The organism is Streptomyces sp. NPDC052012 (genome assembly GCF_040689265.1).
In the GTDB taxonomy this organism is placed as follows: domain Bacteria; phylum Actinomycetota; class Actinomycetes; order Streptomycetales; family Streptomycetaceae; genus Streptomyces.
The window spans coordinates 1-57,671 of record NZ_JBFAXA010000012.1; the positions used below are offsets into that span (position 1 = coordinate 1).

Sequence of the window (57,671 nt, forward strand, 5' to 3'; positions counted from 1 at the left end):
CGCCCCCCCTTCGCCCGGCCCCCCCCCGCCTACAACCTGCCTACCCCAACCGCGTTCTTTAAATTGTGCGCGCCCCTCATGGGTTCCGGTGGCCGGAACCCCACAATGGGTTCCGGCCACTCTCCGCTGTACGGCGGTGCCGTAGGGGTGCCGCCGTGAACAAGGCGCCGCAGCCGCCGTGTTCGGGACGTCAGGAGCCCTTCGGCCTGACGACCACATCGCTGGCGCAGGAGACCTTGCCCTTCGAGGTCGGGCAGCTCTGCGCCGACTCGTTGACGATGTGGACCTTCCCGAGCGAGTCGGTGGTCATCCGGTACTCGGCCACCTGCACACAGCGGATGGTGCCCTTGCCGTCGTCGACGCACTTGTTGCTGGGGCCCTCGCCCGCCACGGCCTGACCGGCGCCGAGGCCGATCAGCGCGAGGCTTCCGAGCACTCCCGCTGCCGCTGCGATCTTCTTCGAACTGAACATCTACCTATTCCTTTGACGGTCGTCCCCAACGCGCGGGGACGACGGAGTCGTGCCGGGTGCCTTGACGGCAACGAGCCGGGCAGGCCCGGAGCCCGAACACGAAGTTCGAGTTCCGCGGCCTGCCTGGGTCGTCTGGAGGTGCTTAGTCCTCCTCGCCACCGACGGTGAAGCTCGTGGCGCAGGTGACGGACGACTCCTCGCTGTTGTCCTGCTGCGACAGGCCGAGGATGGCCAGCGACAGGTTGATGTCGTCGATGTTGATCAGACCCGTGGTCGAGTCGTTCTGCTGGCACGACTGGGTCTGCTTGTTGTTCAGCTCGACCTGCGGGTCGTCACCAGCGTGGCCGACACCGGCGCCCAGGAAGCTGACACTGCCGAGCATGGCCATGACGACCGCGGCCTTCTGGTACTTGCGCATTACTTCTCCATTCTCGAGTCGACACAGCCCGCGATGAACTGGTCGCTGTTTCCGCCGCCAAAATTAGGCGACGCCCGGGGAAATTGAGTACGTGAAACGCCGAACCGCGGAGCGCCATTAAAAAGGAACCCGTTGGCGCCATTGTGTATTCATAAAATCTGCCAATCGGCTGGCGGACGGAAATCCGCCGACCGGCCGGGCAGGCCCGGCCCCGGACACGAGAGTCCGGGTTCCGAGGCCTGCCCCATCACTGAACCAGTGATCACTTGCCGAGCTTGAAGCCCTGGACGCAGTGCAGAGCCTCGGACTCGCTGTTGTCCTGGCTGGACAGACCCAGCAGAGCGCCGACACCGACGTTGACGTCGTCCACGTTGACGAGGCCCAGGGCGCTGTCGTTCTGCGAGCAGCTCTGCGACTGCTTGTTGTCGAGCTTGAACGCCGGGTCGTCACCGGCGTGGCCGACGCCGGCGCCCAGGAAGCTGACGCTGCCGAGCATGGCCATGACGACCGCGGCCTTCTGGTACTTGCGCATTACCTCTCCGTTCTCGAGTAGACACGAACCGTGATGGATCGGTCACGTGCAGTGAGTAACGTAGGCGAGGTGCGCAACTTTGAACAGGCGAAACGCCCAATAACGTAGTTTTCCTGTGAATGGGCACGTCATAGGACCGTAGGGCCGGTATCAAATGGCCGAGTTCCGGGCGGGCCACCGAGCCCTCCTGCGGGCCGTCTATTTCAAAAGGGTGATGCGCGGGAGATCACCGTGACCCGTCCGCGTGCGGCGCGTTGAGCGGGGAGTGCGGATGCGCGTCATGCATCTGCGCTTTACCGAATCAGTTAGGAGAACGTGATGTCTCGCATCGCGAAGGCTGCCACTGTCGCTCTCGGCACGGGTGCCGTGGTCCTCAGCGGGGCTGCTATGGCCTCGGCGGACGCCGGCGCCAAGGGTGCGGCGGTCCACTCGCCCGGCGTCATCTCGGGCAACGTGGTCCAGGCCCCGATCCACGTGCCGATCAACGTGTGCGGCAACACGGTCACCGGGATCGGTGCCCTGAACCCGGCCATCGGCAACACCTGCATCAACGACAGCGGCAAGAAGAAGTAGCACCGACGCCTGTCGCAACCCTCAAGAGCCCCGGCCGCCCGAGCGCCGGGGCTCTTCGCATGCCGGCCGCCCTCGATCAGGGCGAGGCGCACAGCAAACGGCCCCCGGTTCGCACCGGGGGCCGATCGCCGCGTGTTGTCGGATCTCAGGCGTGCAGCCCCACGTCACCGTGCACCGGCTTCGCCTCGTTCACGACGGCCGCCGCTTCCTTCATCGTGCCGAGGACCGAGGCGTCCTGCTCGCCGTTGAGGACGTTCGTCTCCTGCGACAGCGGCATCATCTCGAAGGGGATGCCGGTGCGCAGGCCGGTGTCCAGGCCGGTGGAGGCCAGGTCGCGGGAGCCCTCGGCGGCGTAGGCGGGCGCGGCCACCGTGGCGGCGATCAGGGATCCGGCAAGAACGGCGGCAGCCTTCAGGGACTTCATCGTGTTCCTTTCTTCGGCAACGCAGGTCGCCGGAGGGGAATGTGTCGCCCTGTCTAACGATCCCTGGCCGGACCGGAAACCGGGACGCCCCAGATTGACGAGTCCTCATATGAGATCAGCGCGGCGTCACCTCACGTGTCACGAGGCCGGCATCAGCACCACCGAGGTCTGCGGGGTGAGGGCGGGGAGGGTGGTGGCCGTCGCCGTCGGCGTGGTGGTCACCGTGCTCGACGTGGCCGTGTCGGTGGTCGACGCGGCGAGGTCGGGGTCGGTCACGGCTTCGATGAGCGCGTCCACTTCGGCGAGCAGTTGGTCGATGAACTCGTCGAGCGAGTCGAACGAGTCGACCTCCGTGTCGGCCAGCGCGTCCTCGGCCGCGGTCTCGGCGGCCTCCGCCGCCTCGTCGGCCGCGTCCTCGGCCGCGTCCGCCGCCGTGTCCTCCGTCACCACGTCGGTCGTGTCGTCAGTGGTGTCCGTGGTCTCCGTGGTGCCCGCGGTCGCGGCGTCCTCGGTGAGGCCCGGGAGCAGCAGGTCGAGGATGCCCCCGAGGAGGTCCAGCAGGCCGCCCAGCAGGTCGTTCGTGAGCTCGGCGTCGGCGGCGGGCAGCAGTACTCCGGTCGCCGTGGTCGTCGTCGGCTCCGTCGGGACGAGGGTGACCACCGGCTGCTCGTCGGCGGCGGCCTTCCTCAGCGCGTCCTTCGCGGCCTCGCCCAGTTTGCGCATCTCGGCGGGAGACAGGGTGGTCCGGTCCTGCTGAAGCACCGCCTCCATCAGGTCGACGACCGGAGTGAGCGGCCCCGCCTGGGCGTCGAGCTTCTCGACGCGCGCCAGCAGCGCGTCGGCGCCGGGGAGCGCCGCGGCCGGTGCCGCGACCTTGCTGCGCTCATGGACCGGGTCTGCCGCCAGGGCGGCGGGGCCGGTGATCCCGACCAGGAGGGCGGCGCACAGTGCGCTGAGTGCGAGGCGCCGTGCAGGCAGAGCGCGCATGGGCAGTTCCTTTCGAGGGGCTTCGGATCCTGAACCCACCGTGAGAGCGCCCCGGACACCCCGCAACCGATCATGGGCCTTTCGGATTGTCACCGGTCACCCCATTGCCCGTACCGCCTGATGAGCGGCCGCGTCGCCGCCACCTGACCCGGGTCGCGCGGGAGTCCCGGGTTTCACGATTCCAACACACTTGCCGTTGTTCATTGAGTTTCAGTGAATTTGTCCGGTTGGTGACTAGAGTTGCGAACCTCCCGACGCATCCCTCACGGGCGGACGCATCGCACTCGTCCCCGCTGCTGCCTGCCGCCGCCATCTGCTTGACGAAAGGCTCCGACGGTCATGCGCCAATCCCTGGGTCAGCTGCTTCGCCATGCGACGGTGGGCGTGCTCACCCTTGCCGCGGTATGGGCGTCCTGCGGCTCCCCCGCCGCCGCCCCGGCTCCCGAGGCCGACAGCATCGCGTTCGACCCCAGGCATCGCGCGGTCCAGCACGGCGGCATCGTGCGCGCGGCGAACTCCTCCATCACCTGCCGCCCGCGCCAGTCGCCGTGTTCGGACGTACGCGACGGTGCGGCCGGGGTGAACGGCGACTTCGACATGTACTACATCGACGTCGACAGCGACCCGAACACCTACAACTCCTCCCGCGCGGAGGTCCGTCTGCCCACTGGCTCGCGGGTGACGTACGCGCGCCTGTACTGGGGCGGCAATCTGCGCGTCGGCGAGCAGAAGCCGGCGGCGGACAACGGCCGGGTTCTCATCGCCGAACCCGGCGGCGACTACAAGGAAGTGCTCGCCGACACGGTCGTCGGACACCGTGTGGCCGACGACGCCGACGCCTTCCAGGCCTCGGCGGACGTCACCTCGCTGGTGCGCGACAGCGGAGCCGGTCTCTACACCGTGGCGCAGGTCAACGTGGCCGCCGGGCAGTCCGCCGCGGGCGCCTGGGGCGGCTGGACGCTGGTGGTGATGTACGAGAACGCGGCGGAACCGCTGCGGCAGCTCGCCCTGTGGGACGGCTTCGCCGCGCTGCGCTCCCGCGGCGGCGAGGAACTCAAGCTCTCCGGCCTGAACATCGCCGACGGCGCGCCCGGCCAGGTGGGCCTGGTCGCGTACAACGGCGACCGCGGCACCACCGGCGACTCGCTCGTCGTGACCGGCCCCTCCGGCTCCGCCGCGCTCGGCAACGGCGCCAACCCGGGCGGCGACGTCCTCAACTCCACCATCAGCGGCCCCGGCACGGGCTCCCCGGCCCGGGTCCCGGCGTACGCCAACACCCTCGGCTACGACTCCGACGTGTTCGACGTCGGCCGGGGTGTGCTCGGCGCCGGTGACCAGGCGGCCCTGCGGCTCACCTCCGCCACGGACGCGGCGTGGGCCGGCGTCCTGTTCATCGCCGCCGACGCCCGGCAGTGAACGCGCCGCCGGCCGATCCGAACGCCTTCGTCAACGCCATCGTCAGCGCCTTCGTCAGCGAGGAAGCCCTCACCATGGACCTGCCGTCCTCCTCCGGTCGCCGTCCGCGTGTCCTGCACCTCACGCAACCGGTGGACGGCGGAGTCGCCCGCGTCGTGGCGGACCTGGTGCGGGCCCAGCTCGCGGACGGCCTCGAGGCCGTCGTGGCCTGCCCGGACAGCGACCTCACCACCCGGCTGCGGGCGCTCGGCGCGCACGTACGGCCCTGGCAGGCGACGCGGTCGCCCGGTGCCTCGCTGGCGCGGGAGGTGCGAGCGCTCGCCCGGCTGATCGATGAGGTGCGCCCGGACCTGGTGCACGCGCACAGCGCGAAGGCCGGACTCGCCGGGCGGCTCGCGGTGCGCGGCCGGATCCCGACCGTGTTCCAGCCGCACGCCTGGTCGTTCGAGGCGGTCGGCGGGACCACCGCCGCGCTCGCGCTGCGGTGGGAGCGGTGGGGGGCGCGCTGGGCCGCGCGGACGGTGTGCGTGAGCGAGGCGGAACGCGCGACCGGAGCGGCCGCCAAAATCGCCGGCCGGTGGACCGTCGTCCCCAACGGCATCGACCCCGAGCGCTTCCGCCCGGCGCGCGCCGACGCCGTACGGGCCACGCTCGCCCCGCTCGCCGGACTGCCCCCGCACGCCCCCCTCGTCGTCTGTGTGGGGCGGCTGTGCCGGCAGAAGGGCCAGGACGTGCTGCTGCGAGCCTGGGACGCCGTCGTGCGCCAGGTCCCCGACGCGCGTCTCGTCCTGGTCGGCGACGGGCCCGACCGTGACCGGCTGCGGGCGTGCGCGCCCCGCTCCGTGGTGTTCGCGGGGGCCGTCGGGGACACCGCCCCCTGGTACCAGGCCGCCGATCTCGTCGTGCTGCCGTCCCGCTGGGAGGGCATGGCCCTCGCCCCGCTGGAGGCGATGGCCTGCGGGCGGCCCGTGGTGGTCACCGACGTCGACGGCGCGCGGGAGAGCCTGCCACCGACTTTCGCCCCCGGCTGTCTGGTCCCGCCGGAGAACGCCGCCGAACTGGCCCGTGCCGTCGGCGAGCTGCTGCGCGACCAGCCGTTGCGCGCGGCCCTCGGCGACGGGGGCCGCGCGCATGTGCTGGCCCTGCACGACGTACGGCACACCACCAAGGCGGTCACAGACGTCTACCGCGACCTGCTCGGCACCTGGCCCACCGCGAGATGGACGCGCCCGTCCCGGGCCGGCACGGGTGTCCGTCCGTCGGAGCGGAGCCGGGAGCGGAGCGCCGGGGCCCATCGGACCACACAGCGCGTCGAGCCATCCGAGCACAGGGAGTCCATCCACTCGTGACCGCCGAACGTACCGTGCCCTCCCCCGGCGTATCGCCACGGGAGCACGGATTCTCATCCGTCTCCGTCATGCCGAAACCCGGCACCGACACCACTTCCGATCCCACGACCGGCGGCACCGGTTTCCGGCTGCCCGCCGCGGGGCGTCCGGCGCGGCCGGTCTCGCCGCTGCCGCTGCTCGCCGCCGACGCCGCCGCGGCGCTGCCGGCCGCGCTGGCGCTCGCCGATGCGCGGCGTCATCTCCTGTTCGTCGCGCTGCTGTTCGGCGCGACGCTGCTGCTGCGCCCGCGTGACCGCAGACCACCGGTACCGGGACTGCTGGAGGAACTGCCCGCCGTGTGCGGGCGGATCGCCGTGGCCTGGCTGGCGTCCGCCGCGCTGTGGGCGGCGTACCGGCCGGAGCTCGCGCCGGCCGCCGGCACCGTACTGGCGGGTCTCGCCCTGCAGGCGGTGGCGTGCTGTGTGCTGCGGGCCGCCGTGCACGGGCGGCGGCGGGCCGCGCTGCTGCGGCATCCACAGACCGCTCTCGTGATCGGACCGGCGGCGACCGCGCAGCGCGTGGCCGCCGCCGTGCTGCGTCACCCGCGCTGCGGGGTGCGGCCCGTGGGGATCGTCGCCGAGCAGCCGGACGGCACCGAGGGGATCCCGGTGCTGCGGACCGGCGAGGAGGTCGAGCGCGCGGTCATCCAGAACGGGGTGCGGGCGGTGCTGGCCGTGCATCCCTCGGTACGCGCCGACCAGGGGCCGCTGCTGCGCACGCTGGCCGAGTCGGGATGCGTGATCTGGGAGGTCGACGCCGACGTGCCGGCGTATCCGGCACACGAGCGGCTGGCCGGGTTCTCCTGCCGGCGGCTGGACTTCTCCCCGGCGCGGGCGGGCAGCGTGGGCAAGCGGGTCCTCGACATCCTGGTGTCGGGGTCGCTGCTGCTCGTGGTCAGTCCGCTGCTGCTGGCGTGCGCGCTGACGCTGCGGATCAGCGACGGGCCCGGGGTGGTGTTCCGGCAGGAGCGCATCGGGCGCGACGGCCGGCCGTTCACGCTGCTGAAGTTCCGCACGCACCGGCCGGTCGACGAGCACGAGTCGGCGACGCGGTGGAGCGTGGCCAACGAGAACGAGATGCGCCGGTTCTGCCGCATGCTGCGGCGCACCTCGCTGGACGAGCTGCTCCAGCTGTGGAACGTGCTGCGCGGCGACATGAGCCTGGTCGGGCCGCGGCCCGAACGCCCGTACTTCGTGGCGCAGTTCAGCCAGACCTACCCGGGTTACGCGGCCCGCCACCGGATGCGGACCGGCATCACCGGGCTCGCCCAGATCCACGGGCTGCGCGGCGACACCTCGATCGAGGACCGCGCCCGGTTCGACAACGCCTACATCGACGACTGGTCGCTGTGGCAGGACGTCTGCATCCTGCTGCGCACCGCCGCCACGCTGGTACGGCCGACGGGGAGCTGACAGAACGTGCGTCACGCCCTCCCGCTCCCGCGCCGGGCGGCCGAACGGGTGCCGGTCCTGCCCCTGGTGGCGGTGATCGCCCTGCTGGCCGTGCCGCACACGGGGGACGGCGCCGGGCCCGCGGACGCGGTCTCCGGGCTGCTGGTGGTGTACTGCGTGATCCTGCTGCTGCGCGAGCGGCGGCGCCCGCTGTCGCCCGTCGCGGCGCTCGTGCTGGGCCTGCCGGTGGTGGGCCTGGCGCTCGCCGCCATGGGGGCCTCCTCGGCGACGGCCGGGCTCACCGGTCTGGGCCGCTATCTGCAGGTCTTCGTGCTGGTCCCGGCGGCCGTGCTGGTGCTGCTGCGGCATCGGGCCGACTTCCGGGTGCTGGCCTGGGCGTTCGTGGGGCTCGCGGGGTGGCAGGGGGCGCTCGGTGTGCACCAGTACGTCACCGGGACCGGTGCCTCGTACCAGGGCGAGCCCATCCGGGCGGTCGGCACGTTCGGGGCGCAGGACGTGATGGGCATGGCCTCGGTGGTCGCGCTCGGCGTGGTGTGCGCCGTGGGGCTCGCCCTGGGGCGTGCGCCGCGGTGGCAGCGGGCGACCGCCGCGGGGTGCGCGGTGGCGCTGCTGCTGCCGCTCGCGCTGTCGTTCAGCCGGGGCGCCTGGATCGCGACGGCGCTGACCTGCGCGGTGCAGCTGGCGCTCGCCGGGCTGCGGCGCGCGGTGAAGACGGCCGCGGCCGTGGTCGCCGCGGGTGTCGTCCTGATGGGTGGCTTCGGCGTCGGCACGGCGCAGCTGCAGGAGCGGATCGACAGCATCGGGCAGGTCACCGACGCACCCGACCAGTCCGTCGTGGACCGCTACGCCCTGTGGGCGTCGGCCACCGGCATGTGGGGCGAACACCCGCTGACCGGCGTGGGGCTGAAGGGCTTCCCCGAGTACCGCGACGGACACGCCACGCTGGCGCTGTCGTCGGGCAGCGACATCGAGGGCGCGGGCGAGGCGTACCACCGGCAGGCGCTGCTGTCGCCGCACAGCATGTATCTGCTGGTGCTGAGCGAGCAGGGCCTGATCGGGCTGCTCACCCTCGCCGGCGGCTGGCTGGCGCTGCTGGTGTGCGGTCTGCGCCGGCTGCTGCTGGTCCGCCGCCGCGGCTCCGGCACGGACTGCGGCCTGATCGCCTGCGGCCTGCTGATCTGGCTCCTGACCGACTTCGTCTACGGCGACATCGGCGGCCCCTCGACGGTCCTGACGGCCATGGCTCTCGGCCTCGCGGCCTGGTGGGCGCTGGCCGGTGTGCCGCGCGACGCCGCACTGCCGCACGACGAGGCAACCGCACGCATCGAGGAGGCCGTGTCCCGATGACGGTGGTCCCTTCACGCACTCCGGACAGCCCGGGCACGTCCGATCGCCCCGAACGCCGTGGCGAGGCATCCGTCGGCACGGAAGCGGGCACCCCCGCACGCCGGGAACCCGCAACCGGCCGCTCCGGGGTGCCGGGCCCCGGAAACGTGGACCCGGCAACCGGCCGCTCCGGAGGGCCCGGCCCCGCGACCCGCGGCCCGGGAACCGAACACCCCGCAGCGCACGGCCCGGCGACCGACCGCCTCACACCCGACGGCCGCCCCTGCCCCGACTTCCCCGCGGGCGACGAGTCCCCGGACCCGACCCCGCGGGCGGACACCACGGCGGTCGCCGTGCCGGGGGCGCGGAGTGGGAAGGCCGGTGGCGCCGAGCAGGCCACGACCTCGGGGAAGTTCCTTCGCCGGGCCACTCTGGTCACCGCGGCGCTGTCCGTCGGTGGGTCGTTGCTCGGGCTGGTGCGGGATCAGTCGCTGGCGCGGCTGTTCGGGGCAGGGAGCGACACCGACGCGTTTCTGGTGGCGTGGACCGTGCCGGAGGTGGCGGCCACGCTGCTGATCGAGGACGGGCTGGCGATCGCGCTGATCCCGGCGTTCAGCATGGCGCTGGCCCGCCGTGCGCGGGGCGTGCCCGGTGATCCCGTGCGCGCCCTGGTCGCCGCCACGCTGCCCCGGTTGTGCCTCGCCTTCGCCGCCGTGGCCGCGCTCGTCGCCATCGCGGCTCCCCTGCTGGTGCGGGCGCTCGCCCCCGGGCTGCCCGACCCCCGCCTCGCCGTCGACTGCACCCGGCTCACCGCGATCAGCCTGCTGGCCTTCGGTCTCGCCGGGTACTGCAGCGCCGCCCTGCGCGCCCACCGCAGCTTCTTCGCGCCCGCGGCCATCTACATCGCGTACAACACCGGCATCGTCGCCGCGATGTTCCTGCTGGGCGACGCGTGGGGCGTGCGGTCGGCCGCGGTGGGGGTCGCGGTGGGCGGCGTGCTGATGGTGGTCGTCCAGCTGCCGTCGCTGTGGCGGCATCTGACGTCCCGTACGTCCGCGGTCGTCGACACCCCCGAGGCCGGCGACGACGTGCGGGAGCGGACGGTGCGGCTCGCGCTCATCGCGGCCGTGCTGCTGTTCGCGCTGTGCCGTCAGTCGCAGGTCCTCGTCGAACGCTTCCTCGCCTCCTCCCTGCCCGCCGGGGCCATCTCGCACCTCAACTACGCGCAGAAGGTCGCCCAGATCCCGATGACGCTGTCGCTGATGGTGTGCACCGTCACCTTCCCGGTGGTGGCACGCGCTCTCGCGGACGGCGACGGCGAACGGGCCCGCCGCCGCGTGGAGCGGGATCTCGTCCTGGCCTCCTGCGTGGTGCTGCTGGGCATGTGCGCGGTGCTGGCCTGCGCCCCGCAGATCATCGAACTGCTCTTCCAGCGCGGCGCGTTCACCGCGAGCGACACGGTCGCGACGGCCGAGGTCATGCGCGTCTACGCCCTCGGGCTGCTGGCCCAGACCCTGGTGGGCGCCCTGGTCCGCTCCTACTTCTCGGCGGGCCGGCCCTGCTGGTACCCCCTGGCGGTGATGTTCGCGGGCGTCGTCGCCACGTCCCTGATCGGCGCCGCGACCGTACGGCCGTGGGGGGTGGCGGGGATCGCCGCCGCCAACGCCTTCGGCATCACCGTCACCGCCGCCCTGCTGCTCGCCGGTCTGCGCACGGGCCGGCGCGGCGGCAGCCCGTACGGCGTCTCGATCCGGCTGAGGAAGGTCCTCGCCGAGCTGAGCCGGCCCGTGCTGGCCGCGGTCTGCGCGACCGCCGCCGGGACGTTCGTCGCGAGCCGGCTCGAATCCCCGGCAGCGGGCCTCGCCGCCGGCTGTCTGACCGTCACCGCAGTCTTCGTCTCCCTCGCCTGGGCCCTCGGCATCCAGGGTTTCGCATCCGCACTGCGCCCCGTACGCGCCGTCACACGAAAGCTGACTCATGGCCGCTTCCGTTGATTCCGTCACCACCGACAGACCCGGCAGACCCTCCGCCCCTCACCGGGGGCCCGTTCCGTGGGTCGCCATGTACCACTCCGTGGGCGACTGCTCGGACGATCCGTACCGCATCACCGTCACCCCCGAGCGGCTCGGCCGGCAGCTGGCCTGGCTGCGCCGGCGCGGTCTGCGCGGCGTGTCCGTGGCCGACCTGCTCGCCGCCCGCGCCCGCGGCGAGGGCCGCGACCTGGTCGGGCTCACCTTCGACGACGGCTACGTCGACTTCCTCACCGGCGCCCTGCCGCTGCTGCGCCGCTGGAACTGCGGCGCCACCCTCTTCGTCCTGCCCGGACGGCTCGGCGGCGACAACGCCTGGGACCCGCTGGGTCCGCGCAAGCCGCTGCTGACCGCGGCCGGCATCCGGCAGGCGGCCCAGGAGGGCGTGGAGATCGGCTCCCACGGACTGACCCACGTCGACCTCACCAAGGCGGACGATCTCACCCTGAAGGCGGAGGTCGCCGAGAGCCGCGCGCTGCTGGCGGAGCTGACCGGCGCGCCGGTCGACGGCTTCTGCTACCCGTACGGCACGGTCGACCCGCGCGCCGTCCAGGCGGTGCGGGAGGCGGGCTACCGCTACGCCTGCGCCATCGACCCCGGCCCGCTGACCGGTCCGCTCGCGCTGCCGCGCATCCACGTCGGCCAGAACGACACGGCCTGGCGGATGCTCCTCAAACTCCGGCTGCACCGGCTGCGCCGGCGCCCGGCGAAGGGGCTGTGACATGAGGGCCCTGCACATCATCACCGGCCTCGGCGTCGGCGGCGCCGAGCAGCAGCTCCGCCTGCTGCTGCGTCACCTGCCCGTCGAGTGCGACGTGGTGACGCTCACCAACCCCGGCGCGGTCGCCGACGGTCTCGCCGCCGACGGGGTCCGCGTCACGCATCTCGGCATGCACGGCAACCGCGACCTCACCGCCCTGCCGCGCCTGGTCCGCACCATCCGCGCGGGCGGCTACGACCTGGTGCACACGCACCTGTACCGGGCCTGTGTCTACGGCCGGCTCGCCGCGCGGATGGCGGGGGTGCGGGCCGTGGTGGCCACCGAACACTCCCTCGGCGACACCCAGATGGAGGGCCGCCGTCTGACGTCCGGGGTGCGTGCGCTGTACCTCGCCAGCGAGCGGCTCGGCTCGGCGACGGTGGCGGTGTCCGCCGCGGTCGCCGACCGCCTGAAGCGCTGGGGGGTGCCCGCGCCGCGCATCGAGGTCGTCCCGAACGGGATCGACCTGGACGGCTTCCGCTTCGACCCGGAACGCCGCGAGAGCACCCGGCGCCGGCTCGGCCTGCCCGAGGACGCGTTCGTCGTCGGCGGCATCGGCCGGCTCACCCCCGGCAAGCGGTTCGACGTCCTCGTCCAGGCGCTCACCCGGCTCCCGGCGGACTACTGGCTGCTGCTGGTGGGCGGCGGCCCCGAGGAGCACGTCCTGCGCCGCACGGCGCAGGAGGCGGGCGTGGCCGGACGGGTGCTGTTCACCGGCGAACGCCCCTACGTCGCCGACGGCTCACCGGGTCCCGATCTGCCGTCACTCACCAGCGCCATGGACCTGTTCGCCTCCCCGTCCGAGGACGAGGCCTTCGGCCTGGCGGCGGTGGAGGCGCTGGCCTCGGGCCTGCCGGTGCTGTACGCCGCCTGCCCGGCGATCGAGGACCTGCCGCCGTCGGCCGCCACCGGCGCCCGGCGGGTGCGGGGCGGACCGGAGGCGTACGCCCGCGCGATCGCCGAGGTGCGCGGGGCGGGCCCGCGGCCGCGCACGGTCCCGGAGGCCGCGCACCGCTACAGCATCACCCGCAACGCGGCCCGCCTGATGGACGTGTACGCGGCAGCCGTGTCCGGTCCCGGGACGCACGTGACCGAGCCGGTGTCGCTGCCCCTTCCCTCACCCCCGTCGGCCCCCTCATCGCACTCATCCCTCTCTTCCCACGGAGCAAGCTCCTCATGACCGACTCCCCGACCCGTCAGCGCCGTCTGTCCCTGGCTCGTGTCAGGGCGCTGCCGTCCTGGTCCGTGCTCGCGGCCGGCACCCTCGTCGGCGGACTGCTCGGCGGCGCGTACGGCCTGCTGACGCCCACGACGTACACGGCCACCAGTTACGTCGTCGCCGTGCCGACCTCGAAGTCCACCCCGGACGCCGCCCGCGGCTTCGCGCAGGCGTACGGCCGGGTGGCGACGCAGCTGGCGGTGCTCGGGGACGCACAGGTGTGGGCGGGGGTGCCGGTGCGGACGCTGCAGGACAGTGTGCGCGCGGCGACCTCGCCCGACGCGCCGATGGTGGCCCTGTCGGCCACCTCCTCCCAGCCGGGCCGGGCCGTCGACATGGCCAACGCGGTCTCGCGCGCGCTGACGCAGCACGCCGAGCACACCCGGGGCAGCACCCAGGTGCGGCTGGTGCAGTTCTCGCGGGCGGTCAGGCCGAGCGAGCCGACGTCCGCGTCGCCGGGCGTGACCGCCCTGGTGGGTGCGAGCGCCGGCGGGCTGCTGGGCGGTCTGGCCCTGCTGGCGCGGCCGAGGCGAGCCGGCCGGGACGACGAGGCCGTCCCGGCCGCCTCGGTGCCCGGCCCGGCCACCGCCGCCGATGCGCACGGCCAGCGGTGATCGCGGTGCCGGCCGGGCCGGCGGCGGGTGCTCTACCACCAGGTGAACCGGATGCAGAGCTTTCCGCCGAGCCAGTGCTCCACCCAGTCGCCCAGGTCCAGCTCCGAGCAGTTCTGGGGCTCGGGCGTGACGGGCGCCTCCGGGGTGGGCGTGGGTGTGGGCGTCGGGACCGGGTTCGCGGGATCGGTACGGCCGGAGAGGACGGACCGGTAGACGCGCGAGGACTCGGGGTTGGCGTCGCACTGCCACACCCCGTGCGGGCAGTAGTCGGTGATCGTGTTGTAGAGCGGCTTGTGCTCGGTGATCCAGGCGAGCATGCGCCGCATGTACTCGGGATTGTCGCCGTTGCGGAACAGACCCCATTCCGGGTACGAAATGGGCTTCCCGTGCGCCTTCGCGAATTCCACGTGTTCCTGAAGGCCGTAGGGCTCGCTCACCTGCTGGTCGAACGACATTCCGGCGGGCTGGTCGTAGGAATCCATTCCGACGATGTCGACCGTGTCGTCCCCCGGGTAGCACTCGGTCCAGGGGACGGCGTCCCGGCCACGGCTCGGCGTGAAGTCGAACTTGAAATTCTGGCCCGGCACCGCACGCATCGTGGTGACGATCCGCTTCCAGTACGTCTTCCACGCCTGAGGGTCCGGCCCGCAGCGGTGGGTGTACGTGGTGCCGTTCATCTCCCAGCCGAGCACGATCACCGTGTCCGGCACCTTCAGCCGGACCAGCCGCTCGGCGAGGGCGCGGAAGTGGTGGTCGAAGTCCCCGGCCGCGCCCCGCCGCACCAGCTGGCGCACCTCGTGGTCGGGCACGCCCTCCTCGTTGCGGGCCTGCATGGGGACGTTGAGGACGAGCGTCCGGTCGGACTTCTCGTTCCGCCAGCGGGCCCACGCCTCGAGGAAGTGGGCCCTTCCCTCGATGTCGCTCCAGTGGTTGCCGGGCAGGTAGGTGTGCCCGACGGTGAGCTCGGTGCCGCCCAGCCAGCGGCTGAACTGGTCCATACGGACCACCCCCCGGCCGTCGGAGGCGAGGAAGACGCCGAAGGGCGGGATCTCCTTGCCCGGCGCCCGGTCGGCCGACTCGGGCAGCAGCGGCACGGGGGCGGCGGGCGGGCTCGTCGGGGCGGCGGACAGCTCGGGGGTCGCGGTGGCGCCCGGGCCGGGGGCGCGGGCGTCGTCGGTGGGCACCACCTCCGCGTCCACGCCCATGACGAGACCGGACACCAGGGCGGCGGACACGGCGATCGTCGCCAGGCCCCTGGCCTGCCTGCGCTTCCGGACCCGCTTGTCGTGAGGGGCCATGTCTGCTCCTTGGGTCGGGTCGGTCGCGTTCGATCGGTCACGTTATTGACGCACAGTCACATGAAAGTCAGTCACAGGAGATCCATGGGCGCCACTGTCGTTGCGGCTTTCGAGTGCCGTTCTCGCCCGTGCGGGTGAGCGAACGAAATGAAACCGCCCCGGTGAAAAGCCGCCAGGCCTCCCTTCGAAGAAAGCGAGAATGCGTGTCGCTGCTCGACACCGGTGTCCCGGCCGTGGTGCTGCGGACCGACCGGAATCCCTTTCACCACGGAACGCTGGGCGCCGTGCGTTCCCTCGGCAGGGCGGGTGTCCCCGTGCATGTCGTCGCGGATGTGACGGGCAGTCCGGTCGGCCGGTCGCGCTATATGAGCCGGTTGCACCCCCCGCCGCCCCCGGGGGCGTCCGACGACGCCCTGCTCGCCGTGCTGCGCCGGGTGGCCGACGGCATCGGGCGGCCCGCCGTGCTGGTGGCGATGGACGACGCCTGCGCGCTCGCCGTGGCCCGCCTGCGCGAGAGGCTCGCGTCCTCCTACCTGTTGCCGGAGATGCCGGACGCGCTGGCCGAACGGGTCGCGGACAAGGCCGAGTTGGCCGCGGTGTGCGAATCCGCCGGCCTTCCGCATCCGCGGACGCTGGTCCCGGACAGCCCGGTGCGCGCCGCCGACGACGCGCGACGGCTGGGGCTGCCGGTGGTGGCGAAGTGGAGCCGGCCCTGGCTGCTGCCGGCCGGCAGCGGACTGCGCAGCACCCAGCTGGTGCACTCCGCGCAGCAGGCCCGTCAGCTGTACGAACGCAGCGAGGAGGCGGGCAGTCCGCTGCTGCTGCAGGAGTTCCTGCCGCCGGGGCCGGACCGCGACTGGTTCTTCCACGGCTACGCCGACCGCACCGGCGCCGTGCGCGCGGGCGGACCGGGCCGCAAGCAGCTGGCGTGGCCGCGCGGTGCGGGACTGACCGCGGTGGGCCGCTGGACGCCCAACCCCGAGGTGCGGGAACTGGCCGAGCGGCTCACCGGAGCGCTCGGCTACCGCGGCATCCTCGACCTGGACTTCCGGCGCTGCGGCAGCACGGGCCGCTACCACCTGCTCGACTTCAACCCGCGCCCCGGCGCCCAGTTCCGGCTGTTCACGGACAGCGCCGGCGTGGACGTCGTACGGGCGCTGCACCTGGATCTGACGGGCCGTGCGCTGCCGGACGGGGAGCAGAGGGCCGGGCGGGAGTTCGTGGTGGAGAACTACGCGCCGCTCGCCGCTCTGCGCGGCGCGCCGGGCGGGCGTGAACTCGCGTGGTACGCCCCGGACGACCGCGGTCCCGGATGGGCGATGTGGGCCCTGTGGTGCCGCCATGTGTCCGGCCGCCTGCGGCAGCGGCTGATCCCGAGGCCGGCCGCGCCGGTCACTCCCCTGATTCCCCGGGCGGCCTCGCCCTTGCCGACCGACAACGAGAAAGCGAGCAGTTGATGATGTACGACCTTCTGGTGGTGGGCGCCGGTCCCTACGGGCTGTCGATCGCGGCGCACGCCGCGTCCGCCGGGCTGAGCCTCAGGGTGTTCGGCCGGCCCATGGCGTCGTGGCGCGACCACATGCCCGGCGGCATGTTCCTGAAGTCGGAGCCGTGGGCGTCCAACCTGTCGGATCCGGCGGGCCGCTGGCGGCTGGACGTGTACTGCGCGGAGAACGGGTTGACGGCACGTCACGCGCACCCGATTCCCGTGGAGGCGTTCGCCGAGTACGGCCTGTGGTTCGCCAAGCACGCGGTACCGGACGTGGACGAGCGCACGATCACCCGCCTGGCGTCCGTGCCGGGCGGTTTCCTCGCGGTCACCGAGGACGGCCAGGAGCTGCACGCGCGGACGGTGGCGCTGGCGGTCGGTGTGATGCCGTTCATCGAGGTGCCGCAGGCGCTGCGCGGTCTGCACCCGGCGCTGGTGACCCACAGCAGCCACCACAGCGACCTCGACCAGTTCCGCGGCAAGGACGTCACGGTGATCGGGGGCGGCCAGGCGGCTCTGGAGACGGCGGCGCTGCTCGCCGAACAGGGAACGCGGGTGCGGGTGCTGGCGCGGGCGGACCGGCTGGTGTGGAACGACATGCCGCCGGCCTGGGAGCGCCCGTGGTGGCAGTCCGCCCGCTCCCCGCACAGCGGGCTCGGCCCCGGCTGGAAGAACTGGTTCTACTCCGAGCGTCCCGGCCTGTTCCGGCGGCTGCCCGAGTCGACCCGGGCGCGCATCGCGGCGACGGCGCTGGGTCCGGCGGGCGCCTGGTGGGTGCGGGACCGGGTGGAGCGTGCGGTGGAGGTGGTGCCGGGCCACGAGGTCACGGCGGCCTGCGCGGTGCCGGGCGGCGTACGTCTGGACACGGTGAGCCGTGACGGCGCGGTGCGCTCGCTGGAGACCGAGCACGTCATCGCGGCCACGGGGTTCAAGGCCCGCTGCGACCGGCTGGGGCTGCTCGCGCCCGAGCTGCGCGGGAGCCTGGCCACGCTGCCCGACGGCTCCCCGGAGGTGGGCCGCACCTTCGAGTCCTCGCACCCCGGCCTGTTCATGGCGGGCCTGGTCACCGCGTCGGGCTTCGGCCCGGCGATGCGCTTCGTCCACGGGGCGACGTTCACGGCCTCGACCCTCGTCCAGGGCGTACGGCGCCGGCTCCGCTCGACCCCGGCCCGCGGCACGGTCCCTCTCCCCTCGGGCGCCGACCGCGCCGAGACCCGGGCCCCGGTGACCCGCTGACCGGAGCCCCGCGGGGACACACCAAGGGCCGCCGACGGAACGCACTTCCGTCGGCGGCCCTCCGCCTGCACCCCCACCGCCGCGCCGCGAGCCCACACGACGCTCCCGGCGCCTCGGGGCAGGCCCGCCCGGCGCACCCGGCCTCTCGGTACCCGCCCGCGCGGCGAACCCGCCGTCTCGGGGCATGACAACGCCCCCGTCCGGCGTGGCCACCCGGGGTGGCGGTGTCGGAGCGGGGGCGTGGTCGGCTGCCGTGGGCCGTGGGGCCGGACCGGGAGGTCGGCGCCCGGTGCCTGTCGGCTGGGCGCGGAGCGGCTAGGCGCGGGACGCGGCGCGTCCACGGCGGTAGAGCACGGCGCCGCCGAGGAGCAGGGCCGCGCCGGCCGCCGAGGCGGTGAGGATGCCGTCGCTGCCGGTCTCCGCCAGGTGGGGCCCTTCGGGCTCCTCCTCCTCGACCGCGGGGGGCTCGACGACCCGCGTGGTCGGCGGCTTGTGCTTGGCGGGCGGAGTCTTGGTCTCCTCGTCGGGCTTGTCCGGCGTGGAGACGCTGTTCTCGCAGTAGTTGTCGTACGCCGTGTTGAACACGCCCACGACGTCGATGTTGTTGCCGCACACGTTGATGGGCGCGTGGATCGGCAGCTGGATCAGGTTGCCGGACAGCACACCGGGCGAGCCCTCGGCGACACCCACCGCCTGGTGGCCGCCGTCCTTGGACTTGCCGCCCTCGGAGGAGTTGACGCAGGTGTTGTCGCTCGTCTCGTTGAACAGTCCGGCACCGGCGACGTTGTTGCCGCACACGTTCACCGGGGCGTGGACCGGCACCTGGACGTTGTTGCCGGACGCGACACCGGGCGAGCCCTTGGCGCTGCCCACCGCCTGCGCGCCGCCGCCGGAGCTGCCGTGCTCGGCGGACTTCGAGGAGGAACCGGACGAAGAGGCGGATGCGGACGAGGCGTCGGACGAGGACTTCTCGGACGCGTGCGAGGTGTTGGCGCACACGTTCCCGGCCGCTTCATTGAGCGCGCCGACCGCACCGACGGTGTTGCCGCACACGTTCACCGGCGCCTCGACCGGCACCTGGACGTTGTTCCCGGACAGCACGCCGGGAGAGTCCTCGGCGGCTCCCACCGCCTCCGAGTCGGCGAGGGCCGGGGCACCGTACAGGGACAGAATGCCCGTGGCGGCGGCCGCCGCGAACACTCCCCTGCTCAGGGTCTGTCGCAATGTCGTTGTCTTCCTGCTTGAAGAATGGGAAAGCCGGCCTTGGCAAGAAGGCCGACCTGCGGAGGCCGGCCTTCTCGTGGCGTCGCATGCCCTACTTCTTCATCAACCCGATGCGCAGGAATCGGTTGCGCAGGTTCACCCGGTTGGCCCGCACCGGGTGCCGCACGGTGGACGGGTCAGTGGACGGGTCAGGACACCACGTCCTTGCGGGCGAAACCGCGGAAGGCCAGGGCGAACAGCACGAGGGCGTAGGTGACGGAGATCGCCGCGCCCTGGACCATCCCGGACCACTCGGGGGTGGGCTGTACGGCGTCCACCCAGGCGAACTGCCAGTGCGCGGGCAGGAAGTCCCGCCAGTGGCCGAGCGCGGTGACCGCGTCCAGCACATTGCCCACGATGGTCAGGCCGACCGCACCGCCGACCGCGCCCAGCGGGGCGTCGGTGCGGGTGGACAGCCAGAAGGCGAGCCCGGCGGTGACCAGCTGGGAGACGAAGAGGTATGCCACCACCACGAGCAGCCGCTGGGCGGCCGTACCGGCGTCGAGCACGCCGCCGGTGGGGATCCGCAGCGGACCCCAGCCGTAGGCGGCGGTGCCGACGGCGAGCGCGACCAGCGGCAGCAGCACCATCGCGGCGAGGCTGAGGCCCAGTCCGACGAGCAGCTTCGACCACAGCAGCCGCATCCGGGGCACGGGCGCGGCCAGCAGATAGCGCAGGGACGACCAGCTCGCCTCCGAGGCGACCGTGTCCCCGCAGAACAGGGCGACGGGGATGACCAGCAGGAAGCCCGCCGAGACGAAGAGGTTCACGGCGGCGAAGTTGGCGCCGGACGCGGTGGCCGTGTCCATCAGGGTGATGCGGTCGCCACGGCCGTCCGGCTCGCCGCCGATGGCGAAGGCGACGGCCAGCACGAAGGGCAGGGCGGCGAGGATCCCGAACATGACCAGCGTGCGGCGGCGCTTGAGCTGACGGACCAGCTCCACCCGCAGGGGCAGCGTGCGGCCCGCCCGGTAGCCGGAGGCGACCTCCGGGTGGTCGGTGAGCGTGCTGCTCATGCCGAGCCTCCGATCAGGGTGAGGAAGGCGTCCTCCAGGCGGCGGTGGGGGCCGACGGACCGCACGGGCACCTCCAGGCGTACGAGTTCGGCGACCAGGTGCTCCGCGCTGCCGTCGGCGTCGAGCCGCACCAGGAGCCCGTCGTCGGTGCGTACGGCCGAGGCCACACCGGTCAGGGCGGCGACCTTCTCGACGACCGGCTCCTCCGGGGCCGTGGGCGTGCCGACGAGCAGCATGTCCCCGGAGCCCACGATCTCGGCGACCGGGCCCGCCTGGACGAGCCGGCCGCGGTCCATCACGACGAGGTGGGTGCAGGTCTGCTCGACCTCCGCCAGCAGATGGCTGGAGACGATCACCGTGCGCCCTGCGGCGGCGTAACGGATCATCACCTCGCGCATCTCGCGGATCTGGGGCGGGTCGAGGCCGTTGGTCGGTTCGTCGAGGATGAGCAGGTCGGGCAGGCCGAGCATGGCCTGGGCGATGGCGAGGCGCTGGCGCATGCCCTGGGAGTAGGTGCGCACCGCGCGGGCCAGCGCGTCGCCGAGTCCGGCGATGCGCAGGGCCTCGTCGAGGTGGGCGTCCTCGGGCGGGCGGCCGGTGGCCCTCCAGTACAGCTCCAGGTTCTCCCGGCCGGACAGGTGCGGCAGGAAACCGGCGCCCTCGACGAAGGCGCCGACCCGGGAGAGCACGGGGGCGCCGGGGCGGATCGCGTGGCCGAAGACGCGGATCTCGCCGTCGTCGGGCCGGATCAGCCCCATCAGCATGCGCAGGGTGGTGGTCTTGCCGGCTCCGTTGGGCCCGAGGAGGCCGAGGACCTGGCCCCGCTCGACGCGGAAGGAGAGGTCCTTGACGGCGTACCGGTCGGCGGACCGGGCGTAGCGCTTGCTCAGGCCGGTGATCTGGAGCGGTACGTCGGTGAGCGCGGGGTCGGGGGCGGTGGCCCGGGTGCGGCGGCGGCCGGTGAGGATCAGGGCGAGGGCGGTCACGGCCGCGGCGAGGGGCAGCCACCACACCCAGGCGGGCAGCGGGGCCGCGGCGGTGGTGACGCCGGGCGCGGTCGGCACCGTCAGGTCGCTCTTCAGGGAAACGGTGTAGGCCGCAGGGGCGGCCGGGGAGGCGTAGCCGAGGTCGGTGGAGGCGAGGACGAGGCGCAGGCGGTGGCCCTTGTCGACCTCGTGGTCGACGGCCGGGAGCGTGAGCGTGACGTCCTTGCCCTTCTCGGCGTCCGCGACGCGGATCGGCGTGACCAGTTGCGAGGGCAGTACCTGCTGCCGTCCGTCCGGGCCGACGTCGTAGACCTTGGCGAACAGCACCGCGTCGTCGCTGGTCGAGGTCACGTGCACGGTGACCGTCGGCGATCCGGTGATGCGCAGGTCGCGGGCGAGGGGTGCGGACTCGAAGCGGGCGTGCTGGCCGGGGAAGTCGAGGGAGACACCGACGCCGAGCGAGGACAGCTGGGACAGGCCGTTGGAGCCGCCGAGTCCGGGGAGGGCGGAGACGGCGGGCGGGCCGCCACCGGCCGGGTTGTCGAAGGTCTGTTCGCGTCCGGTGAGCGGGATCGGCCGGGGTCCGCTGTCCAGGCCCGGGTAGCGGTCCGAGCCGGCGCCGCGGAGCTGGGCCTGGCCGTCGGTGGAGTCGACGCCTCCGGTGCGGGTGACGCGGAAGGCGGGCCCGGTGCCGGCCGTCTCGTCGCCCTTGAGGTGGCGGTCGAACCAGGCCCGGACGCGGTCCTGGACGCGGGCGGTCTCCGGGTCGCCGCCGTCGTGGCCGCCCGCGATCCAGTCGACGGCCACGGGGGCGCCGTTGCCGCGGATGGCCTTGGCTGCCGCGTCGGACTGGCCGAGCGGGAAGAGGGAGTCGGACTGGCCCTGCACGAGGAGGGTGGGGACGTCGATGCGGTCGGCGACGGCGGACGGTGAGCGTTCCTCCAGCAGCCGGCGGGCCTCGGCGTCGGGGATGCCGGACTCGGCGACCCGCTCGTACATCCGGCACAGCGCGGGCTCGAACTGCTCGCAGCCGCCGCCGGAGTTGACGAAGATGCCGGCCCACAGCTTCTTGAACACGCCGTTCGGGAACAGGGCGTCGGCGAGGTCGAAGTAGGTGACGGCCGGAGCGATGGCGTCGATCCGGTCGTCGTGTCCGGCGGTGAGCAGGGCGACGGCGCCGGCGTAGGAGGCGCCGGCGATGCCGACGCGCGGGTCGCCGGCCTTGTCGAGACGGACCTCGGGCTGCTCGGCCAGCCAGTCGACGAGCCGGGAGGCATCGGCGACCTCGCCCTTCGGATCGTTCAGCCCGATCTTGCCGGTGGACCTGCCGAATCCGCGAGCGGACCAGGTGAGCACCGCGTATCCGTCGCGTGCGAGGTCCTCGGCCTGCTCGCGCACATCGTCCTTGCTGCCGCCGAAGCCGTGCCCGAGCAGGACGGCGGGGCGGCGGCCGGCGGGGCCCGCGGTGAAGTACGAGGTGTCGACGCGCACTCCGTCGCCCATGGCCATGACCCGGTCGGCGCGTTTGACGGCGGGCGGCTCGTCCGAGGCGACGGCGCTCCACGTCCCGGCACCGGCGAGTACGACGACGGCGGCCGCGGCGGCGAGGGCCTGTCGGGGCCGTCGTGACCGGAACCACCGCGTCCCGGGCAGTCGAAGATCCATGCGACAACCGTACGGGGTGATTCTGTGCCCCCGTGGCGACCGGGGACCGAACTTCGGCACCTCCCCGGGGCGTACGCGGCCGGTCGCCCGTACCGCGTCCGTGGTAGTTAGAGGCGGCGAGAGGGCGTGCCGGGCGTCGCGACGCCGCGGAGACCCTCAGAAGCCCCCTGGGGTGTCCGTGCGGGTGTCCTCGGGCAGCGTCACCAGCCAGCGGGTGGCGGTGCGGGGGCGGAGGTAGAGGGCCCAGTAGAGGGTGGCGGCCGCGGTGATGCCGCCGGTCCACAGCAGGTGGACGGGGTCCTGCTGGGTGAGGACGTAGCCGAGGACCACGATCAGCAGGGCCGGGACGGCGGGCCACAGCGGCATGCGCCAGGCGGGGGCGTGGCGGTGGGCGCCGCGGCGCGAGAGCAGGGCGGCTACGGCCACGAGCAGGTACATGCCGGTGACGGAGACGCCGGTGACGCCGTACAGGGTGTCGAGGTTGACGAAGCACAGGGCGGCGCCGGGGACGCCGACCGCGAGGGTGGCGACCCAGGGGGAGCCGAAGCGGCCGAGCTTGGCGAAGACGTTGTTCACCGGCTCGGGCCAGGCCTTGTCGCGGGCGGAGGCGAACAGGACGCGCGAGTTCTGGATGACCATCACGATGCCGGCGTTGATGATCGCCAGCGCCACGCACAGGCTGACGAAGGTGCCGACGGCGGAGTTGGACCAGGCGGTGACCATCGAGGAGATGTCGCCGCCGGTCAGCTCGGCCAGGTCGGAGGCGCCGAGGGTGATGGCGACGACCGGGACGAGGATGATCACGGCGGAGATGCCGAGGGTGGCCAGCACGGTCCGGGCGACGTTGCGGCGCGGGTTCTCCAGTTCCTCGGAGAGGTAGACGGCGGTGGAGAAGCCCTGGGTGATGAACAGGGCGATGGCGAGCCCGGAGACGACCAGCAGGGCGGTGACGGCGTCGGGGCCGCCGTCCGGGCCGGCCACCTCCATCGAGGCGAGGCTGCCGAGGCCGCGCTCGCTGTGGGCGAAGCCCAGGACGGCGACGACCGCCGCCGCGATGACCTCGAGGACGAGGAAGACGCCGGTGATCCAGGCGTTGGCGCGCAGGTCGAGCAGACCGGCGAGGGTGGCGAGCAGCATCACGGCGGCGCCCGCCATGGAGGGGTCGAGGTGGACGACCGGTTCGAGGTAGTCGGCCGTGCCCATCGCGATCACCGGCGGGACGATCATCACGACCAGCAGCGACAGCACGAAGACCAGCCAGCCCGCGAGCCGCCCGGCCAGCGTGGAGACCATCGCGTACTCGCCGCCCGCGCTCGGGACCAGCGTGCCCAGCTCCGAGTAGCAGAACGCCACGGCCACGCACAGCAGCGAGCCGATGGCGATGGTGAGGGCGGTGGCGGTGCCGAGGGAGCCGAGCAGGTCGGGGACCACCACGAAGAGCGTGGACGCGGGCGTCACGCACGACAGGGTGAGGAGAGTACCGCCCACGACCCCGATGGAGCGCTTGAGCTTCTGGGGGCTGTTCGGGGCCTGAGGAAGGGTGGCCTCGACAGGGCGGAGCGTGTCGGTCATGCGGCGGTTCCGATCGACTCGTGCAGCGGCGCGAAGAACTGGCGAGCATCGAACACCGACGAAAAGTGATGCGTCAATGGGTGTCTTGCCGCGAAATCCGCAGCGAGCAAGGGCTTACGCTGTCGTTTATCGCAGCAACGGGCCCGGAGTCACCGCGCATCGGCCGGGTGCGGGAACCGCAGCGGACCCCCGCAAAAAAATGAGGCCGTCCGCATAACGGACGGCCTCATCAGGCGCACATCAGGGTGCGCGGTGACGCTCAGTGATTGCGCGGGAAGCCCAGGTCGACGCCCGCCGGGGCGTCCGCCGGGTCCGGCCAGCGGGTGGTGACGACCTTGCCGCGGGTGTAGAAGTGCGTGCCGTCGTTGCCGTAGATGTGGTGGTCGCCGAAGAGGGAGTCCTTCCAGCCGCCGAAGGAGTGGTAGCCCACGGGGACCGGGATCGGGACGTTCACGCCGACCATGCCGGCCTCGACCTCCAGCTGGAAGCGGCGGGCGGCGCCGCCGTCCCGGGTGAAGATCGCGGTGCCGTTGCCGAACGGCGAGGCGTTGATGAGGTCCAGCGCCTCCTCGTACGTCTCGGCGCGCAGCACGCACAGGACGGGGCCGAAGATCTCGTCCTGGTACGCCTTCGCCGACGTCGGCACCTTGTCGAGCAGGGAGATGCCGATCCAGTGGCCGTCCTCGTGGCCGTCGACCGTGTAGCCGGTGCCGTCCAGGACGACCTCGCAGCCCTCGGCCGCCGCGCCCTCGACGTAGGAGGCGACCTTGTCGCGGTGGGCCTTGGTGATCAGCGGGCCCATCTCGGAGGTCGGGTCGTCGCCGGGGCCGATCTTGATCTTCTCGGCGCGCTCGCGGATCTTCTCCACCAGCTCGTCGCCGATCGCGCCCACGGCGACGACCGCGGAGATCGCCATGCAGCGCTCACCGGCCGAGCCGTAGGCGGCGGAGACGGCCGCGTCGGCCGCCGCGTCCAGGTCGGCGTCCGGCAGCACCAGCATGTGGTTCTTGGCGCCGCCGAGGGCCTGCACGCGCTTGCCGTTGGCAGAGGCGGTGGTGTGGATGTAGCGGGCGATCGGGGTGGAGCCGACGAAGGAGACCGCCTTGACGTCGGGGTGCTCCAGGAGCCGGTCGACGGCCACCTTGTCGCCGTGGACGACGTTGAACACGCCGTCGGGCAGCCCGGCCTCGGCCAGCAGCTCGGCGATGCGGACGGACGCCGACGGGTCCTTCTCGCTGGGCTTGAGCACGAAGGTGTTGCCGCAGGCGATGGCGATGGGGAACATCCACATCGGCACCATCGCCGGGAAGTTGAACGGCGTGATGCCGGCGACCACGCCGAGCGGCTGGCGGATGGACGCCACGTCGACGCGGCTGGCGACCTGCGTGGACAGCTCGCCCTTGAGCTGCACGTTGATCCCGCAGGCCAGGTCGACGATCTCCAGGCCGCGGGCGACCTCGCCGAGGGCGTCGGAGTGCACCTTGCCGTGCTCGGCGGTGATCAGCTCGGCGATCTCGTCGCGGTGCGCGTCCAGCAGCGCGCGGAACTTGAACAGGACCGTGGTGCGCTGGGCGAGCGAGGACTGGCCCCAGCTCAGGAACGCCTCCTTGGCGGCGGCGACCGCGGCGTCCACCTCCTCGACGGAGGCGAAGGCGACCTTGGTGGTGACCTCGCCGGTCGCCGGGTTCGTCACCGGACCGTAGGTACCCGAGGCGCCTTCGGCGGTCTTGCCGCCGATCCAGTGGTTGACGATCTTCGTCATGACCGAGAACTCCTTCACAGATGGCGGCGTCGGGTGGAGACGTGCCGTTCGTACAGCTCACGTGCCTTGACCGCGGACGGGCGTGTCGCGGTCTCGGCCACAGGTACATCCCACCAGGCCTGCGCGGGAGGCGCGCCCGACACAGTGTCGGTCGTTTTGGTCTCCACGTAGACACATGTGGGAGTGTCGGCGGCCCGCGCCTCGGCGAGGGCGTCCCGCAGACCGGCGACGGTCCGCGCGCGCAGCACCCGCATCCCGAGGCTGGCCGCGTTCGCGGCGAGATCCACCGGCAGCGGCGGCCCGGTGTAGGTGCCGTCGTCGGACGGGAAGCGGTACGCGGTGCCGAACCGCTCGCCGCCGACCGACTCGGACAGGCCGCCGATGGAGGCGTACCCGTGGTTCTGCAGGATCACGACCTTGATCGCGATGCCCTCCTGCACGGCGGTCACGATCTCGGTGGGCATCATCAGATACGTGCCGTCGCCGACCAGCGCCCACACCGGCCGCTCGGGTGCCGCGAGCCGCACCCCGATGGCGGCGGGGATCTCGTATCCCATGCAGGAGTAGCCGTACTCCAGGTGGTACTGGTCGCGGGAGCGGGCGCGCCACAGCTTGTGCAGGTCGCCGGGGAGGGAACCGGCCGCGTTGACGACGATGTCCGTCTCGTCGACCAGGCTGTCCAGGACGCCGAGGACCTGCGGCTGGGTGGGCCGGACGTCCGGCTCGTCGGCCTCGTAGCACGCGTCGACGCGCTGCTCCCAGCGCTCCTTGTCCTCCGTGTACTCGGCGGCGTAGGCGGCGGCGACCCGGTGGCCGTGCATCGCCAGCGCCTCGGTCAGCTCCGCGAGGCCGCTGCGGGCGTCCGCGATCAGCGGGGTCCCGGCGAGCTTGTGGCCGTCGAAGGGGGCGATGTTGAGGTTGAGGAAGCGGACGTCCGGGTGCTGGAAGAGGGTTCCGGAGGCGGTGGTGAAGTCGGTGTAGCGGGTGCCGACACCGATCACCAGGTCGGCGGTGCGGGCGAGTTCGCAGGCGGTGGCCGTGCCGGTGTGGCCGATGCCGCCGACGTCCTGGGGGTGGTCGAAGCGCAGGGACCCCTTGCCGGCCTGGGTGGAGGCGACCGGTATGCCGGTGGCCGCGGCGAACTCGGCGAGGACCTCCTCGGCGCGGCTGTGGTGCACTCCGCCGCCGGCGATCAGCAGGGGGCGGCGGGCGGCACGGATCGCGGTGACCGCCTCGGCGAGCTCCGCGGGGTCGGCGCCGGGGCGGCGCACGGCCCAGGTGCGCTCGGCGAAGAACTCCGCCGGCCAGTCGTACGCCTCGGCCTGCACGTCCTGCGGCAGGGCGAGGGTGACGGCGCCCGTCTCCACCGGGTCGGTGAGCACGCGCATGGCGTTCAGCGCGGCCGGGATCAGGGCCTCGGGGCGGGTGATCCGGTCGAAGTACCTCGACACCGGGCGCAGACAGTCGTTGACGGAGACGTCGCCCGCGTACGGCACCTCCAGCTGCTGGAGCACCGGGTCGGCGGGGCGGGTGGCGAAGACGTCACCGGGGAGGAGCAGCACCGGTAGGTGGTTGATCGTGGCGAGGGCGGCACCGGTGACGAGGTTGGTGGCGCCCGGCCCGATGGAGGTGGTGACGGCGTGTGCGGCCAGCCGGTTCGACTGGCGGGCGTAACCGACCGCCGCGTGCACCATGGCCTGTTCATTGCGGCCCTGGTGGTACGGCATGACGTCGGCGTACTCGACGAGTGCCTGGCCGATCCCGGCGACGTTGCCATGGCCGAGGATGCCCCAGGTGGCGTCGATCAGCCTGCGGCGCAGGCCGTCCCGCTCCGTGTACTGGGCGGCGAGGAAGCGGACGAGTGCCTGGGCGACGGTGAGCCGCGTGGTCGAGGTGTGCGCCGTCATCGGGTAACCCCCTGTGCTGTCGGCGTGGGCCGGGTGGAAGCAGAACCGCGCCGGGGTATACGCGCGGGCGGCCCGCCGCGTTCGTGGGGTGCGGGAGCCCTCCGGCGCGGGGCCGAAGCGGGCGGGGAGTCGTCGCTCGCACTTCGCTCCTGCCAAAGCAAAGCGGCCTCCCGCGCCGGAGGTGATCGGTGCCTGGGCGCGCGTCCCGTTCGTACGGCCCTCCCCCGGTTTCTAGCCCGGGAGCGAGGCGCTGTCAATGTTTTGTCCAGACATACGGACCAGTTCTCGTCACGCCTGTCACAAACACCTCGGCCCTGTCACACATGTCGCGCCTGCGCGGGGCTTGTGTCACACCCGCCGCACAGCCCCTGCCCCGATCCCGGCCGATGTCGTTCACCGGGCACAACGCTTGGTGATCGCCAGCGCAGCACCCGGCTCCCCCTGACGGCCGCCCCCGGCCGCCGCCGTGGTCTGCGCGGGGAGGTACGACGCATGACCGACCGACGGCTGTGGTCCTACAAGGACATCGCTGCGCACATCAAGGTGCAGCCGGACACCGTGCGCTCCTACCGCAAGCACGGCCTGCTGCCCCCGCCCGACCATGTCGAGGGAGGCAAGCCCTATTGGTACCCGGACACGGTCCGGGCCTGGGTGGCGTCGCGGCCGGGGAACCGTGGCCGCAGACAGCTCTGACCGGCCATCTCAGAAGCAGACAGCTCTGACCGGCCGCCTTCGAAAATGATGCTGTGCCCCACCCGCGTGTGTGGGGCACAGCGCGTCGCACGGGACTTCTCCCCGACCGGGAGTGGGCCGCGCTCAGCTCCAGGGCTCGATGACCGTGACGCCCGCGCCGCTGCCGCCGCCCATCGACGCGAGGGCCTCCGGCGCCGCGGCCAGGGGGATGGCCGACGTCGTCAGCAGATCGGGACGCAGCACGCCCGAGCGGACCAGCTCCAGCATGCCCGGGTAGGTGTGGGCCGCCATGCCGTGACTGCCGAGGAGTTCCAGCTCCAGGGCGACGGCCCGGGCCATCGGCACCGGGGTCGTCCCGTCCGGGGAGGGCAGCAGGCCCACCTGGACGTGCCGGCCGCGGCGGCGCAGGCCGTTCACCGACGCGGCGCAGGTCGCCGGGGAACCGAGGGCGTCCAGCGAGAGATGCGCGCCGCCGCCTGTCAGCTCCAGGATCTCCGCCGCCGTGTCCGGGGTGCGGGTGCCGTCCACGCACGCGGCGGCACCGAACTTCCGCGCCAGCTCCAGGGCACCGGCCGACACGTCCACGGCGACCACCCGCGCGCCCGAGGCCGCCGCGATCATCACCGCCGACAGGCCCACGCCCCCGCAGCCGTGCACCGCCACCCACTCGCCCGCCGCCAACCGGCCCTGCTGCACGACGGCCCGGAACGCCGTCGCGAAGCGGCAGCCGAGGGAGGCGGCGGTGGCGAAGGACATGTCGTCCGGGATCGCCACGAGGTTCACATCGGCGTGGTCGAGCGCCACGTACTGCGCGAACGAGCCCCAGTGCGTGAAGCCCGGCTGGGTCTGCCGCTCGCACACCTGCTGGTCGCCCGCCGCACAGGCGGCGCAGGTCCCGCAGGCACAGACGAAGGGCACGGTGACCCGGTCGCCGGGCCCCCAGCGGGTCACCCGGGCACCGACCGACTCGACGACACCGGCCAGTTCGTGGCCGGGCACATGCGGCAGCGTGATGTCCGGGTCGTGGCCCATCCAGCCGTGCCAGTCGCTGCGGCACAGGCCGGTGGCCCCGACCCGCACCACGACCCCGTGTTCGGCCGGCTCCGGGTCCGCCACCTCACGCACCTCGGCGGTCTCCCCGTACCGCTCGAACACCACAGCCTTCACGCGCCTCGCCTTTCCTCGCCGGTTCCGGGATCGCGGCGCCCCGCGGACGCCCGCCCCGCCCGAGTCTCACACGGGCACCGGCTCCTTCTCCGTGGAGGGCCGGGCCGGCTCCCCCTCGCTCAGCCCGAACCGCTCGTGGAACCGCCGCAGCGGTGCCGGGGCCCACCAGGTGGCGCGGCCCGTGAGCCGCATGACCGACGGGACGAGGAGGCTGCGGACGATCATCGCGTCCATGAGCACGGCCAGCGCGATGCCGAGGCCCAGCATCTTGGTGTTGGTCACGCGTGAGGTGCCGATCGCGACCATGACCACCGCCAGGATGACCGCCGCCGCGGTGATCAGCCCGCCGGTGCGCTGCAGGCCGTGCCGGACCGCCTGGTCGTGGTCGCCGGTCTTCTCGTACTCCTCCTTGATGCGGGACAGCAGGAACACGCCGTAGTCCATGGAGAGCCCGAAGGCCACGCAGAACATCAGGACCGGCAGGGTCGTCTCGATGGAGCCGGGGCTGGTGAAGCCGAGCAGGCCGGACAGGTGGCCGTCCTGGAAGACCCACACCACCGCTCCGAACATCGCGGTCAGGCTGAGCGCGTTGAGCACCACCGCCTGGACGGGTATCAGCACGCTGCCGGTGAGCAGGAACACCAGCAGCAGGGTGACCAGGACGATGAAGACGGCCGCCAGGGGCAGTTGCTCCGCGATGGCGTCCTTGGAGTCGACCAGGACGGCCGCCGCGCCGGTCACCTTGGTGTCGAACGGCGCGTCCACCGCGCGCAGTTCACCCACCAGCCGCTGAGCGGGGTCGTCCACGGCCTCCCCCTCGGGCAGCACGGTGAAGTAGGCCGCGTCGCCCTTCACCAGCGGCCCGTCGACCCGTACGACATCGGGCAGGGCGGCTATGCGCTCCTTGTAGGCCGCGTACTGCGCCTCGGTCGCGCGGCCCTCGGCGAGGACCTCCAGGCCGCCGCCGGGACTGCCCGGGAAGCCCTCGCGGATGTGCTGCTGCGCTATGTGCGACTCGGCGCTGGAGGGCAGTTGCCGGTCGTCGGCGGTACCGAACTTCACGCCGAGGAAGGGCAGTCCGAGCAGCACCAGCACGGCGGTGGTGCCCAGGGCGAAGAAGGGGGCGCGGCGCATCACGAGCCGGGCGGTGCGGCCCCAGGCTGCGCCTTCCTCCACGGCGGCCTTCTCCGCGGCCGTCTCCGCGGCCGTCTCCGGGGTCCTGTCCGGGCGTCCGCGCCGGAACAGCCGCCTGAGGTCGAGGGAGTTGACCCGGTGGCCGAGGAGCACCAGGGCGGCGGGGAGCAGGATCAGCGCGGCCGCGGCGGCCAGCAGCACCACCGCTATCCCGGCGTAGGCGAAGGACCGCAGGAAGTACTGCGGGAAGAGCAGCATCGCGGCGAGGGACACGGCGACCGTGAGCGCGGAGAACAGCACCGTGCGGCCGGCCGTGCGCAGCGTGGCGCCCACGGCGGTCAGCGGGTCGGCGCCCGTGGACAGCTCCTCACGGAAGCGGCGGACGATGAACAGGGCGTAGTCGATGGCGAGCCCGAGGCCGAGCGCGGTGGTGAGGTTCATCGCGAAGACCGACACATCGGTGAACTCGGTGAGTCCGCGCAGGATCGCGTTGGTGCCCAGGATGGCGACGATGCCGATACCGAGGGGCAGCAGGGCCGCGACCGCGCTGCCGAAGACCATCACCAGCAGGACGAGCGTCACCGGCAGGGCGATCATCTCGGCCCTCAGCAGGTCCTCCTGGATGATCGTCTGCATCTCGTGCCGCACGGCGACCGGGCCGCCGACGCTGACGTCGACCGCGCCGCGCTCGCCCCGGTAGGAGGGCGCTATGCGGTCCAGGGTCTCGTTCATCGTCGTCTCGTCGCCCGTGATGCGGGCGGCGATCAGCGCTTCGTGACCGTCCCCGGCGCGCAGGGCGGGCGAGCCGGACTGCCAGTAGGAGCCGACGCCGGTCACTCCCTCCTCCCTCGCCAGCCGCTCGGCGAGCCGCTTCGCCTCCGCGGCGACGGCCGGGTCGTCGACCGAGGCCCCGCCCGCGTCCACGAGCAGCAGGAAGTTGGGCTGGGAGTCGGGGAACTCGCGCTCCAGAGCCTTGGTCGCATACGTGGACTCGGCGTCCGGGTCTTCCCAGCCGCCGCTGCCCATGCGGTCGGCGACCCCGCTGCCGGCCAGCACGGCGAGCACGGTGAGGACGAGGGCGGCCAGCAGCGACAGGCGGGGCCTGGCGGTGACGAGCCGTGTCCAGCCCCCGATCCTCGGCGGCTTGTTGACTTCGGTCATCTTGCGCTGTCCCCTTCACCATGAAGTCCACGCTGTGACATGGCCATAGACTGGCAAACACGAGAGATCGCTCGCGTTTCACCAGAATGCGAGTGACCGCTCGCGTTTGTCAATCGCTTACCGAGAACTGGGGACAACCACGTGCCCGCCAAGACCGAGAAACCAGGGAAAGAGCAGCCTCGCCGCCGCCAGGCCCGCGGCGAGCGGCGCATCGCCCAGCTCCTCGAGGCGGCGGCGTCCGTCTTCTGCACGACCGGCTACGCGGCCGCCAGCACCAACGCGATCGCCCGCGAGGCGGGCGTCTCGCCCGGCACGCTGTATCAGTTCTTCCCGAACAAGGAAGCGATCGCCATCGAGCTGGGCGAGCGCCTGATGCACGAGATGCGCCAGACGTACGGCGAGGCCCTCGCCCCGGTCGACCCCGCCACACCCCTGGAGGAGGCGATCGAGGCGGCCGTGGACCGCTTCATCGACTTCAACTGCCGCCATCCGGTCTTCTTCACGCTGATGCACGGCTCCGACATCCCCGGCCGCATGGCCGAGGAGCACGACGCCCTGCACGCGACGCTGATCGGCAGGGTCGAGGCCCTGCTCGCTCCGTTCCTGCCGGACGCCCCGGCGGCGGACGTGCGCCGCACCGCCGAGGTGTGCGTGGGGATCTACAAGGCCGGCCTGGAACTGGTCCTCACCCATGAGGGCGCCGAGCGCGAGGCCTACGTACGCGAACTGAAGAACGTCCTCATCCGGTACCTCGACCCGCTGGTCGTGGACTAATACCCCCTAGGGGTATAGTGTGGGTGGTGTGGCCCCCATGGGGCCCCTCGACCCCATACGCCTCGACGAGGAGTAACGACATGACCTCCCAGACCGACACCCAGGGAACCGTCACCACCGTCTACAAGGTGAGCGGGATGAGCTGCGGGCACTGCGAGGGTGCCGTCTCCGGTGAGATCTCCGAGATTCCCGGGGTCAGCTCGGTGAAGGCTGTCGCGTCCACCGGTGAGGTGACCGTGGTCTCTGCGGCACCGTTGGAGGAGGCGGCGGTGCGCTCCGCGGTGGACGAGGCCGGGTTCGAGCTGGTGGGCGAGGTCGCCTGAGAGCTCGGGAGCTTCTGCCGTCGGGCGGGTGCGGGTCCGTTGTGGTTGTTCGCGCAGTTCCCCGCGCCCCTGAGGTTGCGCACCTGACCCGGCGTTCGTATCGCACTGGAGTTTTGGCCGTGATCAGCACCACCGCCGCCCGGCAGGACGCCCAGCAGGCGGCCTCCGAGGTCGAGCTGCTCATCGGCGGGATGACCTGTGCCTCCTGCGCGGCCCGGGTCGAGAAGAAGCTGAACCGGATGGACGGCGTCTTTGCCACGGTGAACTACGCGACGGAGAAGGCCCGGATCACCTACCCGGCGGGCACCGCGGTCGACGACCTGATCGCCACCGTGGTGAAGACCGGCTACACCGCCGAACTGCCGGCGCCCGCGCAGGAGGAAACCCAGGCCCCGGTAGAGGACCCGGAGCTCGTCACCCTGCGCCGGCGCCTGCAGGTCTCCGTGCTGCTCGCCCTGCCCGTCGTCCTGCTGGCCATGATCCCCGCCCTCCAGTTCGACAACTGGCAGTGGCTCTCGCTCACCCTCGCCGCACCCGTCGTGGTCTGGGGAGCGCTGCCCTTCCACCGGGCCGCCTGGACCAACCTCCGGCACGGCGCGGCCACCATGGACACGCTGGTCTCGGTCGGCACGCTCGCCGCGTTCGGCTGGTCGTTGTGGGCGCTGTTCCTCGGCGACGCGGGCATGCCCGGCATGCGTCACCCCTTCGAACTGACCATCTCCCGCACCGACGGCGCGTCCACGATCTATCTTGAGGTCGCGGCCGGCGTCACTGCGTTCATCCTGCTCGGCCGCTATCTGGAGGCCCGCTCCAAGCGCCGCGCGGGCGCGGCCCTGCGGGCCCTGATGGAGCTGGGCGCCAAGGACGTGGCCGTCCTGCGCGACGGACGCGAGGTGCGGATCCCGGCGGAGCGGCTGGCCGTGGGCGACCGGTTCGTGGTGCGGCCCGGAGAGAAGATCGCCACCGACGGCACGGTGGTCGAGGGCTCCTCCGCCGTCGACGTCTCCATGCTGACCGGCGAGTCGGTCCCGGTCGACGTCACCGTCGGCGACACCGTCACGGGTGCCACCGTCAACGCGGGCGGCCGGCTGGTCGTCGAGGCCACGCGCGTGGGCGCCGACACACAGCTCGCGCGGATGGCGCGGCTGGTGGAGGAGGCCCAGAACGGCAAGGCGGAGGTGCAGCGCCTGGCCGACCGGATCGCCGGGGTCTTCGTGCCCGTGGTGCTGCTGATCGCGGCCGGCACGTTCGGGCTGTGGCTCGGCGCCACCAGCGACACCGTGGCCGCGTTCACCGCGGCCGTCGCCGTGCTGATCATCGCCTGCCCGTGCGCCCTCGGGCTCGCCACACCGACCGCGCTGATGGTCGGCACCGGCCGCGGCGCCCAGCTCGGCATCCTCATCAAGGGCCCCGAGGTCCTGGAGTCGACCCGCCGTATCGACACGATCGTCCTGGACAAGACCGGCACGGTCACCACCGGCCGCATGACCCTCCAGGACGTGTACGCCGCCGAGGGCACCGACGAGCAGCAGCTGCTGCGGCTCGCGGGCGCCCTGGAGCACGCCTCGGAGCACCCCGTCGCCCGTGCGATCGCCGCGGGCGCCGAGGAACAGGTGGGCGCGCTGCCGCCGGCCGAGCACTTCGAGAACGTCCCCGGCCGGGGCGTACGCGGACGTGTGGACGGCCATGAGGTGACCGTCGGGCGCCTGTACGACACACTCCCGCCCGAGCTCGCTCGCGCCCGCACGGAGGCCGAGAGCGCCGGGCGTACGGCCGTGGTGGTCGCGTGGGACGGAGCGGCACGCGGGGTGCTCGCCGTCGCGGACGCGATCAAGGAGACCAGCGCGCAGGCCGTGCGTGAGCTGCGCGCCCTCGGTCTCACACCGGTGCTGCTGACCGGCGACAACCGGACGGTGGCCGAGGCGGTGGCCCGCAGCGTGGGCGTCGACGAGGTGATCGCGGAGGTGCTGCCCGAGGACAAGGTCGAGGCCGTGAAGCGACTGCGGGCCGAGGGCCGCACGGTCGCGATGGTCGGCGACGGCGTCAACGACGCGGCGGCGCTCGCCACCGCCGATCTGGGCCTGGCGATGGGCACCGGCACGGACGCGGCGATCGAGGCGGGTGATCTGACGCTGGTGCGCGGGGACCTGCGGGTGGCGGCGGACGCGATCCGGCTGTCCCGCAGGACACTCGCCACGATCAAGGGCAATCTGGTGTGGGCGTTCGGCTACAACGTGGCCGCGTTGCCGCTCGCGGCGGCCGGACTGCTCAATCCGATGATCGCCGGGGCTGCGATGGCCTTCTCCTCGGTGTTCGTGGTGACGAACAGCCTGCGCCTGCGCGCATTTCATTGAGGACTCAACCGGTGAGTAACCCTGGAGTCCGGTAGGACACTCACATAAGCTCTTCACAAGGCGCTCGCATCATCCTTACGCTTGAGTCCCGCCAGCGGTATGCGGTCTCTTGCGTATCAAACGGACAGATGCAAGAGACGCAGATCACAGTGATGTGAACGTAACCATCGAAGGGGTTCGAAGGTCTAAGTTGGCGATGTCGGGCAGCGTCTTGGGGGGCGCTACCTGGCATCTGGGAATGTCTTGGGGGACTTTCCCAGAGATTGCGTTGCCGGGGCACGTACACACCGGGGAGCTTTGAGCGGCCCTCCCGACCGTGTGCTGTCCCGGCAGACCGCAGCGATTCAGGCGCTGTCCTCACAGACGCCCGGCCGGATCCCGTGGGGGGAATCCGCACCGGGACATGGGAAGGCGCCCTGGTCGTCGGCCCGTGGGGGGACTGGCGATTAGGGCGCCTTCTTCTTATGCGGTTGTACAGCGTGCGGTTGTACAGCGCGCCCCAAGGGGGCGCGGGGAACTGCGCGACCAGCCACAAGCCGGCCAGCAGTCGCCCACACCCCTTCAGCGACGGACACTCAGGCGCACGGCGCCCCCACCGGCAGGTGTCAGCGCTCCTCGACCGGGACGAAGTCGCGCTCGACGACGCCCGTGTAGATCTGGCGCGGGCGCCCGATGCGGGAGCCCGGCTCCTTGATCATCTCGTGCCACTGGGCGATCCAGCCCGGCAGCCGGCCGAGGGCGAACAGGACCGTGAACATCTCGGTCGGGAAGCCCATGGCCCGGTAGATCAGGCCGGTGTAGAAGTCGACGTTCGGGTAGAGGCTGCGCGAGACGAAGTAGTCGTCGGAGAGCGCGTGCTCCTCCAGCTTCAGCGCGATGTCCAGCAGCTCGTCGGACTTGCCGAGGGCGGACAGGACGTCGTGCGCGGCGGCCTTGATGATCTTGGCGCGCGGGTCGAAGTTCTTGTAGACCCGGTGGCCGAAGCCCATCAGGCGGACGCCGTCCTCCTTGTTCTTCACCTTGCGGATGAAGGAGTCGACGTCACCGCCGGAGTCGCGGATGCCCTCGAGCATCTCCAGCACCGACTGGTTGGCGCCGCCGTGCAGCGGGCCCCACAGGGCGTTGATGCCGGCGGAGATCGAGGCGAACATGTTCGCCTGCGAGGAGCCGACCAGGCGGACCGTGGAGGTCGAACAGTTCTGCTCGTGGTCCGCGTGCAGGATGAGCAGCTTGTCCAGCGCGGAGACCACGATCGGGTCGAGCTCGTACTCCTGGGCGGGGACCGAGAAGGTCATGCGCAGGAAGTTCTCGACGTAGCCCAGGTCGTTGCGCGGGTAGACGAACGGGTGACCGATCGACTTCTTGTACGCGTAGGCGGCGATCGTCGGGAGCTTGGCGAGCAGCCGGATCGTCGAGAGGTTGCGCTGCGTCTCGTCGAACGGGTTGTGGCTGTCCTGATAGAACGTGGACAGCGCCGACACGACCGAGGACAGCATGGCCATCGGGTGGGCGTCGCGCGGGAAGCCCTTGTAGAAGTTCTTGACGTCCTCGTGCAGCAGGGTGTGCTGCGTGATGTCGTTCTTGAACGTCGAGAGCTCGTCGACGGTCGGCAGCTCGCCGTTGATCAGCAGGTAGGCGACCTCCAGGAAGGTGGAGCGCTCGGCCAGCTGCTCGATCGGGTAGCCGCGGTACCGGAGGATGCCCGCCTCGCCGTCCAGATAGGTAATGGCGGATTTGTAGGCGGCGGTGTTGCCGTAGCCGCTGTCCAGCGTCACCAGACCGGTCTGGGCTCGGAGCTTCCCGATGTCGAAGCCCTTGTCACCGACGGTGCTGTCGATCACCGGGTAGGTGTACTCACCGTCGCCGTACCGCAGTACTACAGAGTTGTCGCTCACGTCTTCCCTCACCGACGTAGTGCCTCATCTTCGAGGTGCCCTGACTGTCTCTACCATCCCCCACTTGGCTCAGGAGAGTGCACTCGGGGTCGACCATCGGGCCTATCGGCGGCACTGAGTGCCGCCAACTTGCCCATCCTGCCCCCTGTGTTCCCCTTCCGGAAGTGCTCTGTGACCTTTGCGACTCGTTTGATCGATCATTTTTTTGTGTCGCGGACCTCACAGCCCCGGGACGGGCCCCGGAGAGGCGGAACCGGATGCGGAACCCGAGAGGCGGAAGTCCAGCGCCGTGCAGCGCCGGCCCGCCGAGACCGTACGCACTGCCTGTCCGATCGCCTTGCGGGAGCCGACGAGGACGACCAGGCGTTTGGCCCGGGTGACCGCCGTGTACAGCAGGTTGCGCTGGAGCATCATCCACGCGCCCGTGGTCACCGGGATGACGACCGCCGGGTACTCGCTGCCCTGGGAGCGGTGGATGGTCACCGCGTAGGCGTGCGCCAGTTCGTCGAGTTCGTCGAACTCGTACGGCACCTCCTCGTCCTCGTCCGTCAGCACCGTCAGGCGCTGGTCGACCGGGTCGAGTGAGGTGACCACACCCACGGTGCCGTTGAAGACCCCGTTCTTGCCCTTCTCGTAATTGTTGCGAATCTGGGTGACCTTGTCGCCGACGCGGAAGACCCGGCCGCCGAAACGCTTCTCGGGCAGGTCCGGGCGGCCCGGGGTGATGGCCTGCTGGAGCAGCCCGTTCAGCGTGCCCGCACCGGCCGGCCCGCGGTGCATGGGTGCGAGAACCTGCACGTCACGGCGCGGGTCGAGACCGAACTTCGCGGGGATGCGGCGGGCCGCGACATCCACGGTCAGCCGCCCGGCCTCCTCGGTGTCGTCCTCGACGAAGAGGAAGAAGTCCTTCATGCCGTCGGTGACCGGGTGCTGCCCGGCGTTGATGCGGTGCGCGTTGGTGACGACGCCGGACTGCTGGGCCTGGCGGAAGACGCGGGTGAGGCGGACGGCGGGGACGGGGCTGCCGTCGGCGAGGAGGTCGCGGAGCACCTCCCCGGCGCCGACGCTGGGCAGCTGGTCGACGTCGCCCACGAAGAGGAGATGGGCGCCGGGGAGCACCGCCTTGACCAGCTTGTTGGCGAGGAGGAGGTCCAGCATGGATGCCTCGTCGACCACGACGAGATCGGCGTCCAGCGGGCGGTCGGCGTCGTAGGCCGCGTCACCGCCGGGCTTCAGCTCCAGCAGGCGGTGGACGGTGGAGGCCTCGGCGCCGGTCAGCTCGGCGAGCCGCTTGGCCGCGCGACCGGTCGGGGCGGCGAGCACCACCTTGGCCTTCTTCGCGCGGGCCAGCTCCACGACCGAGCGCACGGTGAAGGACTTGCCGCAGCCGGGACCGCCGGTGAGGACGGCGACCTTCTCGGTGAGCGCGAGCTTGACGGCGGCTTCCTGCTCGGGGGCGAGGTCGGCGCCGGTGCGGCCCTTGAGCCACGTCAGCGCCTTGTCCCAGGCGACGTCCCGGAAGGCCGGCATCCGGTCCTCGTCCGTCCGCAGCAGGCGCAGGAGGCGGTGGGAGAGGGCGACCTCGGCGCGGTGGAAGGGCACGAGGTAGACGGCGGTGACGGGGTCCGAGCCGCCGTCGGGGGCGGGCACCTTCTCCCGTACGACACCGGGGTCCTCGCCGTCCTCGGGCTGGGCGGCCAGCTCGGCGAGGCACTCGATGACCAGGCCCGTGTCGACCTGGAGCAGCTTCACCGCGTCGGCGATCAGCTTCTCCTCCGGGAGATAGCAGTGCCCCTGGTCGGTGGACTGCGACAGGGCGTACTGAAGCCCCGCCTTCACCCGCTCCGGGCTGTCGTGCGGGATGCCGACGGACTGGGCGATCTTGTCGGCGGTGAGGAAGCCGATGCCCCAGACGTCGGCGGCGAGGCGGTACGGCTGGTTCTTCACGACGGAGATCGAGGCGTCGCCGTACTTCTTGTAGATCCGCACGGCGATGGACGTCGACACCTCGACGGTCTGGAGGAACAGCATCACCTCCTTGATCGCCTTCTGCTCCTCCCAGGCGTCGGCGATCTTCTTGGTCCGCTTGGGGCCGAGCCCCGGGACCTCGATCAGCCGCTTCGGCTCCTCCTCGATGATCTTCAGGGTGTCCATGCCGAAGTGCTGGGTGATGCGGTCGGCGAAGACGGGCCCGATGCCCTTGACCAGCCCGGAGCCGAGATAACGCCGGATGCCCTGGACGGTGGCCGGGAGGACGGTCGTGTAGTTCTCCACGTGGAACTGCTTGCCGTACTGCGGGTGGGACCCCCAGCGCCCCTCCATCCGCAGCGACTCCCCCACCTGCGCACCGAGCAGCGCACCGACGACGGTGAGGAGATCACCGGCACCTCTGCCGGTGTCGACACGGGCGACCGTGTAGCCGTTCTCCTCGTTGGCGTAGGTGATGCGCTCGAGCACCCCTTCGAGCGTGGCGAGCCGCCGCTCGCCGGGGGCCGCTGCGGACTGGTCGGTCATGATCCGACGGTAGCGGGGAGGTGTGACAGAGGGGGTGGGCCATGGCATTCACAGGGTGACCTTGCCCCTCTTCGTCTCCGCGCGTCCGAGGAAACGGGCAGGATCGCGGTGGACAATGCGGGCGCAGCCGAGGGAGTACGGGAGTGCGCATGAACGACTACGACCTCCTCGTCGTGGGGTCGGCCAACGCCGATCTGGTGATCGGCGTGGAGCGGCGGCCGGGGGCCGGGGAGACGGTGCTGGGGTCCGATCTGGCCGTGCATCCCGGGGGGAAGGGGGCCAACCAGGCCGTTGCCGCCGCCCGGCTCGGTGCCCGTACCGCCCTGCTCGCGCGGGTCGGTGACGACGGGCACGGGCGGCTGCTGCTGGACTCGCTGCGGGCGGCCGGGGTGGACACGGTGGGCGTGCTGGTCGGCGGGGCGCCGACCGGGGTCGCACTGATCACGGTGGATCCGTCCGGGGACAACAGCATCGTCGTCTCACCGGGGGCGAACGGCCGGCTGACGCCGGGGGACGTGCGGGCGGCCGGGAGCCTGTTCCACGCCTCCCGGGTGGTGTCCGTGCAGCTCGAGATCCCGCTGGAGACGGTCGTCGAAGTGGTGCGGAGCCTGGCCCCGGACAGCCGGTTCGTGCTGAACCCCTCGCCTCCTCGCCCCCTGCCGCGCGAGGTGCTGGACGCGTGCGATCCGCTCATCGTCAACGAGCACGAGGCCAAGGTGATCCTGGGCGACGCGCGTGTGAGCGACCGGGCCGAGGACTGGGCCCGGCTGCTGCTCGCCAAGGGGCCGCGCTCGGTGGTGGTGACGCTGGGGGGTGAGGGCGCGCTGGTGGCCGACAAGGGGGGTGTCTCCCGGGTGCCGTCCGTGCCCGTGCGCCCCGTGGACACCACCGGCGCCGGTGATGCCTTCACCGCCGCGCTGGCCTGGCGGCTGGGGAGGGGCGAGGCGCTCGAGGAGGCCGCGGCGTACGCGGTGCGGGTCGGGGCGGCGACCGTCACCAGGAAAGGCGCCCAGGACTCGTTCCCGACACAGGCCGACCTCGCGGCCCTGTGAAACGAAGGGCGGCAAACTTCGAGGGGGCCCGGTCCGTCGACCGGGCCCCCTCGGTTTCCTCCCCCGTCAGAACCCCCAAGCCCCCCCGGGTCCCCCTCCAGAAGTTCTGACATCAAGTACGACCCGCAAGGTGGGGGAAGGGTTGCACGGTCACTTCGAGAAATTTTTCCGGCCCTTCCCCCGCTCCCTTTTCTCCTCCCCTTCTCGTCCCTATCTCGTCCCTTTCTCGTCCCCTTCTCCTCCCTCGATCCCTACGCGGCGTGCTCCACGAAGCGCCGGGCCGTCTCGGCGAGGACCTCGCGGCCGTCCCTCGCCCACAGGGGGTCGTTGAAGAGTTCGACCTCGATCGGCCCGGTGTACCCGGCCGCCTCCACGTATCCGCGCCACGCGCGCATGTCGATCGCGCCGTCGCCGATCTGGCCGCGGCCGTTGAGGACGCCCTCGGGCAGCGGGGTGATCCAGTCGGCGAGCTGGAAGGTGTGGATGCGGCCCCCCGCACCCGCCCGGGCGATCTGTTCCGGTGCCCGGTCGTCCCACCAGATGTGGTACGTGTCCACGGTCACGCCGACCTGGTGGGCCGGGAAGCGTTCGGCGAGGTCGAGGGCCTGGGCCAGGGTGGAGACCACGCAGCGGTCGGAGGCGAACATGGGGTGCAGCGGCTCGATGGCCAGCTTCACTCCGTGCTGCTCGGCGTAGGGGCCCAGCTCGGCGAGGGCGTCGGCGATGCGTTCGCGGGCGCCGTGCAGGTCCTTGGAGCCGGCCGGGAGGCCGCCCGAGACCAGCACCAGGACGTCCGTGCCCAGCGTCGCCGCCTCGTCCACGGCGCGGCGGTTGTCCGCGAGGGCGGCGGCCCGCTCGGCCGGGTCGATCGCCGTCAGGAAGCCGCCGCGGCACAGGGTGGTCACCGCCAGGCCCGCGTCGCGGACCAGCTTCGCCGCCGCCTCCACGCCGTACGCCTGGACCGGTTCGCGCCACAGGCCCACGCCGGGGACGCCCAGGTCACGGCAGGCGTCGACGAGGTCCGGCAGCGACAGCTGCTTGACCGTCATCTGGTTGATGCTGAAACGCGCGAGAGCGGTCACGGCGTCACTCCGTACAGGTTCAGCAGGGTCCTCATCCGTTCCTCGGCGAGCTTCGGGTCCGGGAACAGGCCGAGGCCGTCGGCGAGTTCGTAGGCGCGGGCGAAGTGCGGCAGGGAACGGGCGGACTGCAGGCCGCCGACCATCGTGAAGTGCGACTGGTGGCCCGCGAGCCAGGCCAGGAACACCACGCCCGTCTTGTAGAAGCGGGTCGGGGCCTGGAAGAGGTGGCGGGAGAGCTCGACGGTGGGGTCGAGGAGGGACCGGAAGCCGTCCACGTTCCCCGTGTCCAGGACCCGTACCGCCTCCGCCGCCAGCGGGCCCAGCGGGTCGAAGATGCCCAGCAGGGCGTGGCTGAAGCCCCGCTCGTCGCCCGCGATCAGCTCGGGGTAGTGGAAGTCGTCGCCGGTGTAGCAGCGCACGCCCTGGGGCAGCCGGCGCCTCAGGTCGATCTCGCGCTGGGCGTCCAGCAGGGAGACCTTGATGCCGTCGACCTTGTCCGGGTGCGCGGAGATCACCTCCAGGAAGGTGTCCGTCGCCGCGTCCAGGTCGGCGGAGCCCCAGTAGCCCTCCAGCGCCGGGTCGAACATCGGGCCGAGCCAGTGCAGGATCACCGGTTCGGCGGACTGGCGCAGCAGGTGGCCGTAGGTCTCCAGGTAGTCCTCGGGGCCCTTCGCCGTCGCGGCCAGGGCCCGGGAGGCCATCAGGATGGGCTGTGCGCCCGCCTCCTCGACGACGGCGAGCTGTTCCTCGTACGCGGCGCGGACCTCGGCGAGGGTCCCGCCGGTGATCTGATCGGTGCCCACGCCGCAGGCGATGCGGCCGCCGACCGCCTTCGCCTCCGCCGCCGACCGGCGGATCAGCTCGGCCGCGCCCGCCCAGTCCAGGCCCATGCCTCGCTGGGCGGTGTCCATGGCCTCGGCGACACCGAGGCCGTGGGACCACAGGTGGCGGCGGAAGGCGAGGGTGGCGTCCCAGTCGACGGCGGCGGGCGAGTCGGGCGAGACGTCCGCGTACGGGTCGGCGACGACGTGGGCGGCGGAGAAGACCGTACGGGAGGAGAAAGCGCTTCCCGGGTGGACGGTCAGGGGCTCGGTGCGCGGCTCGTAGGTGCGCAGACGGCCGTGGGCGTCGGGCAGTCGGATGGTCACAGGGCGATCTCCGGTACGTCGAGGCGGCGGCCCTCCGCGGAGGACTTCAGGCCCAGCTCGGCGAGCTGGACGCCGCGGGCGCCGGCCAGCAGGTCCCAGTGGTAGGGGGCGTCGGTGTGGACGTGCTTGAGGAACAGCTCCCACTGGGCCTTGAAGCCGTTGTCGAACTCCTGGTTGTCGGGGACCTCCTGCCACTGGTCGCGGAAGACCTCGGTGGCGGGGATGTCGGGGTTCCAGACGGGCTTGGGGGTCGCGGAGCGGTGCTGGACGCGGCAGTTGCGCAGGCCCGCCACGGCGGAGCCCTCGGTACCGTCGACCTGGAACTCGACGAGCTCGTCGCGGTTGACGCGCACCGCCCAGGAGGAGTTGATCTGGGCGATCGTGCCGCCGTCGAGCTCGAAGATGCCGTAGGCGGCGTCGTCGGCGGTGGCGTCGTAGGGCTTGCCGTTCTCGTCCCAGCGCTGGGGGATGTGGGTGGCGGTGAGGGCCTGGACGGACCTCACGCGGCCGAACAGCTCGTGCAGGACGTACTCCCAGTGCGGGAACATGTCGACGACGATGCCGCCGCCGTCCTCCGCGCGGTAGTTCCAGGACGGGCGCTGGGCCTCCTGCCAGTCGCCCTCGAAGACCCAGTAGCCGAACTCGCCGCGCACGGACAGGATGCGGCCGAAGAAGCCGCCGTCGATGAGCCGCTTGAGCTTGAGCAGGCCGGGGAGGAACAGCTTGTCCTGGACGACGCCGTGCTTGATGCCGGCCGCGTTCGCGAGGCGGGCGAGCTCCAGGGCGCCGTCCAGGCCGGTGGCGGTGGGCTTCTCGGTGTAGATGTGCTTGCCGGCGGCGATCGCCTTCTTCAGGGCTTCCTCGCGGGCGGAGGTGACCTGGGCGTCGAAGTAGATGTCGACGGTCTCGTCGGCGAGGACGGCGTCGAGGTCGGTGGAGATGTGCTCCAGGCCGTGCCGCTCGGCGAGCGCCCTCAGCGCGTGCTCGCGGCGGCCGACGAGGATCGGCTCGGGCCACAGCACCGTGCCGTCGCCGAGGTCGAGACCGCCCTGTTCGCGCAGGGCCAGGATGGAGCGGACGAGGTGCTGCCGGTAGCCCATGCGCCCGGTCACACCGTTCATGGCGATACGCACCGTCTTGCGTGTCACGTCATTCCCTTCGTACGCGGTCTGCGCGCCGCGTACGTCCCACTGGTGAACGTGACAGCAAGCGCTTTCTATCCAAGGAGAAGCTAGCCTCTGATGCGGGGTGTGGACAAGACCAATGCGAGTCCGACTTGTTCGAGGGGGCGAACAACGGAGCGTGTGGCCTTAAGGTCTGGTCGAAACCCGGTCCGTACGGTGGAACGCGCGAGGCGGAGGACTTGACATGACGGTGACTCTGGCGGACGTTGCTGCCCGCGCGCAGGTCTCCCCCGCGACGGTGTCGCGCGTGCTGAACGGCAACTATCCGGTGGCGGCGTCCACGCGGGAGCGGGTGCTGAAGGCCGTGGACGAGCTGGACTACGTGCTGAACGGCCCCGCCAGCGCGCTGGCCGCGGCGACGTCGGACCTGGTGGGGATCCTGGTGAACGACATCGCCGACCCGTTCTTCGGGATCATGGCGAGCGCGATCCAGTCCGAGATCGGGGGGCCGGGCGGGCGCGCGGGCGGGGAGCGGCTGGCGGTCGTGTGCAACACGGGTGGGTCGCCGGAGCGGGAGCTGACGTATCTCACGCTGTTGCAGCGGCAGCGGGCGGCGGCGGTGGTGCTGACCGGTGGGGCGATCGAGGACGCGGCGCACAAGGCGGCGATGGACGCGAAGCTGCGGAAGCTGACGGAGGCGGGGACACGGGTGGTGCTGTGCGGGCGGCCGCCGGCGCCGGAGACCGGGGCGATCGCGCTGGCCTTCGACAACCGTGGGGGCGGGCAGGAGCTCGCGGAGCATCTGATCGGGCTGGGGCATCGGAGGATGGGGTACATCGCCGGGCCGGAGGAGCGGACCACGACGCGGCACCGGCTGGAGGGGCATCGGGCCGCGCTGGCCGCGCACGGGATCGAGGAGGATCCGCGGTGGACCGTGCACGAGCGGTACGACCGGCGGTCCGGGTACGAGGCGACGCTGGAACTGCTGCGCAGGGACTCGTCGTTGACGGCGGTCGTCGCCGCGAACGACTCCGTCGCGCTGGGGGCGTGTGCGGCGCTGCGGGACTCGGGGCGGTCGATTCCCGGGGATGTGTCGGTGGCCGGCTTCGATGATCTTCCGTTCAGCATCGACGCGGTGCCGGCGCTGACGACGGTGCGGTTGCCGTTGGCGGAGGCGGGGGCTCGGGCGGGGCGGATCGCGATGGGGCGGGAGGAGCCGCCGCCGGGTGGGATCGCTTCGGTGCGGGGGGAGTTGATGGTGCGGGGGTCCTCCGGGGTGCCGCGGGATTGAGGGTGCGGGTGTGCCGCCCCAGCTGCGCGACTGCCGCGGAATCACGTACCACCGTCTCCGAGGAGAGGGTGACGGGGGCGGCCGACCCGGCTAGGCTCGGAGGCAGGTATCTCTGACTGAGTCAGAGATACAGTCCCGGGGCCCGTGCCCAGTCGAATCTCTGCGGGGCGATCATGACCGTTCAGGACGTTCGCGCCTTCAACCGCTTCTACACCAACCTCATCGGCGCCCTCGACTACAGCCGGCAGCTGTACGTCCCGTACACCCTGACCGAGGCGCGCGTGCTGTACGAGCTCGCGCACTCGCCCCGTACGGACGCCGCCGACCTGCGTGGCGAGCTCGGGCTCGACGCCGGGTATCTGAGCCGGATCCTGAACAGGTTCGAGGGGGACGGGCTGATCGAGCGCGTGCCCTCGCCGGAGGATCCGCGCAGGCGGCGGGTCAGTCTCACCGCTCTCGGGCGGGAGACCGCCGCCCTGCTCGCCGAGCGGTCGAACGCGGCCGTCGGCTCCCTGCTGGCCACCGTCCCGGCGTCGGAACGCCCCCGTCTCGCCGAGGCCATGCGGACCATTCGCGAGCTTCTGTCCGAGGGGGCACGGCAGCCCGGCCGCGAGGACGTCGTCCTGCGCGAGCCCGGCCCGGGTGACCTGGGGTGGATCGTGCAGCGCAACGGCGCGTCGTACGCGGCCGAGTACGGGTGGAACGCCGACTACGAGGGGCTCGTCGCCCGGATCGTCGCCGACTACGCCCAGGATCACGACCCCCACCTGGAGCGGGTGTGGATCGCCGAGCTGGACGGGCGTCGTGTGGGGTGTGTGATGTGCGTACGGGACGAGGCGCCCGCCACCGCCCGGCTGCGGCTGCTGCTGGTGGAGCCGGAGGCGAGGGGGCTGGGGATCGGGGACCGGCTGGTCGGCGCGGTCGTCGATTTCGCCCGCGGCGTCGGCTACCGGGAGCTGACGCTGTGGACCAACGACGTCCTCGCCGCCGCCCGCCGCATCTACCAGCGGCACGGCTTCGCCCTGGTCGACGAGAAGCCGCACCGCTCCTTCGGCAAGGACCTGGTCGGCCAGGACTGGCGGCTGGACCTGCGTGCGACACCGGAGTGAGAGGGGGCTGCCGGCGGGCGGGGTCGCGGGTAGGGTCCGGACTATGAAGCTGGCGTTCTCCACCCTCGGTGTCCCCGGCCTGCCCGTGACCGATGTGCTGCGCCTCGCGACCGCGCACGGCTATCACGGCATCGAACTGCGCGCCCACCCCGAGGAACCCGTCCACTCGGGCCTCACTCCCACCGAACGGGCCGATGTCGCCGCCGAGTTCAAGGCGGCCGGCGTCGAGATCCTGGGCCTCGGCGGTTACCCCAAGGTCGCGGCGCCCTGCGACGACGAGATCGTGCTCACCGAGGTCCGCGCCCTGCTGGAGCTGGCCCGCGACCTGGGCGCCCCGTGCGTCAGGGTCTTCCCCGGCGGCACTGCGGAGCAGAGCCCCGAGGAGGCCGACGCGACCGCCGCCCGGCGGCTGGGCACGGCCGCCGAGTACGCCGCCGACCTCGGCGTACGCATCCTGCTGGAGACCCACGACTCGCACCGCACCGGCGCGGACGCGATGCGGATCCTCGGCCTGGTCGGTCATCGCCAGGTCGGTGCGCTGTGGGACGTGATGCACACCTGGCTGGGCGGCGAGCAGCCCGCGGAGACCTTCGCGGCGCTCTCCCCGCACCTCGGCTACGTCCAGGTCAAGGACATCGCCTCCCCCGACGACACCACGCCCCTCGCCCTCGGCACGGGCATCCTGCCGCTGACCGAGTGCGTGGAGGTCCTGTCCCGGCACGGCTGGGACGGCTGGCTGTGCTGGGAGTACGAGAAGCGCTGGTACCCGGACGCCGCCGCGCTCCCCGACCTGCTCGGCGCCGGGCGTGAGCATCTGGCGCGGCTGCTCAACGACTCGGCGTGAGGCCGGCCGCCGCGGGCTGAGTCTCCGGCGGCGGGGCGCTCGCCCGGTGTCGCGGCAGCGTGATGGAGGCGAGCGCCACCCCGCCGACCAGCAGGGCCGCCGCGCACCAGCGCAGCGGGGTCATCGACTCGGCCAGGAACAGGGCGGCCGAGGACATGCCGAAGACCGGCACGAGCAGTGAGAACGGGGCGACCGTCGAGGCGGGGTGGCGGTGCAGCAGCCAGCCCCAGGCGCCGAAGCCGAAGACGGTGGTCACCCAGGCGACGTACAGCACCGTGCCCGCGCCCTGCCAGTCCAGTGCGCGCAGCGCCGCCAGGTCCCGGGAGGGGCCCTCCACGGCGAGGGACAGGGCCAGCAGGGGCAGCACCGGGACGGCGCTCACCCAGACCATGAAGTTCAGGGCGTCCGGAGGTGCGGCCCTGCGGGTCAGGACATTGGAGGCGCCCCAGCAGGCCGCCGCCGCGATCACCAGGGCGAAGGCGGTCAGGGGGCCGGAGGTGCCCTCCTCGACGGCGGCGACACCGATGCCGGCGAGCGCCACGGCCATGCCCAGCAGGCGGAGGCGGCTGGGGCGTTCCCCCAGGGCCGCGAAGGCGAACAGGGCGGTGAACACCGCCTGGACCTGGAGCACCAGGGAGGACAGCCCGGCCGGCATCCCCGCGTCCATGCCCACGAACAGCAGGCCGAACTTGGCCACGCCGAGGGTCAGTCCGACCGCGACGACCCACGTCCACGCGACCTTCGGACGGCCGACGAGGAACACGGCGGGCAGGGCCGCGGCGAGGAAGCGCAGGGCGGAGAAGAGCAGCGGCGGGAAGTGGTCGAGGCCGATCTCGATGACGGTGAAGTTCACACCCCAGACGGCGGCGACGAGGACGGCGAGCAAGACATGGGTCGGGCGCATGCACCGAGGATCACCGCAACCGACCCTTCAGGACCAGCGACGATTCCTGCATGGTTGGATGAAGCAGCTCTCAACATTCAGGGGGAGAGGTCATGCTCGATCTGCAACGTCTGCGCGCCCTGCACGCCGTCTCCGTCCACGGCACGGTGGGGGCGGCGGCCGTGGCGCTCGGGTATACCTCCTCCGCCGTGTCCCAGCAGATCGCCAAGCTGGAGCGGGAGACCAGGACGGTGCTGCTCGAGCGGGAGGGCCGGGGCGTACGGCTGACCGACGAGGCGCATCAACTGGTCGCCGCGGCACGGGAGTTGCTGGCGATCGTGGAGCGGGCCGAGACGGAGCTGGAGGAGCGGCGCGGGGTGCCGGCCGGACGGTTGACCGTGGCGGCGTTCCCGTCGGCGGCGCGGGGGCTGATGCCGCCGGTGCTGGCGGATCTGGCGCGGCGTCATCCCGCCCTGGACACCCGGCTCAGCGAGATCGACCCTCATCTGTCGGTGGATCTGGTGGCCAAGGGGGCGGTCGATCTCGTGGTCGCGCACGACTGGGACATCGCGCCGCTTCCGGCCCCCTCCGGGGTGGAACAGGCGGTCATCGGGGACGACCTGTGCGATCTGCTCGTACCCGAGGGGCATCCCTTCGCCGGCCGGGCGGCGGTGCGGCGGGAGGAACTGGGCGGTGAGCGGTGGATCTGCCAGCCGCCGGGGCGGGTCTGCCACGAGTGGCTGGTGCGCACGCTGCGGGCGGCCGGGCACGAGCCGGAGATCGTCCACCAGGCCGACGAGAACCCGACCCTGGTCGCGCTGGTCGCCGCCGGGCTCGGTGTCGCCCTGATCCCCCGCCTGGGCCGCGGCCCGCTCCCCGAGGGCGTCGTCGAGGTCCCGCTCGACCCCATGCCCGTACGCCGCCTGTACGCCCTGTGGCGCACCGGAGCCGCCCGCCGCCCGGCCATCGCCGAGACGGTCCGCACCCTGCGCGCGCACTGGCCACAGGTGTCCTCCCGGGCTGCGCGCTGAGCGCCGGCAGGACCATCAAGGCGACCGCGCCCCCGGCTCCCCGGCCCCACCCGTCCGCCCCGCCGTGACGCCCCGCGCGCCCGGTCACCGACCAACACACCACCCCACCAACCCCACCCGCACCCCTGCTCCCAACTTCCGGAAATCCGCCGCACCCCGGGAACCCAGCCCCACCCCCGCCCGTCCAACTCCCGAGTTGCCGGACGAGTCTCCGTGGCGCGGTGTCGGCTTCGCTGCTGGCTGCGATCGCTGACCCACCCTCTCCGCCGCGCCACGGCCGGCAGCACGCCGCCATCGGCGCGCCCCCCTCCAACTGCGCCGATGGCGGCCCCTCGTTGGTTACTGTGCATTCCCTTGACTGGCAGAAACTTCCCGGATATTGGTGACCTCTTGGAAGTTTCCTTCAGCGGATCCCCGCGGATCATCTCCGGAAGGAGTGCACGTGCCCGACAGCAGCACGGGAAGCACGGGAAACACCGCTCGTCCGTCCAGACGCACCGTCCTCGCCGCCACGGCGGGCGTCACCACCGCTCTGGCCGCCGGCGGCACCGTCCACGCGGCGGCCGGCGGCCCCGACACCCGCCACGACGCCGCCCTGCGCGCCCTCATCTCCCGGATGACCCTGGAGGAGAAGGTCGGCCAGCTGTTCGTGATGCGGGTCTACGGCCACTCCGCCACCGCACCGGACCAGGCCGACATCGACGCCAACCTCAAGGAGATCGGCGTCCGCACCGCCGCCGAACTGCTCGCCAAGTACCGCGTGGGCGGCATCATCTACTTCGCCTGGGCGCACAACACCCGCGAGCCGCATCAGATCGCGGATCTGTCCAACGGCATCCAGAAGGCGTCCCTGGACCTGCCGCGCGGACTGCCGGTGCTCATCTCGACCGACCAGGAGCACGGGATAGTCGCCCGCGTGGGCGAGCCCGCCACCCTCTTCCCGGGCGCCATGGCGATCGGCGCGGGCGGATCGCGGTCCGATGCGCGCAGTCTCGGGCGGATCGCCGGGCGGGAGTTGCGCGCCCTGGGCATCCGGCAGAACTACTCCCCCGTGGCCGACGTCAACGTCAACCCGGCCAACCCCGTCATCGGCGTACGGTCCTTCGGCTCCGTGCCGGAGGCGGTCGGTTCCCTGGTCGCGGCGGAGGTCAAGGGCTACCAGTCGTCCGGCGTCGCCTCGACGGCCAAGCACTTCCCCGGACACGGCGACACCAAGGACGACAGCCACGCCAAGCTGCCGTACATCCACCACACCCGCGAGCAGTGGGAGCAGCTGGACGCCCCGCCGTTCCGGGCCGCGATCGCCGCGGGCATCGACTCGATCATGACCGCGCACATCGTCGTCCCGGCCCTCGACGCGGCCGAGGACCCGGCCACCCTGTCCCGCCCGATCATGACCGGCATCCTGCGCGAGGAGCTCGGCTACGACGGTGTGGTGGTGACCGACTCCCTCGGCATGGAGGGCGTGCGGACGAAGTACGGCGACGACCGGGTGCCGGTGCTGGCGCTGAAGGCGGGCGTGGACCAGCTGCTCAACCCGCCCTCCCTGGAGGTGGCCTGGAACGCCGTGCTCAAGGCGGTGCAGGACGGCGAGCTGACCGAGGCCCGGCTCGACGAATCGATCCTGCGCATCCTGCGGTTGAAGACCAGGCTCGGGCTGTTCAAGGACCCGTACGTCTCCCACGAGGGCGTGGACCGCACGGTCGGGACCCGCTCCCACCTCGCCTCCGCCGACCGGATGGCCGAGCGGACGACCACACTCCTGGTCAACGAGAACCAGCTCCTCCCCCTGTCCCGGCGGCGGCACGGCAAGCTGCTGGTCGTCGGCGCCGATCCGGCCTCCCCGTCCGGCACGACGGGACCGCCGACCGGTGTGCTCGCGGGCGCGCTGACCGAGCTGGGCTTCACCGCGACGGCCCTGTCCACGGGCACGGCACCCTCGGCGGCGACCATCGCCAAGGCGGTCGCGGCGGCCCGGGACGCCGACGCGGTGATCGTCGGGACGTACAACGTCTCGGCGACCAGCAGCCAGAAGACGCTCGTCGAGCAGCTGCTCGCCACCGGGAGACCGGTCGTGGCGGTGGCGATCCGCAACCCGTACGACGTGGCCCATCTGCCCGGCGTGCCGGCGTACGTGGCGGCGTACTCGTGGACCGACGTCGAACTGCGGGCGGCGGCCCGGGTGATCGCCGGCAAGGTGGACCCGCGCGGGGAGCTGCCGGTGCCGGTGCAGCGGGCCGACGATCCGGCGGCGGTGCTGTTCCCCGTCGGGCACGGGCTGCGGTACCGGTGACACCGGCGCACCTACGCATCCCGGCGTAGCCCGCGTACGCCGCACACCCGGCGCACCACCCCCAAGGTGCGCAAACCACCCCGTATGTCTGGCGTGACCCGCCGCGGCGGGTCACGCTGGGCGGGGGTGTCCGGGGGGATGCTATGCAGGTGAGAAGTCATGTGGGGGCGTTGTGCGCGCTCGTGGCGCTGCTGACGGGCTGCCAGAGCGCGCCGGGCGGCGGTGGCGGGGAGGACGGCCGCCTGGGCGAACGGACGGCCGCGACGGCATCGCCGGCGCCGACCCGGCCGTCCGGGTACGGGGCGGTGTTCCTCGCGGTCGGCGAGTGCAGCTCGTTCGGCCGCACCAGCTTCACCGAGGTGTCCTGCGGCGGTGAACGGGCGGCGGCCCGCGTGATCGCGCGGCACGACGGGACCATGAGGGACGGGCCCCGCTGCCCGGGCACCACCGACTTCGTGCTGCACATCAGCGAGCAGCGCCCCTCCTCCGACGAGGACGGCGACGGGGCGGTGCCGCGCGGCTACGCCTGTATGCGCAACCTCCAGCCGCCGCACCCGGGCGATCCGGGCGGCGGGGGCGGGCCGCGCACCATCGTCGGCGACTGCGTCTACCGCCTGGACGACGGCAAGGTGCGCGAGACCGCCTGCGACGGCAAGGGCGAGCGCAAGCCGGAGTACACAGTGACGAAGGCCGTGGACGCCCGGTCGAAGTGCCCGGCGTCCACGGCCCTGTATGTCCGGCTCGGCGGCACGTCACCGGTGGGCTGCGCCCGGCCGGTGTAGTGCCGCGCGGCTGTTACGGCCGCAGCGTCCGCTCGTGCTCGGCGCCGCGCTTGTCCAGCTTGGCGTCGAACTTCGCGAGCGGCTTCGCCGCCGCCGGGTTCTCCTGGACCGCGCTCGGCGTGACGTCCGCCCAGTCGAGGATGCGGGCCGTGGCGAGCGCCTTCTCCTCGGGGACCAGACCGGCCACGTTGGCACCGTGGTTCATACCGGGGGCGGTCAGGACGTAGGAGTCACGCGCGCCGTGTCCGAGGCGGAACGGCTCGGCGCCCCACGGGTCGTTCTCGCCGTAGACGAACAGCATCTGCCGGGCGTTGTGACGGACCCAGGTGTCGACGTCCCGCATGGCCCACGGCTCGAACTTCATCGGGATGGAGCGGGGCACGAAGTTGCGCGGCGGCTGGTAGCCGTAGCGGATGTACTTCTTCTCGATGTGCGGGAAGTGGATGGTGGGCGCGCCCAGCTGGGTGCCGGCCTGGTAGTAGTACGGCGTGTACTGGCCGAGACCCTGGTCGGTGTAGAAGGAGAAGCCGGAGATCGTGTCGATCGAGGTCCAGATCTCGTCGTCGGTGGCGTTCTTCGCGTCCGCCGGGATGCTGTCGCAGTCCTTCAGGGTGCTGTACTGCCAGAAGCCCCACACGTAGTCGAGGACGACGGCCTCGTAGGCGCGGTCGAGGCTGCCGATGGTGTCGAAGGTGTAGTCGTTCTCGGCGGCGTAGGCCTCGTACTTCTTCTTCAGCGCCTCGCGGCGCACCAGCGCCTCGCGCTGCACGCCGTTGAGGCGGTCGCGGCACTCCTCGGTGCCGACCTTCGCGAAGAAGCGGTCGTAGGCCGAGTCCTCCTTGTTCACCACGTCGTTGGGGGCGACGTAGGCGACCACGCCGTCCATGTCACGCGGGTAGAAGCGCTCGTAGTAGGTGGCGGTCATGCCGCCCTTGGAGCCGCCGGTGGAGATCCAGTTCTCGGAGTAGATCTTCTTCAGCGCCTTGAAGATGCGGTGCTGGTCGCTGGCGGCCTGCCAGATGTCCAGCTTGGACCAGTCGGCCGGCTCGGGCCGGGACGGGGTGAAGAAGCGGTACTCCATGGAGACCTGGTTGCCGTCCACGATCTGGGTCGGCTCGCTGCGGCGGGGCGTGGTGGAGACGTTGTAGCCGCTGGTGTAGAAGACGGTCGGCCGGCTGACGTCCTTGTGCAGCACGGTGATGCGCTGCTGGAACGTGCCCTTGGAGGGGCGGCGGTGGTCGACCGGCTGGGTGTAGTTGAGGACGAAGAAGCGGTAGCCGGTGTACGGCTTCTCCTCGACCAGGCTCATGCCGGGTATGGAGAGCAGTCTGTCCTTGATGTCGGTGGTGCTGCTGTCGGTGGTGCCGGTGGCCTCCGGCTCGGCGGCGGTGGCCGCTCCCGCCGTGCTCATGGTGCCTATGAGCACCGTGAGCGCCAGCAGCCATCTGAGCGCCTTGCGCATGCGCACTCCCCTGTGAGACATATGTGCGCCGGAAGCTAGCGGACCAACTCCCCGCAGCACCAGGGGACATAGGGAAAACCCTATGCGGCACGGGGACTTCAGCAGAGGATCCAGCCCGAGCTGACCGAGCCGGCGCCGACCCTGCCCTTCACCCAGACGCAGCGGCGCCCCGCGTGCACGGTCACCGGGCCCGCGTGGCGCTTGTAGCGGCCCTCGTCGACGACCGGACGGCCGCCGCGCGCCCGGACGCTGACCGACATGAGCCGCTTGGCGCCGGGCTTCCCGGCGAGGGTCACGGCACAGACGTAGCCGCCGCGCTTGTAGACGACGACGGTGCCGGTGGAGAACGGCAGGGTGCGCACCTTGCGTCCGGGGCAGAGCGCGGCGGCGTGCGCCTCGGCGGGAGCGGCGACCGCGAGCAGCCCGGAGGCGGTCAGTACGGCCAGACCGAGCGCGAGTCGCCGGCGTATCGCTCCACTGCCCACAGTCGTCCCTCCCGTACCGCGCCCGGCGCGTCCAACGGCGTACGGGTGTACGGACGCATGACGTAGGCGGAACGGTTGCGCGGCCGTTACGAAAGCACCGCCGCGGTGTCCTCACCGACGAACGTCCGCCACAACTCGGCGTACTTCCCGCCGCGTTGCAGCAGTTCGTCGTGCGTGCCGTCCTCGGCGACGCGGCCGTCGTCCATGACGACGACGCGGTCCGCGCGGGCGGCCGTGGTCAGGCGGTGGGCGACGATCAAGGTGGTGCGCGCGTAAGCGCTCGTTGAGGGGTGGTGGTCGGGCGACGGGTGGGCGGTGCGGCGGTCGGCCAGGCGGTCGGTGGCCTGGTTGACCTGGGCCTCGGTGGCGAGATCCAGGGCGGCCGTCGCCTCGTCGAGGAGCAGGATGTCCGGGTCGACCAGTTCGGCGCGGGCGAGCGCGATCAGCTGGCGCTGGCCCGCGGAGAGGTTGCGGCCGCGCTCGGCGACCTCGTGGAGGTAGCCGCCCTCCAGCGTGGCGATCATCTCGTGCGCGCCGACCGCGCGGGCCGCGGCCTCCACCTCGGCGTCGGTGGCGTCCGGGCGGCCGTAGGCGATGGCGTCGCGGACGGTGCCGGGGAACAGGTACGCCTCCTGCGGGACCACGCCGAGGCGGTGCCGGTACGCGGTGAGGTCGAGGTCCCTGAGGTCCGTGCCGTCGACGGTGACCCGGCCGCCGGTGGGGTCGTAGAACCGGGCGACCAGCTTGACCAGGGTGGACTTGCCGGCGCCGGTCTCGCCGACGAAGGCGACGGTCTGCCCGGCGGGGATGCGCAGGTCGATGGCGCGCAGGGCCGCTTCCTTCTCGTCGGCGCCGCCGTACGTGAAGTGCACGTCCTCGAAGGCGATCTCGCCGCGCAGCGCGGGCACGCCGAGGGGCTTGGCCGCGGGCCCGGTGGACGTCGGTTCGCGCAGCAGCTCCTGGATGCGGCCGAGGGAGACGGACGCCTGCTGGTAGCCGTCGAAGACCTGGGACAGCTGCTGCACGGGGGCGAAGAACAGGTCGATGTACAGCAGGTACGCCACCAGCGCACCGGTCGTCAGCGTCCCGTCGTCGACCCGGGCACCGCCCACGATCAGCACGGCCGCCGCCGCGACCGAGGACAGGAACTGCACGAACGGGAAGTAGACGGAGATCAGCCACTGACCCCGGATGCGGGCGCTGCGGTAGGCCAGGCTGCGCTCCGCGAACCGCTGCCCGCCGTCCCGCTCGCGCCGGAACGCCTGCACGATCCGCAGCCCGGACACCGACTCCTGAAGGTCGGCGTTGACGGCCGAGACCCGCTCGCGGGCCAGTTCGTACGCCTTCACGCTGGCCCGGCGGAAGAAGTAGGTGGCGACGATCAGCAGGGGCAGCGTGGCGAACACGACCAGGGCGAGCTGCACGTCGATCACCAGCAGGGCGACCATGATGCCGAAGAAGGTGACCACCGAGACGAACGCGGTGACCAGGCCGGTCTGCAGGAACGTCGACAGGGCGTCGACGTCGGTGGTCATCCGGGTCATGATCCGGCCGGTCAGCTCGCGCTCGTAGTAGTCGAGGCCGAGCCGCTGGAGCTGGGCGAAGATCTTCAGCCGCAGCGCGTACAGGACGCGTTCGCCGGTGCGTCCGGTCATCCGGGTCTCGCCGATCTGCGCCGCCCACTGCACCACGACCGTGAGCAGGGCGAGCAGGGAGGCGGCCCAGACCGCGCCGAGGGACGCCTGGGTGACGCCGGAGTCGATGCCGTGCCGGATCAGCACCGGCAGCAGCAGGCCCATGCCGGCGTCGACGGCGACGAGGGCGAGGCTGACGAGGAGCGCGAGCCCGAAGCCCTGGAGCAGGCGGCGCAGGCCGTACGACTCCTCCGGCTGGACGGCACGGGTCTCGTCGACGTCGGGGACGTCGGTCGCCGGGGGCAGCGCCTCGACCTGGGCGAGCAGTTCGGGGGTGGCCGGGGAGCCGGACAGAGCGGTGTCCTTCGGCTCGCGGTCGCCCGTCCACAGCCGGGGGGTGACCCCGCGCTCGGCGTCGAACTCGGCGTCCAGCTCCGCGCGGACGGAGGTGTCCTCCTGCTGCGGCTCGGCGGGCGGGGTGTGGCCCGGGGAGACGCCCCCGAGCTCGTCGGGGTCGGTGAGCAGGCGGCGGTACAGGGGTGAGCGGCGCTGGAGTTCCTCGTGGGTGCCGAGGTCGGCGAGCCGGCCGGCGTCGAGGACGGCGATACGGTCGGCGAGGTTGAGGGTGGAGCGGCGGTGGGCGATCAGCAGGGTCGTACGGCCCCGCATGACCTCCTTGAGCGCCTCGTGGATCTCGTGCTCGACGCGGGCGTCCACGGCGGAGGTGGCGTCGTCGAGGACCAGCAGGCGCGGGTCGGTGAGGATCGCGCGGGCGAGCGCGATGCGCTGGCGCTGGCCGCCGGAGAGGGTCAGGCCGTGCTCGCCGACCGTGGTGTCGTAGCCGTCGGGCAGCTCGGCGATGAACCGGTCCGCCTGGGCCGCGCGGGCGGCGGCGACGATCTGCTCCTCGGTGGCGTCCGGGCGGCCGTACGCGATGTTGTTGCGCACGGTGTCGGAGAACAGGAAGGAGTCCTCGGGGACCAGGCCGATCGCGGCGCGCAGCGACTCGGTGGTCAGCTCGCGCACGTCGTGCCCGCCGACGAGGACCGCGCCGCCCGTGACGTCGTAGAAACGCGGCAGGAGCAGGGAGACGGTGGACTTGCCGGAGCCCGAGGCGCCGACGACGGCCAGGGTCTCGCCGGGGCGGATCTCGAAGGACAGGCCGTCCAGGACCGGGTGCTCGGGGTCGTAGCCGAAGGAGACGTCGTCGAACTCGACGGTCGCGGGCGCGTCGGTGGGGAGGTCCTTGGTGCCGTCGGTCAGGGACGGCTCGGTGTCGATCAGCTCCAGGACGCGCTCGGTGCCCGCGCGGGCCTGCTGGCCGACGGTGAGGACCACGGCGAGCATCCGCACCGGGCCGACGAGCTGGGCGAGGTAGGTGGAGAAGGCGACGAAGGTGCCGAGCGTGATGTGCCCGCGCACGGCGAGCCAGCCGCCGAGGGCGAGCATCGCCACCTGGCCGAGCGCGGGGACGGCCTGCAGGGCGGGGGTGTACCGGGAGTTCAGGCGGATGGTGCGCAGCCGCGCCGCGTACAGCCGCCGGCCGACCTCGCGCAGCTTGCCGGTCTCCTGCTCCTCCTGACCGAAGCCCTTGACCACACGGACGCCGCTGACCGCCCCGTCGACCACCCCGGCGACGGCGGCGGCCTGGGCCTGCGCGTACCAGGTGGA

The 57,671-nt window shown here is 72.2% G+C and carries 45 protein-coding genes (1 of these 45 running past the window's edge); 22 read left to right on the forward strand and 23 right to left on the reverse strand.

Annotated elements, in window-relative coordinates; all coding sequences use genetic code 11:
• Positions 1–190: 190 nt before the first annotated feature.
• From AB0412_RS20160 to AB0412_RS20170, 3 genes are all read right to left on the reverse strand, one after another.
• Positions 191–472: a hypothetical protein gene (locus AB0412_RS20160; protein WP_366403944.1), complete on the reverse strand. Its 282-nt coding sequence runs from the start codon at positions 470–472 to the stop codon at positions 191–193.
• A 142-nt stretch (positions 473–614) separates the two neighbouring features.
• A complete protein-coding gene (locus AB0412_RS20165; RefSeq protein ID WP_366403945.1) occupies positions 615–890 on the reverse strand; it encodes a hypothetical protein in 276 nt (91 codons plus the stop codon).
• A 262-nt stretch (positions 891–1,152) separates the two neighbouring features.
• Entirely contained in the window at positions 1,153–1,422 is a 270-nt protein-coding gene (locus tag AB0412_RS20170; RefSeq protein ID WP_366403946.1) for a hypothetical protein, read from the reverse strand.
• A 318-nt stretch (positions 1,423–1,740) separates the two neighbouring features.
• Here AB0412_RS20170 and AB0412_RS20175 point away from each other — a divergent pair, with 318 nt between their 5' ends.
• Positions 1,741–1,995 carry a chaplin gene (locus tag AB0412_RS20175; protein ID WP_366403947.1) on the forward strand — a complete coding sequence of 85 codons (255 nt, stop codon included), beginning with the start codon at positions 1,741–1,743 and terminating at the stop codon, positions 1,993–1,995.
• Between the two features lie 145 nt (positions 1,996–2,140).
• Here the strand turns inward: AB0412_RS20175 and AB0412_RS20180 are convergent, their stop codons facing one another.
• Both AB0412_RS20180 and AB0412_RS20185 read right to left on the reverse strand, forming a co-directional pair.
• Positions 2,141–2,419, reverse strand: coding sequence for a hypothetical protein (locus AB0412_RS20180; RefSeq protein ID WP_366403948.1), 279 nt, complete (start codon positions 2,417–2,419; stop codon positions 2,141–2,143).
• A gap of 138 nt (positions 2,420–2,557) precedes the next feature.
• Positions 2,558–3,406: a hypothetical protein gene (locus tag AB0412_RS20185; protein ID WP_366403949.1), complete on the reverse strand. Its 849-nt coding sequence runs from the start codon at positions 3,404–3,406 to the stop codon at positions 2,558–2,560.
• Positions 3,407–3,745: 339 nt separating this feature from the next.
• Here AB0412_RS20185 and AB0412_RS20190 point away from each other — a divergent pair, with 339 nt between their 5' ends.
• The 8 genes from AB0412_RS20190 to AB0412_RS20225 all read left to right on the forward strand — a co-directional run bounded on the left by AB0412_RS20190 (position 3,746) and on the right by AB0412_RS20225 (position 13,571).
• Positions 3,746–4,822: a DUF3344 domain-containing protein gene (locus tag AB0412_RS20190; protein WP_366403950.1), complete on the forward strand. Its 1,077-nt coding sequence runs from the start codon at positions 3,746–3,748 to the stop codon at positions 4,820–4,822.
• A 74-nt stretch (positions 4,823–4,896) separates the two neighbouring features.
• Positions 4,897–6,171 (forward strand): glycosyltransferase, encoded by a 1,275-nt coding sequence (locus AB0412_RS20195; protein ID WP_366404105.1) that lies wholly within the window; start codon positions 4,897–4,899, stop codon positions 6,169–6,171.
• Positions 6,168–7,622, forward strand: coding sequence for an exopolysaccharide biosynthesis polyprenyl glycosylphosphotransferase (locus AB0412_RS20200; protein ID WP_366403951.1), 1,455 nt, complete (start codon positions 6,168–6,170; stop codon positions 7,620–7,622). Before AB0412_RS20195 ends, AB0412_RS20200 begins: the two co-directional genes overlap by 4 nt.
• Positions 7,623–7,628: 6 nt before the next feature.
• Entirely contained in the window at positions 7,629–8,969 is a 1,341-nt protein-coding gene (locus AB0412_RS20205; RefSeq protein WP_366403952.1) for an O-antigen ligase family protein, read from the forward strand.
• A gap of 332 nt (positions 8,970–9,301) precedes the next feature.
• A complete protein-coding gene (locus AB0412_RS20210; protein WP_366404106.1) occupies positions 9,302–10,942 on the forward strand; it encodes a lipid II flippase MurJ in 1,641 nt (546 codons plus the stop codon).
• Complete coding sequence (locus AB0412_RS20215; protein ID WP_366403953.1) at positions 10,926–11,699, forward strand: polysaccharide deacetylase family protein; 774 nt, start codon at positions 10,926–10,928, stop codon at positions 11,697–11,699. Before AB0412_RS20210 ends, AB0412_RS20215 begins: the two co-directional genes overlap by 17 nt.
• A gap of 1 nt (position 11,700) precedes the next feature.
• Positions 11,701–12,918, forward strand: coding sequence for a glycosyltransferase (locus tag AB0412_RS20220; RefSeq protein WP_366403954.1), 1,218 nt, complete (start codon positions 11,701–11,703; stop codon positions 12,916–12,918).
• Positions 12,915–13,571 carry a lipopolysaccharide biosynthesis protein gene (locus tag AB0412_RS20225; protein WP_366403955.1) on the forward strand — a complete coding sequence of 219 codons (657 nt, stop codon included), beginning with the start codon at positions 12,915–12,917 and terminating at the stop codon, positions 13,569–13,571. The genes AB0412_RS20220 and AB0412_RS20225 overlap by 4 nt, the downstream gene beginning before the upstream one ends.
• A gap of 32 nt (positions 13,572–13,603) precedes the next feature.
• Here AB0412_RS20225 and AB0412_RS20230 read toward each other — a convergent pair whose 3' ends face one another.
• A complete protein-coding gene (locus tag AB0412_RS20230; protein ID WP_366403956.1) occupies positions 13,604–14,869 on the reverse strand; it encodes a glycosyl hydrolase in 1,266 nt (421 codons plus the stop codon).
• Between the two features lie 203 nt (positions 14,870–15,072).
• Between AB0412_RS20230 and AB0412_RS20235 the strand changes: the two genes are divergently transcribed.
• Together AB0412_RS20235 and AB0412_RS20240 are read left to right on the forward strand one after the other, a co-directional pair.
• Positions 15,073–16,326 (forward strand): ATP-grasp domain-containing protein, encoded by a 1,254-nt coding sequence (locus AB0412_RS20235; protein ID WP_366403957.1) that lies wholly within the window; start codon positions 15,073–15,075, stop codon positions 16,324–16,326.
• A 2-nt stretch (positions 16,327–16,328) separates the two neighbouring features.
• On the forward strand, positions 16,329–17,594 hold the full coding sequence (locus AB0412_RS20240; RefSeq protein WP_366404107.1) for an FAD-dependent oxidoreductase: 1,266 nt from the start codon (positions 16,329–16,331) through the stop codon (positions 17,592–17,594).
• A gap of 315 nt (positions 17,595–17,909) precedes the next feature.
• Here AB0412_RS20240 and AB0412_RS20245 read toward each other — a convergent pair whose 3' ends face one another.
• The 6 genes from AB0412_RS20245 to iolD all read right to left on the reverse strand — a co-directional run bounded on the left by AB0412_RS20245 (position 17,910) and on the right by iolD (position 27,765).
• Entirely contained in the window at positions 17,910–18,818 is a 909-nt protein-coding gene (locus AB0412_RS20245) for a chaplin (protein WP_366403958.1), read from the reverse strand.
• A gap of 188 nt (positions 18,819–19,006) precedes the next feature.
• Positions 19,007–19,873 (reverse strand): ABC transporter permease, encoded by an 867-nt coding sequence (locus AB0412_RS20250; RefSeq protein WP_366403959.1) that lies wholly within the window; start codon positions 19,871–19,873, stop codon positions 19,007–19,009.
• Positions 19,870–22,524, reverse strand: coding sequence for an alpha/beta fold hydrolase (locus AB0412_RS20255; protein WP_366403960.1), 2,655 nt, complete (start codon positions 22,522–22,524; stop codon positions 19,870–19,872). Before AB0412_RS20255 ends, AB0412_RS20250 begins: the two co-directional genes overlap by 4 nt.
• Positions 22,525–22,680: 156 nt before the next feature.
• Positions 22,681–24,096 carry an APC family permease gene (locus tag AB0412_RS20260; protein ID WP_366403961.1) on the reverse strand — a complete coding sequence of 472 codons (1,416 nt, stop codon included), beginning with the start codon at positions 24,094–24,096 and terminating at the stop codon, positions 22,681–22,683.
• Positions 24,097–24,355: 259 nt separating this feature from the next.
• Positions 24,356–25,858, reverse strand: coding sequence for a CoA-acylating methylmalonate-semialdehyde dehydrogenase (mmsA, locus tag AB0412_RS20265; protein ID WP_366403962.1), 1,503 nt, complete (start codon positions 25,856–25,858; stop codon positions 24,356–24,358).
• Positions 25,859–25,872: 14 nt separating this feature from the next.
• Entirely contained in the window at positions 25,873–27,765 is a 1,893-nt protein-coding gene (iolD, locus tag AB0412_RS20270; protein ID WP_366403963.1) for a 3D-(3,5/4)-trihydroxycyclohexane-1,2-dione acylhydrolase (decyclizing), read from the reverse strand.
• Between the two features lie 492 nt (positions 27,766–28,257).
• On the opposite strand from iolD, the gene AB0412_RS20275 reads away from it, so the two are divergent.
• Positions 28,258–28,458, forward strand: a complete 201-nt coding sequence (locus tag AB0412_RS20275) for a MerR family transcriptional regulator (protein WP_366403964.1) — start codon at positions 28,258–28,260, stop codon at positions 28,456–28,458.
• A 123-nt stretch (positions 28,459–28,581) separates the two neighbouring features.
• On the opposite strand, the gene AB0412_RS20280 is transcribed toward AB0412_RS20275, so the two are convergent.
• Together AB0412_RS20280 and AB0412_RS20285 are read right to left on the reverse strand one after the other, a co-directional pair.
• Entirely contained in the window at positions 28,582–29,625 is a 1,044-nt protein-coding gene (locus AB0412_RS20280; protein ID WP_366403965.1) for a zinc-dependent alcohol dehydrogenase family protein, read from the reverse strand.
• A 66-nt stretch (positions 29,626–29,691) separates the two neighbouring features.
• Positions 29,692–31,920 carry an MMPL family transporter gene (locus AB0412_RS20285; RefSeq protein WP_366403966.1) on the reverse strand — a complete coding sequence of 743 codons (2,229 nt, stop codon included), beginning with the start codon at positions 31,918–31,920 and terminating at the stop codon, positions 29,692–29,694.
• Between the two features lie 141 nt (positions 31,921–32,061).
• On the opposite strand from AB0412_RS20285, the gene AB0412_RS20290 reads away from it, so the two are divergent.
• The 3 genes from AB0412_RS20290 to AB0412_RS20300 all read left to right on the forward strand — a co-directional run bounded on the left by AB0412_RS20290 (position 32,062) and on the right by AB0412_RS20300 (position 35,371).
• The gene (locus tag AB0412_RS20290) at positions 32,062–32,694 is read left to right on the forward strand and encodes a TetR family transcriptional regulator (protein ID WP_366403967.1); all 633 of its coding nucleotides are present in this window, start codon (positions 32,062–32,064) and stop codon (positions 32,692–32,694) included.
• Positions 32,695–32,774: 80 nt separating this feature from the next.
• The gene (locus AB0412_RS20295; protein WP_366403968.1) at positions 32,775–33,017 is read left to right on the forward strand and encodes a heavy-metal-associated domain-containing protein; all 243 of its coding nucleotides are present in this window, start codon (positions 32,775–32,777) and stop codon (positions 33,015–33,017) included.
• A gap of 119 nt (positions 33,018–33,136) precedes the next feature.
• Complete coding sequence (locus tag AB0412_RS20300) at positions 33,137–35,371, forward strand: heavy metal translocating P-type ATPase (RefSeq protein WP_366403969.1); 2,235 nt, start codon at positions 33,137–33,139, stop codon at positions 35,369–35,371.
• A gap of 605 nt (positions 35,372–35,976) precedes the next feature.
• On the opposite strand, the gene AB0412_RS20305 is transcribed toward AB0412_RS20300, so the two are convergent.
• Together AB0412_RS20305 and AB0412_RS20310 are read right to left on the reverse strand one after the other, a co-directional pair.
• Positions 35,977–37,266, reverse strand: a complete 1,290-nt coding sequence (locus tag AB0412_RS20305) for a citrate synthase (protein WP_366403970.1) — start codon at positions 37,264–37,266, stop codon at positions 35,977–35,979.
• 219 nt (positions 37,267–37,485) lie between these two features.
• Positions 37,486–39,780, reverse strand: coding sequence for an ATP-dependent RecD-like DNA helicase (locus tag AB0412_RS20310; RefSeq protein ID WP_366403971.1), 2,295 nt, complete (start codon positions 39,778–39,780; stop codon positions 37,486–37,488).
• A gap of 149 nt (positions 39,781–39,929) precedes the next feature.
• Here AB0412_RS20310 and AB0412_RS20315 point away from each other — a divergent pair, with 149 nt between their 5' ends.
• Positions 39,930–40,832: a ribokinase gene (locus tag AB0412_RS20315; RefSeq protein WP_366403972.1), complete on the forward strand. Its 903-nt coding sequence runs from the start codon at positions 39,930–39,932 to the stop codon at positions 40,830–40,832.
• A 251-nt stretch (positions 40,833–41,083) separates the two neighbouring features.
• Here the strand turns inward: AB0412_RS20315 and AB0412_RS20320 are convergent, their stop codons facing one another.
• Genes AB0412_RS20320 through AB0412_RS20330 form a run of 3 tightly spaced genes read right to left on the reverse strand, consistent with a single transcriptional unit; the run spans position 41,084 to position 44,210 of the window.
• On the reverse strand, positions 41,084–41,914 hold the full coding sequence (locus AB0412_RS20320) for a sugar phosphate isomerase/epimerase family protein (protein ID WP_366403973.1): 831 nt from the start codon (positions 41,912–41,914) through the stop codon (positions 41,084–41,086).
• Positions 41,911–43,062 (reverse strand): dihydrodipicolinate synthase family protein, encoded by a 1,152-nt coding sequence (locus tag AB0412_RS20325; RefSeq protein WP_366403974.1) that lies wholly within the window; start codon positions 43,060–43,062, stop codon positions 41,911–41,913. Before AB0412_RS20325 ends, AB0412_RS20320 begins: the two co-directional genes overlap by 4 nt.
• Complete coding sequence (locus tag AB0412_RS20330; RefSeq protein ID WP_366403975.1) at positions 43,059–44,210, reverse strand: Gfo/Idh/MocA family oxidoreductase; 1,152 nt, start codon at positions 44,208–44,210, stop codon at positions 43,059–43,061. Before AB0412_RS20330 ends, AB0412_RS20325 begins: the two co-directional genes overlap by 4 nt.
• Before the next feature lie 220 nt (positions 44,211–44,430).
• Between AB0412_RS20330 and AB0412_RS20335 the strand changes: the two genes are divergently transcribed.
• The 3 genes from AB0412_RS20335 (at position 44,431) to AB0412_RS20345 (ending at position 47,430) form a co-directional block, all read left to right on the forward strand.
• The gene (locus tag AB0412_RS20335) at positions 44,431–45,477 is read left to right on the forward strand and encodes a LacI family DNA-binding transcriptional regulator (RefSeq protein WP_366403976.1); all 1,047 of its coding nucleotides are present in this window, start codon (positions 44,431–44,433) and stop codon (positions 45,475–45,477) included.
• A 173-nt stretch (positions 45,478–45,650) separates the two neighbouring features.
• Positions 45,651–46,586, forward strand: coding sequence for a helix-turn-helix domain-containing GNAT family N-acetyltransferase (locus AB0412_RS20340; protein WP_366403977.1), 936 nt, complete (start codon positions 45,651–45,653; stop codon positions 46,584–46,586).
• Positions 46,587–46,629: 43 nt separating this feature from the next.
• Positions 46,630–47,430, forward strand: a complete 801-nt coding sequence (locus AB0412_RS20345) for a sugar phosphate isomerase/epimerase family protein (protein WP_366403978.1) — start codon at positions 46,630–46,632, stop codon at positions 47,428–47,430.
• Here the strand turns inward: AB0412_RS20345 and AB0412_RS20350 are convergent.
• On the reverse strand, positions 47,414–48,334 hold the full coding sequence (locus AB0412_RS20350; protein WP_366403979.1) for an EamA family transporter: 921 nt from the start codon (positions 48,332–48,334) through the stop codon (positions 47,414–47,416). The genes AB0412_RS20345 and AB0412_RS20350 overlap by 17 nt on opposite strands.
• 92 nt (positions 48,335–48,426) lie before the next feature.
• Here AB0412_RS20350 and AB0412_RS20355 point away from each other — a divergent pair, with 92 nt between their 5' ends.
• The 3 genes from AB0412_RS20355 to AB0412_RS20365 all read left to right on the forward strand — a co-directional run bounded on the left by AB0412_RS20355 (position 48,427) and on the right by AB0412_RS20365 (position 52,419).
• A complete protein-coding gene (locus AB0412_RS20355; RefSeq protein WP_366403980.1) occupies positions 48,427–49,344 on the forward strand; it encodes a LysR family transcriptional regulator in 918 nt (305 codons plus the stop codon).
• Positions 49,345–49,786: 442 nt separating this feature from the next.
• A complete protein-coding gene (locus AB0412_RS20360) occupies positions 49,787–51,637 on the forward strand; it encodes a glycoside hydrolase family 3 protein (RefSeq protein WP_366403981.1) in 1,851 nt (616 codons plus the stop codon).
• 143 nt (positions 51,638–51,780) lie between these two features.
• Entirely contained in the window at positions 51,781–52,419 is a 639-nt protein-coding gene (locus AB0412_RS20365; RefSeq protein WP_366403982.1) for a hypothetical protein, read from the forward strand.
• Positions 52,420–52,432: 13 nt separating this feature from the next.
• On the opposite strand, the gene AB0412_RS20370 is transcribed toward AB0412_RS20365, so the two are convergent.
• The 3 genes from AB0412_RS20370 to AB0412_RS20380 all read right to left on the reverse strand — a co-directional run.
• Positions 52,433–53,881 carry a S28 family serine protease gene (locus tag AB0412_RS20370; protein WP_366403983.1) on the reverse strand — a complete coding sequence of 483 codons (1,449 nt, stop codon included), beginning with the start codon at positions 53,879–53,881 and terminating at the stop codon, positions 52,433–52,435.
• 98 nt (positions 53,882–53,979) lie between these two features.
• On the reverse strand, positions 53,980–54,366 hold the full coding sequence (locus AB0412_RS20375; protein ID WP_366403984.1) for a hypothetical protein: 387 nt from the start codon (positions 54,364–54,366) through the stop codon (positions 53,980–53,982).
• Between the two features lie 86 nt (positions 54,367–54,452).
• Positions 54,453–57,671, reverse strand: partial view of an ABC transporter ATP-binding protein gene (locus tag AB0412_RS20380; protein ID WP_366403985.1) — the 3' portion only. 552 nt of this gene lie beyond the right edge of the window; the window shows 3,219 of its 3,771 coding nt (coding positions 553–3,771); its start codon lies off the right edge, out of view; its stop codon occupies positions 54,453–54,455.

What these genes read in the sequence shown, in the direction of transcription:
- AB0412_RS20310 (WP_366403971.1), bottom strand. Translation starts at nt 39,780, where the DNA reads ATGACCGACCAGTCCGCAGCGGCCCCCGGCGAGCGGCGGCTCGCCACG.
- AB0412_RS20365 (WP_366403982.1), top strand. Translation starts at nt 51,781, where the DNA reads ATGCAGGTGAGAAGTCATGTGGGGGCGTTGTGCGCGCTCGTGGCGCTG.
- AB0412_RS20180 (WP_366403948.1), bottom strand. Translation starts at nt 2,419, where the DNA reads ATGAAGTCCCTGAAGGCTGCCGCCGTTCTTGCCGGATCCCTGATCGCC.
- AB0412_RS20215 (WP_366403953.1), top strand. Translation starts at nt 10,926, where the DNA reads ATGGCCGCTTCCGTTGATTCCGTCACCACCGACAGACCCGGCAGACCC.
- AB0412_RS20160 (WP_366403944.1), bottom strand. Translation starts at nt 472, where the DNA reads ATGTTCAGTTCGAAGAAGATCGCAGCGGCAGCGGGAGTGCTCGGAAGC.
- AB0412_RS20240 (WP_366404107.1), top strand. Translation starts at nt 16,329, where the DNA reads ATGTACGACCTTCTGGTGGTGGGCGCCGGTCCCTACGGGCTGTCGATC.
- mmsA (WP_366403962.1), bottom strand. Translation starts at nt 25,858, where the DNA reads ATGACGAAGATCGTCAACCACTGGATCGGCGGCAAGACCGCCGAAGGC.
- iolD (WP_366403963.1), bottom strand. Translation starts at nt 27,765, where the DNA reads ATGACGGCGCACACCTCGACCACGCGGCTCACCGTCGCCCAGGCACTC.
- AB0412_RS20295 (WP_366403968.1), top strand. Translation starts at nt 32,775, where the DNA reads ATGACCTCCCAGACCGACACCCAGGGAACCGTCACCACCGTCTACAAG.
- AB0412_RS20175 (WP_366403947.1), top strand. Translation starts at nt 1,741, where the DNA reads ATGTCTCGCATCGCGAAGGCTGCCACTGTCGCTCTCGGCACGGGTGCC.
- AB0412_RS20230 (WP_366403956.1), bottom strand. Translation starts at nt 14,869, where the DNA reads ATGGCCCCTCACGACAAGCGGGTCCGGAAGCGCAGGCAGGCCAGGGGC.
- AB0412_RS20370 (WP_366403983.1), bottom strand. Translation starts at nt 53,881, where the DNA reads ATGCGCAAGGCGCTCAGATGGCTGCTGGCGCTCACGGTGCTCATAGGC.
- AB0412_RS20170 (WP_366403946.1), bottom strand. Translation starts at nt 1,422, where the DNA reads ATGCGCAAGTACCAGAAGGCCGCGGTCGTCATGGCCATGCTCGGCAGC.
- AB0412_RS20185 (WP_366403949.1), bottom strand. Translation starts at nt 3,406, where the DNA reads ATGCGCGCTCTGCCTGCACGGCGCCTCGCACTCAGCGCACTGTGCGCC.
- AB0412_RS20165 (WP_366403945.1), bottom strand. Translation starts at nt 890, where the DNA reads ATGCGCAAGTACCAGAAGGCCGCGGTCGTCATGGCCATGCTCGGCAGT.
- AB0412_RS20190 (WP_366403950.1), top strand. Translation starts at nt 3,746, where the DNA reads ATGCGCCAATCCCTGGGTCAGCTGCTTCGCCATGCGACGGTGGGCGTG.
- AB0412_RS20195 (WP_366404105.1), top strand. Translation starts at nt 4,897, where the DNA reads ATGGACCTGCCGTCCTCCTCCGGTCGCCGTCCGCGTGTCCTGCACCTC.
- AB0412_RS20285 (WP_366403966.1), bottom strand. Translation starts at nt 31,920, where the DNA reads ATGACCGAAGTCAACAAGCCGCCGAGGATCGGGGGCTGGACACGGCTC.
- AB0412_RS20220 (WP_366403954.1), top strand. Translation starts at nt 11,701, where the DNA reads ATGAGGGCCCTGCACATCATCACCGGCCTCGGCGTCGGCGGCGCCGAG.
- AB0412_RS20350 (WP_366403979.1), bottom strand. Translation starts at nt 48,334, where the DNA reads ATGCGCCCGACCCATGTCTTGCTCGCCGTCCTCGTCGCCGCCGTCTGG.
- AB0412_RS20260 (WP_366403961.1), bottom strand. Translation starts at nt 24,096, where the DNA reads ATGACCGACACGCTCCGCCCTGTCGAGGCCACCCTTCCTCAGGCCCCG.
- AB0412_RS20255 (WP_366403960.1), bottom strand. Translation starts at nt 22,524, where the DNA reads ATGGATCTTCGACTGCCCGGGACGCGGTGGTTCCGGTCACGACGGCCC.
- AB0412_RS20250 (WP_366403959.1), bottom strand. Translation starts at nt 19,873, where the DNA reads ATGAGCAGCACGCTCACCGACCACCCGGAGGTCGCCTCCGGCTACCGG.
- AB0412_RS20340 (WP_366403977.1), top strand. Translation starts at nt 45,651, where the DNA reads ATGACCGTTCAGGACGTTCGCGCCTTCAACCGCTTCTACACCAACCTC.
- AB0412_RS20225 (WP_366403955.1), top strand. Translation starts at nt 12,915, where the DNA reads ATGACCGACTCCCCGACCCGTCAGCGCCGTCTGTCCCTGGCTCGTGTC.
- AB0412_RS20315 (WP_366403972.1), top strand. Translation starts at nt 39,930, where the DNA reads ATGAACGACTACGACCTCCTCGTCGTGGGGTCGGCCAACGCCGATCTG.
- AB0412_RS20355 (WP_366403980.1), top strand. Translation starts at nt 48,427, where the DNA reads ATGCTCGATCTGCAACGTCTGCGCGCCCTGCACGCCGTCTCCGTCCAC.
- AB0412_RS20275 (WP_366403964.1), top strand. Translation starts at nt 28,258, where the DNA reads ATGACCGACCGACGGCTGTGGTCCTACAAGGACATCGCTGCGCACATC.
- AB0412_RS20345 (WP_366403978.1), top strand. Translation starts at nt 46,630, where the DNA reads ATGAAGCTGGCGTTCTCCACCCTCGGTGTCCCCGGCCTGCCCGTGACC.
- AB0412_RS20335 (WP_366403976.1), top strand. Translation starts at nt 44,431, where the DNA reads ATGACGGTGACTCTGGCGGACGTTGCTGCCCGCGCGCAGGTCTCCCCC.